General features: G+C 41.6%; 49 protein-coding genes and 1 other RNA gene (1 of these 50 running past the window's edge). 34 read left to right on the top strand and 16 right to left on the bottom strand.

The window, feature by feature from the left end:
- On the bottom strand, window positions 1–2,641 hold the 5' portion of the coding sequence (locus H5180_RS12685; protein ID WP_182758333.1) for an efflux RND transporter permease subunit. It extends 470 nt beyond the left edge of the window; only the first 2,641 of its 3,111 coding nucleotides appear in the window; it begins with the start codon at window positions 2,639–2,641; its stop codon lies off the left edge, out of view.
- A 260-nt stretch (window positions 2,642–2,901) separates the two neighbouring features.
- On the opposite strand from H5180_RS12685, the gene H5180_RS12680 reads away from it, so the two are divergent.
- On the top strand, window positions 2,902–3,930 hold the full coding sequence (locus H5180_RS12680; RefSeq protein WP_220493099.1) for a DUF2804 domain-containing protein: 1,029 nt from the start codon (window positions 2,902–2,904) through the stop codon (window positions 3,928–3,930).
- Window positions 3,931–4,475: 545 nt separating this feature from the next.
- On the opposite strand, the gene H5180_RS12675 is transcribed toward H5180_RS12680, so the two are convergent.
- From H5180_RS12675 to map, 4 genes are all read right to left on the bottom strand, one after another.
- Entirely contained in the window at window positions 4,476–5,489 is a 1,014-nt protein-coding gene (locus H5180_RS12675; protein WP_259399570.1) for a tetratricopeptide repeat protein, read from the bottom strand.
- A 240-nt stretch (window positions 5,490–5,729) separates the two neighbouring features.
- Complete coding sequence (gene dapD / locus H5180_RS12670) at window positions 5,730–6,557, bottom strand: 2,3,4,5-tetrahydropyridine-2,6-dicarboxylate N-succinyltransferase (protein ID WP_145240464.1); 828 nt, start codon at window positions 6,555–6,557, stop codon at window positions 5,730–5,732.
- 9 nt (window positions 6,558–6,566) lie between these two features.
- Window positions 6,567–9,185 (bottom strand): [protein-PII] uridylyltransferase, encoded by a 2,619-nt coding sequence (gene glnD, locus H5180_RS12665; RefSeq protein WP_145240466.1) that lies wholly within the window; start codon window positions 9,183–9,185, stop codon window positions 6,567–6,569.
- A 53-nt stretch (window positions 9,186–9,238) separates the two neighbouring features.
- Window positions 9,239–10,024, bottom strand: a complete 786-nt coding sequence (gene map, locus H5180_RS12660) for a type I methionyl aminopeptidase (RefSeq protein ID WP_145240468.1) — start codon at window positions 10,022–10,024, stop codon at window positions 9,239–9,241.
- Between the two features lie 271 nt (window positions 10,025–10,295).
- Here map and rpsB point away from each other — a divergent pair, with 271 nt between their 5' ends.
- From rpsB to H5180_RS12590, 14 genes are all read left to right on the top strand, one after another.
- Complete coding sequence (gene rpsB, locus H5180_RS12655) at window positions 10,296–11,024, top strand: 30S ribosomal protein S2 (protein ID WP_145240470.1); 729 nt, start codon at window positions 10,296–10,298, stop codon at window positions 11,022–11,024.
- Between the two features lie 105 nt (window positions 11,025–11,129).
- A complete protein-coding gene (gene tsf / locus H5180_RS12650) occupies window positions 11,130–11,981 on the top strand; it encodes a translation elongation factor Ts (protein ID WP_145240472.1) in 852 nt (283 codons plus the stop codon).
- A gap of 159 nt (window positions 11,982–12,140) precedes the next feature.
- Window positions 12,141–12,890 carry a UMP kinase gene (pyrH, locus tag H5180_RS12645; RefSeq protein WP_145240474.1) on the top strand — a complete coding sequence of 250 codons (750 nt, stop codon included), beginning with the start codon at window positions 12,141–12,143 and terminating at the stop codon, window positions 12,888–12,890.
- A 50-nt stretch (window positions 12,891–12,940) separates the two neighbouring features.
- A complete protein-coding gene (frr, locus tag H5180_RS12640; protein ID WP_215909106.1) occupies window positions 12,941–13,462 on the top strand; it encodes a ribosome recycling factor in 522 nt (173 codons plus the stop codon).
- A 58-nt stretch (window positions 13,463–13,520) separates the two neighbouring features.
- On the top strand, window positions 13,521–14,300 hold the full coding sequence (locus tag H5180_RS12635) for an isoprenyl transferase (protein WP_145240478.1): 780 nt from the start codon (window positions 13,521–13,523) through the stop codon (window positions 14,298–14,300).
- Between the two features lie 17 nt (window positions 14,301–14,317).
- Window positions 14,318–15,184 carry a phosphatidate cytidylyltransferase gene (locus H5180_RS12630; protein ID WP_145240480.1) on the top strand — a complete coding sequence of 289 codons (867 nt, stop codon included), beginning with the start codon at window positions 14,318–14,320 and terminating at the stop codon, window positions 15,182–15,184.
- The gene (ispC, locus tag H5180_RS12625; RefSeq protein ID WP_182758332.1) at window positions 15,181–16,386 is read left to right on the top strand and encodes a 1-deoxy-D-xylulose-5-phosphate reductoisomerase; all 1,206 of its coding nucleotides are present in this window, start codon (window positions 15,181–15,183) and stop codon (window positions 16,384–16,386) included. Before H5180_RS12630 ends, ispC begins: the two co-directional genes overlap by 4 nt.
- Before the next feature lies 1 nt (window position 16,387).
- Window positions 16,388–17,740 carry a sigma E protease regulator RseP gene (rseP, locus tag H5180_RS12620; protein WP_145240483.1) on the top strand — a complete coding sequence of 451 codons (1,353 nt, stop codon included), beginning with the start codon at window positions 16,388–16,390 and terminating at the stop codon, window positions 17,738–17,740.
- 104 nt (window positions 17,741–17,844) lie between these two features.
- Entirely contained in the window at window positions 17,845–20,316 is a 2,472-nt protein-coding gene (bamA, locus tag H5180_RS12615; RefSeq protein WP_182731381.1) for an outer membrane protein assembly factor BamA, read from the top strand.
- Window positions 20,317–20,327: 11 nt separating this feature from the next.
- Window positions 20,328–20,846, top strand: coding sequence for an OmpH family outer membrane protein (locus tag H5180_RS12610; protein ID WP_145240487.1), 519 nt, complete (start codon window positions 20,328–20,330; stop codon window positions 20,844–20,846).
- 10 nt (window positions 20,847–20,856) lie between these two features.
- Window positions 20,857–21,894 carry a UDP-3-O-(3-hydroxymyristoyl)glucosamine N-acyltransferase gene (gene lpxD, locus H5180_RS12605; RefSeq protein WP_182731382.1) on the top strand — a complete coding sequence of 346 codons (1,038 nt, stop codon included), beginning with the start codon at window positions 20,857–20,859 and terminating at the stop codon, window positions 21,892–21,894.
- Window positions 21,895–21,907: 13 nt separating this feature from the next.
- Window positions 21,908–22,360 (top strand): 3-hydroxyacyl-ACP dehydratase FabZ, encoded by a 453-nt coding sequence (gene fabZ / locus H5180_RS12600; protein WP_145240491.1) that lies wholly within the window; start codon window positions 21,908–21,910, stop codon window positions 22,358–22,360.
- A 2-nt stretch (window positions 22,361–22,362) separates the two neighbouring features.
- Window positions 22,363–23,133 carry an acyl-ACP--UDP-N-acetylglucosamine O-acyltransferase gene (gene lpxA / locus H5180_RS12595; RefSeq protein WP_145240493.1) on the top strand — a complete coding sequence of 257 codons (771 nt, stop codon included), beginning with the start codon at window positions 22,363–22,365 and terminating at the stop codon, window positions 23,131–23,133.
- Between the two features lie 168 nt (window positions 23,134–23,301).
- Window positions 23,302–23,685 (top strand): septal ring lytic transglycosylase RlpA family protein, encoded by a 384-nt coding sequence (locus H5180_RS12590; protein WP_182758352.1) that lies wholly within the window; start codon window positions 23,302–23,304, stop codon window positions 23,683–23,685.
- On the opposite strand, the gene cydC is transcribed toward H5180_RS12590, so the two are convergent.
- From cydC to H5180_RS12565, 5 genes are read right to left on the bottom strand one after another with little or no spacing between them, the layout of a single operon-like run.
- Complete coding sequence (gene cydC, locus H5180_RS12585) at window positions 23,682–25,415, bottom strand: thiol reductant ABC exporter subunit CydC (protein ID WP_182731384.1); 1,734 nt, start codon at window positions 25,413–25,415, stop codon at window positions 23,682–23,684. The two genes, H5180_RS12590 and cydC, sit on opposite strands and share 4 nt — an antisense overlap.
- The gene (gene cydD, locus H5180_RS12580) at window positions 25,408–27,192 is read right to left on the bottom strand and encodes a thiol reductant ABC exporter subunit CydD (RefSeq protein ID WP_145240497.1); all 1,785 of its coding nucleotides are present in this window, start codon (window positions 27,190–27,192) and stop codon (window positions 25,408–25,410) included. Before cydD ends, cydC begins: the two co-directional genes overlap by 8 nt.
- Window positions 27,182–27,334, bottom strand: coding sequence for a cytochrome bd-I oxidase subunit CydX (gene cydX, locus H5180_RS12575; protein WP_064667585.1), 153 nt, complete (start codon window positions 27,332–27,334; stop codon window positions 27,182–27,184). The genes cydD and cydX overlap by 11 nt, the downstream gene beginning before the upstream one ends.
- 13 nt (window positions 27,335–27,347) lie before the next feature.
- The gene (gene cydB / locus H5180_RS12570; protein WP_145240499.1) at window positions 27,348–28,487 is read right to left on the bottom strand and encodes a cytochrome d ubiquinol oxidase subunit II; all 1,140 of its coding nucleotides are present in this window, start codon (window positions 28,485–28,487) and stop codon (window positions 27,348–27,350) included.
- Window positions 28,484–30,085 carry a cytochrome ubiquinol oxidase subunit I gene (locus H5180_RS12565; RefSeq protein ID WP_182718679.1) on the bottom strand — a complete coding sequence of 534 codons (1,602 nt, stop codon included), beginning with the start codon at window positions 30,083–30,085 and terminating at the stop codon, window positions 28,484–28,486. Before H5180_RS12565 ends, cydB begins: the two co-directional genes overlap by 4 nt.
- 378 nt (window positions 30,086–30,463) lie before the next feature.
- Between H5180_RS12565 and lpxB the strand changes: the two genes are divergently transcribed.
- The 6 genes from lpxB (at window position 30,464) to H5180_RS12535 (ending at window position 38,430) form a co-directional block, all read left to right on the top strand.
- Window positions 30,464–31,621: a lipid-A-disaccharide synthase gene (lpxB, locus tag H5180_RS12560; protein WP_145240502.1), complete on the top strand. Its 1,158-nt coding sequence runs from the start codon at window positions 30,464–30,466 to the stop codon at window positions 31,619–31,621.
- Window positions 31,611–32,207 carry a ribonuclease HII gene (gene rnhB, locus H5180_RS12555; protein WP_145240504.1) on the top strand — a complete coding sequence of 199 codons (597 nt, stop codon included), beginning with the start codon at window positions 31,611–31,613 and terminating at the stop codon, window positions 32,205–32,207. The genes lpxB and rnhB overlap by 11 nt, the downstream gene beginning before the upstream one ends.
- Window positions 32,207–35,698 carry a DNA polymerase III subunit alpha gene (dnaE, locus tag H5180_RS12550; protein ID WP_145240506.1) on the top strand — a complete coding sequence of 1,164 codons (3,492 nt, stop codon included), beginning with the start codon at window positions 32,207–32,209 and terminating at the stop codon, window positions 35,696–35,698. Before rnhB ends, dnaE begins: the two co-directional genes overlap by 1 nt.
- A gap of 16 nt (window positions 35,699–35,714) precedes the next feature.
- Window positions 35,715–36,671 carry an acetyl-CoA carboxylase carboxyl transferase subunit alpha gene (accA, locus tag H5180_RS12545; RefSeq protein WP_145240508.1) on the top strand — a complete coding sequence of 319 codons (957 nt, stop codon included), beginning with the start codon at window positions 35,715–35,717 and terminating at the stop codon, window positions 36,669–36,671.
- A gap of 107 nt (window positions 36,672–36,778) precedes the next feature.
- On the top strand, window positions 36,779–38,086 hold the full coding sequence (tilS, locus tag H5180_RS12540; protein ID WP_182758331.1) for a tRNA lysidine(34) synthetase TilS: 1,308 nt from the start codon (window positions 36,779–36,781) through the stop codon (window positions 38,084–38,086).
- Window positions 38,083–38,430, top strand: coding sequence for a hypothetical protein (locus tag H5180_RS12535; RefSeq protein WP_145240512.1), 348 nt, complete (start codon window positions 38,083–38,085; stop codon window positions 38,428–38,430). Before tilS ends, H5180_RS12535 begins: the two co-directional genes overlap by 4 nt.
- Before the next feature lie 47 nt (window positions 38,431–38,477).
- On the opposite strand, the gene H5180_RS12530 is transcribed toward H5180_RS12535, so the two are convergent.
- Entirely contained in the window at window positions 38,478–39,374 is an 897-nt protein-coding gene (locus H5180_RS12530; RefSeq protein WP_145240514.1) for a GGDEF domain-containing protein, read from the bottom strand.
- Window positions 39,375–39,524: 150 nt separating this feature from the next.
- Here H5180_RS12530 and H5180_RS12525 point away from each other — a divergent pair, with 150 nt between their 5' ends.
- A complete protein-coding gene (locus H5180_RS12525) occupies window positions 39,525–41,501 on the top strand; it encodes a monovalent cation:proton antiporter-2 (CPA2) family protein (RefSeq protein ID WP_145240516.1) in 1,977 nt (658 codons plus the stop codon).
- 14 nt (window positions 41,502–41,515) lie between these two features.
- On the opposite strand, the gene H5180_RS12520 is transcribed toward H5180_RS12525, so the two are convergent.
- Entirely contained in the window at window positions 41,516–42,661 is a 1,146-nt protein-coding gene (locus H5180_RS12520; protein WP_145240518.1) for a patatin-like phospholipase family protein, read from the bottom strand.
- Between the two features lie 184 nt (window positions 42,662–42,845).
- Here H5180_RS12520 and H5180_RS12515 point away from each other — a divergent pair, with 184 nt between their 5' ends.
- From H5180_RS12515 to H5180_RS12490, 6 genes are all read left to right on the top strand, one after another.
- Entirely contained in the window at window positions 42,846–43,721 is an 876-nt protein-coding gene (locus H5180_RS12515) for a DUF3014 domain-containing protein (RefSeq protein ID WP_145240520.1), read from the top strand.
- Between the two features lie 140 nt (window positions 43,722–43,861).
- Window positions 43,862–43,958: signal recognition particle sRNA small type (ffs, locus tag H5180_RS12510), an RNA gene on the top strand.
- 187 nt (window positions 43,959–44,145) lie between these two features.
- A complete protein-coding gene (gene gmtY / locus H5180_RS12505) occupies window positions 44,146–45,615 on the top strand; it encodes a gamma-mobile-trio recombinase GmtY (protein WP_182758330.1) in 1,470 nt (489 codons plus the stop codon).
- Window positions 45,612–48,200, top strand: a complete 2,589-nt coding sequence (locus tag H5180_RS12500) for a VPA1269 family protein (RefSeq protein ID WP_182758329.1) — start codon at window positions 45,612–45,614, stop codon at window positions 48,198–48,200. The genes gmtY and H5180_RS12500 overlap by 4 nt, the downstream gene beginning before the upstream one ends.
- Window positions 48,193–48,834: a gamma-mobile-trio protein GmtX gene (gene gmtX, locus H5180_RS12495; protein ID WP_182758328.1), complete on the top strand. Its 642-nt coding sequence runs from the start codon at window positions 48,193–48,195 to the stop codon at window positions 48,832–48,834. The genes H5180_RS12500 and gmtX overlap by 8 nt, the downstream gene beginning before the upstream one ends.
- A 90-nt stretch (window positions 48,835–48,924) precedes the next feature.
- Window positions 48,925–49,659 (top strand): hypothetical protein, encoded by a 735-nt coding sequence (locus tag H5180_RS12490; RefSeq protein ID WP_182758327.1) that lies wholly within the window; start codon window positions 48,925–48,927, stop codon window positions 49,657–49,659.
- A 4-nt stretch (window positions 49,660–49,663) separates the two neighbouring features.
- On the opposite strand, the gene H5180_RS12485 is transcribed toward H5180_RS12490, so the two are convergent.
- Genes H5180_RS12485 through H5180_RS12475 form a run of 3 tightly spaced genes read right to left on the bottom strand, consistent with a single transcriptional unit; the run spans window position 49,664 to window position 51,886 of the window.
- Window positions 49,664–50,296, bottom strand: a complete 633-nt coding sequence (locus tag H5180_RS12485; protein WP_182758326.1) for a hypothetical protein — start codon at window positions 50,294–50,296, stop codon at window positions 49,664–49,666.
- A gap of 10 nt (window positions 50,297–50,306) precedes the next feature.
- On the bottom strand, window positions 50,307–51,272 hold the full coding sequence (locus H5180_RS12480) for a hypothetical protein (RefSeq protein WP_182758325.1): 966 nt from the start codon (window positions 51,270–51,272) through the stop codon (window positions 50,307–50,309).
- A gap of 56 nt (window positions 51,273–51,328) precedes the next feature.
- Window positions 51,329–51,886: a recombinase family protein gene (locus H5180_RS12475; protein ID WP_064667566.1), complete on the bottom strand. Its 558-nt coding sequence runs from the start codon at window positions 51,884–51,886 to the stop codon at window positions 51,329–51,331.
- Between the two features lie 159 nt (window positions 51,887–52,045).
- Here H5180_RS12475 and H5180_RS12470 point away from each other — a divergent pair, with 159 nt between their 5' ends.
- Window positions 52,046–52,777, top strand: coding sequence for a hypothetical protein (locus tag H5180_RS12470; RefSeq protein ID WP_182758324.1), 732 nt, complete (start codon window positions 52,046–52,048; stop codon window positions 52,775–52,777).
- A 415-nt stretch (window positions 52,778–53,192) separates the two neighbouring features.
- Complete coding sequence (locus tag H5180_RS12465) at window positions 53,193–54,131, top strand: hypothetical protein (RefSeq protein ID WP_182758323.1); 939 nt, start codon at window positions 53,193–53,195, stop codon at window positions 54,129–54,131.
- 343 nt (window positions 54,132–54,474) lie between these two features.
- On the opposite strand, the gene H5180_RS12460 is transcribed toward H5180_RS12465, so the two are convergent.
- Entirely contained in the window at window positions 54,475–55,452 is a 978-nt protein-coding gene (locus tag H5180_RS12460) for an integron integrase (RefSeq protein ID WP_182758322.1), read from the bottom strand.
- A gap of 268 nt (window positions 55,453–55,720) precedes the next feature.
- Here H5180_RS12460 and H5180_RS12455 point away from each other — a divergent pair, with 268 nt between their 5' ends.
- The 4 genes from H5180_RS12455 (at window position 55,721) to H5180_RS12440 (ending at window position 57,549) form a co-directional block, all read left to right on the top strand.
- On the top strand, window positions 55,721–56,107 hold the full coding sequence (locus tag H5180_RS12455; protein WP_182758321.1) for a hypothetical protein: 387 nt from the start codon (window positions 55,721–55,723) through the stop codon (window positions 56,105–56,107).
- 97 nt (window positions 56,108–56,204) lie between these two features.
- Window positions 56,205–56,444: a hypothetical protein gene (locus H5180_RS12450; RefSeq protein ID WP_145242983.1), complete on the top strand. Its 240-nt coding sequence runs from the start codon at window positions 56,205–56,207 to the stop codon at window positions 56,442–56,444.
- A gap of 91 nt (window positions 56,445–56,535) precedes the next feature.
- The gene (locus tag H5180_RS12445) at window positions 56,536–56,985 is read left to right on the top strand and encodes a hypothetical protein (RefSeq protein WP_145242981.1); all 450 of its coding nucleotides are present in this window, start codon (window positions 56,536–56,538) and stop codon (window positions 56,983–56,985) included.
- Between the two features lie 99 nt (window positions 56,986–57,084).
- Window positions 57,085–57,549, top strand: a complete 465-nt coding sequence (locus H5180_RS12440) for a DUF4262 domain-containing protein (RefSeq protein ID WP_145242979.1) — start codon at window positions 57,085–57,087, stop codon at window positions 57,547–57,549.
- Window positions 57,550–57,671 lie beyond the last annotated feature (122 nt).

Here is a 57,671-nt window from a genome sequence, read left to right as displayed (position 1 = left end):
ACGCACTGTCTTTTGCGGATTTAAACAGTGCTGTCATTAATAAAAATAAAATAAACAACGCCAACACAAAATTCAGCGCCATTTCGGTCATCGCCGAATTCATTTTTTGTGCGTTGCCAGCCAATATTGCTCCCGCATTACTTGGCAGGCTAGCTCTGACTTTAGGCATTACCTGTTCGCTTAAAATTGCTTGCGCTTGTTGTAAGCTCATATCAGCAGGTGGAGTTACGACTATGCTCACTGTACGGCGACCATTTACCCGACGTAACTGAGTGGGTCCCACAGTACGTTCAATGTTGGCAAGCTCGCCAAGGGTTTGTATACCTGCTTGTGGGGTAACAATCGGCAGTGCTTTTAGTTCTTCTGGGGTTTGCCAAGGAATACCTCGTAAAATGACATTCATGCGTTCATTACCATCAAAATATTCATTCACAAATAAACCACCAGTATATGCTTGTACTGCTTGCGATACATCTCGACGAGTCAGGCCTGCTTGGGTAATACGGCGATCATTAGGTGTTAGTCTAAGTTCAGGTTCAGCCATATCAAGACGAGGCTGTGGCTGGGCGGTAGCATCTGGTAGAACTTCATTGACGGCGTTTAGTGCAATTTGTGCTGCATTAACTAAGTCATCCATGTTCGGCCCGGTTAGGTCAATATTGATATCGCGGCCATCACCACCGTTTGCAACTTGGATCATTGAACCACGAAAGAAAAATACTTGCGTGTCGGGTAAATCAATAAAAATCTCTTCTTTGGCTACTTTCATTAACTCTTCGACTCGTTGTGGATCGGCTGAGTAAATAAAGCCACCTGCATTTGAGCCAAAAGCATAAAAATTAAAATCTTTAATGCTAGGTTCTTTTTCGCCATTGAAGTAGGGCATGAGTCGTTTTTTAACTCTGAGTAAGAGCTCTTCTTCCATAAATTGCACATTCCCACCTGGTGGCGTGACCAAATTGAAAAAGAAGCCATCAGTAGGCGCGCGTGGCATAAAATCGGTTTTCGGTAGCATAGTTAATGTTGCTATCACTGAGCCGCCAAGTAATACGATAATCCACATAATTTGCTTAACGCGAGTGTTCGTTAACTTCATAATAAAATTACTGAGCTTTTGCCAATAGTAATGATATGGGTCCGCTTTGATTTGCGCATCGGACCATAGATGATTCGCTAATGGGATAAGTGTAATTGCGCATATCATTGATGTGATAACCGCTACAGAGAGTGTCAGTGCTAAATCAGAAAACAATTGCCCTTCAATACCAGCCATAAATAAAATAGGTAAAAATATTGCAACACTCGTTGTTGTTGATGCAAATAACGCCCCAGTAACTTGGGCCGCTCCTTTAAGCGCCGCTTTTTTATTATCTAGGCCTTCAGCGCGAAGCCTGGCGATATTTTCTTGTACTATAATAGCCGCATCTAACACTAAGCCAACAGCAAATGCCAGACCCGCGAGTGATATAACATTTAGACTACGGTCAAAAACATTAAGCGCTAAAAATGCCACCATCAATGAGATTGGAATAGTCGCTGCAATCACTAAAGTAGCTTTCAGGCCTCTAAAAAATAACCATAAAATTAAGCAAGACAAAATAACGCCAAGGCCTAAGTTACTTTTAACTAACGACAGTGCATTGCGTATATGCACCGAGGCATCAAAACTAAGCTCAATAGAGAGTCCATTCGCTGCCAGCGGCCCTTCATTTAGCTCTTTTATTGCTAGATTAATATCGTCAAGTAACGCAACCGTATTGGCTTTATTAGCGCGAGAAATACGGATGTAGTAGGCTGGTTTTCCATTACGTCCACTCATACCTAAGCGGTCAGAGTAAGTCCGTTCAACACTGGCTATATCGCCTAAATAAATAGGCCTATCATCTGAGTAACCAACGCGCATTTGTGCCATGCTAGATAAGTCATATTGTCCCGTAAAACGCACTGTATATTGGCGCCTACCTACATTAGCTAAGCCACCTGAAGTATCTCGTGAACTGGCAAGTACGTTACTAATTTTATCTAGGCTTATTCCTAAGGCTGCTGCTTTATGCGGATCAAACGTAATACGCAATTCTTTCGGGCGTTCACTGGCCAGATCCACCCGCGCAACACCTGGAATTTGCGCTAATCGTGGTTCGATAAACTCATCAATTTGTTTTTGAAACTGCGACATATCAAAATCTAAACTATCCGATTGATAATCTTTAGGTGTGATCAGTAAGGTTGCTGCCGCCTCACCATTATTTCCGCCAGCGAATACAACAGGGTCGAACGCGTCTAAAGGTAAAGGGGGAGCTTGATTAAGGCTGGTTAATACATCAAGCATGGCTTGTTGCATATTTTGGCCAACAGCAAAGGTTAGCGTAATAGCGCCATTGCCTCGGTTGATATTGGTATTTACTTCTAATGCGCCAGGTGTATTTTTAACTGCATTTTCAATGGGCTCAATGATAACCGATTCAATCTCTTCGGGTGCAGCTTGTCGCCAACCAGAGAAAATTGTAATTTGCGGTTGTTCAATATCAGGGGTTAATTGAATCGGCAACTTAAAAATGCTTAATATGCCAAACAACATAATTAGCACCAAGATAACAATGACACTCGCAGGGTTTTTTAGCGAACTACGTGTCAGGTTCATTGTGTGTCTTCCAATATTTGTTTTTGTGCATTGTAGTGATATGTAAAAAAAGCGCCACTATCATAAATAGAATGTATGTCAAAAAGTAACCAAGAAACCACTAAATCAGCCAAAAGAGGCAATTTTGTAATAACTTGTAACACTTTAAGTATAAATTCGGTGGCACTTTTTTAAGCGATCATTTTTAAGTTGTTTTGAGTTAGACTTACTAACAATATTTTTAATCGATAAAATGTTGTTTAAAAAGCAAGGAGCTTATCATGAAAAAGCATGAGCTGATTGACCAAGATGGACAAGCCGACTTTGGTATTTTTCCAGATGGAGTAGATGACATCAATTACTTGGATTTTGACCTGCGTAGTACTATGGGTAAATCCAGAAGTACGCTTTTTAAAAAGTTAAGCTTTAATCAATTTCAATTTATTAGTTTGAGTTGCGAGCAGTTAATTATTGGTTTAGCGATCGTTGATTTAAAAATTGCGAGTCACTGTTTTGTATATGTATACGACCCACAAACGACAGAATTCGATGAAGTCAGTTTTATCAGCTTACTGGCTTTAAATACGTGTATTGATAGCACACCAAACACCGGGCAAGCGACTTTTCGAAAAGGGCGTAACAGCGTAACTATTAATACAACCGCTAAGCCGCAAATACGCTCGGTAGAGGTAAATTTAAAGTCCGGGCTGAAAATTAGTGCCTGTATTGATGAATCGATAAATTATAACCCGCTTGCGGTGTGTGTTCGTGCCGGTTTTACAGGCTTTCATTTTACCCAAAAAACTGCCGCATTACCCTGTACTGGAACACTTCAGTGGCGTGGTAACAAATATGTATTTGAAGAGCTTAAAATACTGGCAAGTGTTGATTGGAGCGCGGGTTTCATGCGTCGCGAAACCTTTTGGAACTGGGGGAGTTTAGCCTGCACATTAGCTGATGGCCGCCGCTTAGGTTTAAATTTAAGTGCGGGGGTTATTGAAACAGGTTTTACCGAAAACGCCTTGTGGCTCGATGGCACGCTTTATAAAATTGATATGGTCGATTTTCAATTTGAGCGCTATGGTAATGCTAAAGCAACGAGTAAATGGCGGCTGCGTTCAAACGACGGTATCATCAATTTATACTTTGAACCAGCAGGTAAACGCCAAGATAAAACCAACTTAATTATTATCGCGACTAACTTCACTCAACACTTCGGCCGTTACTATGGTGAAATAACTCTTGCAGACGAAGTTATCACACTTAACGGCGAATGGGGATTTACCGAAGACCACTATGCGAAGTGGTAAAGAGTACTTAATACCAATCGACTTAAATATTTAACCACCCTAGCGAGCTAAATAAAGCGCTAACTGCGTTATAATTTTTTCAAGTAGAACAACTGCATGTCAAAATTTATGCCTTGTTATCACTGCATTTATCTGTCGCTATAAATGGTCAGTAACTTTACACGATTGGTATAACCTGACTATCGTTTAAAAATGAACTTAACATCTATCCCAAGATCAGCTCGTTGCCGCGTCACTAAATTCAATCGATTTGTTCAACGACTATAGTGCTTAATGCACTGTGTGATAAACCAAATCGAATCTTGTATTAGGTAAACACCGACAGCACCCAACGTGAGTAAAGTCGCGGCAGCTTGCAACAGCAAATGCTGCGACACATGCTTCGCCAGCAAGCCGTTGTTAAGGTAACTCCCCAGCAGTGAGCCTAGTCCCAAAAAAATCCCACTGTAACCAAATTGCTCAGGCGTGAACCCCAGCGCTGCGAAATTAAATCCACCCAGTTGGTAATAAGAAAAAAGGGAAATGTTGTAAAGTGCCACCAACAATTACCACTGACATTTTTTAACTAACTCAAACCAAGAACGAGTAAACTTTTTAGGGGGGATTTTCTTTGGTGGTACGATAGGGACTTCGAGCTTTTTAGCAAAGTAACGGTGTACAAAGGTTTTCATTTGATCGCTTTCTAATTTCTCGTAAGCTATTTGCAATTTTGCTATGTCCTTTCGGCTAACATAATTTCCTTTAAGTTTTTTAAAACGCATTTCCAGCCACAGTAATAAAGCTTGTTTAGCCTCATTGGGAAAGGCATGGGTTAAAGTGGATGTGGGTCCGTATAACCTTTCAAAGTTTATTGTTTGATCTTGGATCAAAAATACCATTAACAGATTTAATCCTGCAGAAATTTGTCCCGCTCGCTTGTCAATAATTTGATAACGGCTTAAGGCACTACGAAAATAATGTTCAGCTTCTGGGATTTTATTCTCATCAAGTGCCAAATAGCCCAAGTTACTTTCTATCATGGCGACAACATTAGGGAGGTTTAAACGCACCGTGAAATTATAGCTTTCGGCATATAGGTTACGCGCTTCGTCATTGTTATTTTGTGCCATAGCGACCAGTGCCATACTGTTGGTAAGCGTCAAGCGTTGACGATCATTTTCAGCGTATTTATAACCACATTGAAAACTTAGTTGGGCATCGTCTAAATACTCTGCATAGCGTAGCCAAATACCTAACGCACTCATAATAGACGTTATTCTCTTTTTGAAATAAGGGGCTTGCTGCTGACTAAATATCGCATCTACAGACTGATGAAGGCGGTCAAATTGGCTGGTCGGAACGGCTGATCGGGCGTTAATAAGATGCCAACGAATAAATAACTCAGGTGAAACTTTATCGATATCGTCAAGATTTTCAAGAATAATAATAGATTGCGCTGGGTTGACCACAAGGTAGTCTTCAGCTTCGTTTAACTTATTTTCAAAAGTGCTTAGTTCAGTAGCAAAAGCTTGCTGAAAACCAAGTAACAGGAACCAACATATAACGAAAAGCCGTAACAACTTGATCTCAATTACTTAATGATGTGATTGATAATTATAGTTGCCGCAGTCATACAAATCAAAGCTAATAAACCAGAATAAGTTCTTAGCTATCAAGTATGTTGTATTTAAAGGTGATATTTATCATAAAAGAGAAAATAACACAGATAGAAAAAGCCCTAGATCTATATGGATTTAGGGCTTTCATTTATTTACTGTTAATGTCAATCAGCTTATCGTTTAGAACTTTTCAGCTCTCTATTATTCGTCTATCGATCTCAATAATGCATTAATCCCTACTTTTTCGCGGGTTTGCTGATCTACTTTTTTCACGATAATTGCAGCGTACAAGCTGTGAGTACCGTCTTTTGATGGCAGTGCGCCTGGAACAACCACTGCACCTGCTGGTACGCGGCCGTAGTGGATCTCGCCAGTTTCGCGGTCGTAAATGCGAGTACTTTGGCTGATGTAAACACCCATTGAAATAACTGCGCCTTCTTCAACGATCACGCCTTCTACAATTTCAGAGCGTGCACCAATAAAACAGTTATCTTCAATGATAGTAGGATTGGCTTGTAATGGCTCTAAAACGCCACCTATGCCAACACCTCCTGACAAGTGTACGTTCTTACCAATTTGTGCACACGAGCCTACAGTGGCCCATGTATCAACCATAGTGCCATCATCAACGTAAGCACCAATGTTTACATATGATGGCATCAATACTACATTTTTACCGACAAAGCTGCCTTTACGGGCAACAGCGTTTGGTACAACGCGCATGCCACCTTGCTGAAATTGCTCCGGTGTATAGTCGCTAAATTTCAGTGGTACTTTGTCATAAAACTGGTTTACGCCGTCGTTCATTGGTTGATTGTCACGAATACGAAACGACAGTAACACGGCTTTTTTTAGCCATTGATGGACAACCCACTCACCACTGATTTTTTCAGCAACGCGTGCGGCACCACTATCAAGTAGCTCAAGTACATCGATTATGGCTTGTTTTACATCACTAGGTACTGTGCTCGGGCTGATGCTATCACGGTTATCCCAGGCGTTTTCAATGGTGGTTTTTAAATCTGACATAAGATCCTCTTATTCGGTTTCTGCGTTGAGTTTTTTACGCAATGCTTGATGAATTTTTGCTTGTTCTTCGTCGGTAAGAGCTTGGTATTCGTTATTCGATACCACGAAGAAATCTTCTGCACGTTCACCTACGGTGGTGATCCGCGCGGCGTGTATATGTAATAAATGGGCTTGAAACACTTCGGCAATTTTGGTTAATAAGCCAGGAATATCTACCGCTTGAATTTCGATTAAGCTGCGGTCTTTACGCGGGTGAGGGCGCAGGATAATTTTTGGTTTAATATTAAAATCTTTAAAGCGTTGTGAGCGGTTCTTTTTAAAGCGAATTTTCTTTTTCGGATCAGCAAGCGCTTGATCAAGGCCGCGTTTGATTGACTGCGCTTGAGCGCTGGCAATCGGGTCGCCACTGACTTCAAGTACGACAAAGCTAAACAGCACATAGCCGTCGCGAGTGGTGAGCACTTGAGCATGTTGAATTTGCGCTTTTTTAGAGCCGATCACACTTACTAAACGGGCAAATAAACCGCCGGAGTAGGGGCTATAAACAAAAATCTGTGTACCGCCGTGCATGGCTGTATTTGATACCGCAACACTGGGTTGGCTTAAATCAACGCAGTTTAGTAAATGTTCGGTGTGCCATGATAGTTGTTGTTCACTAAAGGCCGTAAAGTAATTTGCTTTAAAACGGCTCCAAATTAAATCAATCTGATTTTCATCATAGCCATTGTTGATTAACCGTTGTTTGGCTTGATGCTTTTTATCGCGAATTTGGTCGCGCTGATCCATAGGATTTTCAAGGCCTAACCGTAACGCCCTTTGAGTATGCAGGTAAAGCTCACGCAACAAGGTGTTTTTCCAATCATTCCACAAGTTGTCGTTAGTGGCGCGAATATCTGCGACGGTTAAGCAGTATAGATAATCAAGTTGTCGTTCGGTTTTAACTCGAGTAGCAAAGTCTTTGATCACATCTGGGTCATTAATATCTTTACGCTGTGCAGTTACAGACATAAGTAAATGGTTACTAACTAGCCAAGCAATCAATTTGCCATCGGAAGTTGAAAAACGGTGTAATTTGGCAAAAGCAATGGCATCAACAGCACCGAGTTCTGAGTGATCGCCGCCACGGCCTTTGGCAATGTCATGGAAGATGCCCGCTAAATACAGTAGCTCGGGCTTGTCCATGCGGGTGACTATTTCACAACAAATAGGAAACTCACTGACGTTTGCTTTATCAAAATATTGATAAATGTTATTGATCAACTTATGAGTATGTTCATCCACAGTATAAGCGTGAAATAAGTCAAATTGCATCTGTCCAAAAATGTTTCGCCACTGGGGTAAATAAGCGGCAAGCATGCCGTGTTTGTGCATTAAAGTAAATGCACGGCCCATGCCGTTAGGGTGTTTAATTAACCGTAAAAATGCTTCGCGACAGGCGGCATAATCTTGCAAATCTCCTAACAGGCGACGGCGCACTTGGCGAATGGTACGGATAGTACTTGGGTAAATATGGGTAATTTCAGGGTTATCGGCAATGTGTTCGAACAATACAAATAGTTGATCACGGCGAAAGAACACGGACGGATTTTTTACCCTAATTTGATGGCCAACACGTTCGAAATTACGATCGAGTTCAACCACTGCTTGTTCGTTACTTTCCGGTAAAATGCTTTGTTCAAAATATGATAACAACATTTGATTTAGCTCACGGACCCGGCTCATGATCCTAAATAATCGCTTCATCATCCGCTCAACTGAAGCTTTACCATCGCTACCAAAGCCAAGTAAATCAGCGGCCAGTGGTTGATGATCAAATAACAACCGGTTCTCAGAGCGTCCAGCCGCTAAATGCAGCGCAAAACGGATATTCCAGAGATTTTCTAAACACTCTAGGAGCTCTTGGTATTCTTCATGAGTGAGATAGCCGTGGCTAATAAGCTCTTGTAAGGTTTCGGCTCTAAAATGTTTTTTAGCAACCCAAATGATGGTTTGTAAATCGCGCAGCCCCCCTGGGTTTTCTTTAATATTTGGTTCGAGGTTGTATGCTGTACCGTGACATTTTTTATGACGCAGTTGTTGCTCATGTACTTTTGCTAAAAAGAATTCGTCAGAGTGCCATACAGGCGTATCAAGAATATGCTCTTTGAGTTTTTCATATTCAATGTGATTACCGAACAGTAGTCGACTTTCAAGCAAGCTAGTGGCAAAAGTCACGTCGGCACGTTTTTGCTCAATCGCTTGCTCAATGGTACGCACACTGTGGCCAATTTCTAAATTAAGATCCCATAGCATGGTCACAAATTGGCCGATTTTTTCACACACGGCATCACTAGGTTGCTCAGTAACTAGCAGTAAAAAATCGATATCTGAATAGGGGTGCAGCTCACCGCGACCATAACCGCCAACGGCGATCAAGGCTAAATCTGGCTCATGGGCTAAATCATAAACATGAAACAGTTTAATCAGTAAGCGGTCGATAAACTCAGCCCGGGCATTAATCAAATTACCGACTGGCTGTTTTGAAAACTCGTTTTGTAACCATTTATAAAAATAATTAGAACAATCGCGATAATCGGTTAATTGCTCAGCATCGCTGAGCAATTTTTTAACTTTATTGGGTAATGCCACGTGGGCTGGCTCCTTAGCATACTAATTTCACCCTAAGTCGGGTGAGTCAGTATTTAATGTTCAATGATCCGGTCAATCGTATCATCTGATCGAAGCGTTAAAATTTCAACACCATTTTCAGTTACTAATAAGGTGTGTTCCCACTGCGCAGACAAGCTACGGTCTTTAGTAACCACAGTCCAGTCATCTTTTAATAGTTTACACTGGCGTTTACCAGCGTTAACCATTGGCTCAATAGTCAAACACATACCTGCTTTTAGGGCTTCGCCAGTACCAGCGCGGCCATAATGCATTATTTGTGGTTCTTCATGAAACTCTGCACCAATACCATGGCCGCAATATTCACGAACAATTGAGTAGTTAAAGCTCTCTGCATATTTTTGAATCGCTTCGCCGATATCACCTAAACGCACGCCTGGTTTAACCATTTTTATTGCTAAATAAAGGCTTTCTTGCGTTACTTCAGCAAGACGCTTGCCTTGGATGTTTGGCGTGCCAACATGAAACATTTTTGATGTGTCGCCGTGGTAGCCATCTTTGATAACCGTGATATCGATATTGACACTGTCGCCATCTTTTAATGCTTTGTCGTTAGGAATACCATGGCAAATTACATGGTTTACTGAGGTGCAAATTGATTTAGGAAAACCATGGTAATTTAGTGGGGCAGGAATTGCCTTTTGCACATCGACAATATAATTATGACAAATTGTATTTAGTTCATCAGTGGTTACACCGGGAACTACATGTGACTCTATCATTTCCAGGACATCTGCCGCTAAGCGCCCGGCTACACGCATTTTCTCTATTTCTTCAGGGGTCTTGATCACAGCACTCATGGAGGCTCCATTGTCGAGTTTTACACATTTATCGTCGCACAAATTTTGCACGCGACGTTGAATATTTGTTTTTAATATGGTATAAAGCGCGCCGTCTTTTTACAAATAAATTCTTAAATGATTTTTTGTATTTAAGGCAAACACAATTTTATTTTAACACACACACGTATCGTCACATACACTTGGGTGCATTTCAGTTTCATTTAACTGCGGTGTTGGTGCTATGGGGTATGTGGAGGCCTAACCCTAAACTAAACAGAGGAAATACAAAATGGCAAACGTTTCAATGCGCGACATGCTTCAAGCTGGTGTTCACTTCGGTCACCAAGCACGTTACTGGAATCCTAAGATGAAGCCTTTCATCTTCGGCGCACGTAACCGTGTTCATATCATCAACCTTGAGCAAACTGTTCCAATGTTCAACAACGCACTTAAGTTTTTAACTGGTGCTGCGTCAAACAAAGGTAAAGTTCTTTTCGTTGGTACTAAGCGCGCAGCAAGCGAGTCGGTTAAAGAAGCCGCTATCGCTAGTGATCAGTATTACGTAAATCACCGTTGGTTAGGTGGTATGTTGACTAACTGGAAAACAGTTCGTCAATCAATCAAGCGTCTTAAAGACCTTGAGATCCAAAGCCAAGACGGTACTTTCGAGAAGTTAACAAAGAAAGAAACGTTAATGCTTAACCGCGAAATGGAAAAGCTTGAAAAGAGCCTTGGCGGTATCAAAAACATGGGTGGTCTTCCTGACGCACTTTTCGTTATCGATGCAGACCACGAGCACATCGCTATCCGTGAAGCTAACAACCTAGGTATTCCAGTTGTTGCGATCGTTGATACTAACTCTAACCCAGACGGTGTTGATTTCATCGTACCTGGTAATGATGATGCTATCCGTGCAATCAACCTTTACACAGGCGCAGTTGCAGCAGCAATCACTGAAGGTCGTGAGAGCAATATCGTTGCTCAAGCTGAGAAAGACGACTTCGTAGAAGCTGAGTAATTAGCTGTCATCAAGTCTTCATCTAATTTTAGATGAAGACTTGCTATTCTTGTAGAGCGGGTAACCCGCTTATCTAAACCTGAATTCAGATTTGAGGATTTACTAATGGCTGTAACTACTGCCCTAGTTAAAGAATTACGCGAGCGTACCGGCGCTGGCATGATGGATTGTAAAAAAGCGTTAACTGAAACAGATGGTGACATCGAGTTAGCGATTGAAAATATGCGTAAAAGTGGCGCTGCAAAAGCTGCTAAAAAAGCAGGTAACATTGCTGCTGAAGGTACTATCATCATCAAGCAAAATGCAGGTGTTGCAGTACTAGTTGAAGTTAACTGTCAAACTGACTTCGTAGCAAAAGACGTAAGTTTCTTAGCATTTGCTAACAAAGTTGCTGATGCTGCTATTGCAGAAACGATTTCTATCGAAGACTTACAAGCTAAGTTCGAAGAAGATCGTGTTGAACTAGTTACTAAAATTGGCGAAAACATCAACGTACGTCGTTTACAGTACATTGCTGGTGAGCAACTAGTTGAGTACCGTCACGGTGAGCGTATTGGTGTTGTTGTTGCGGGTGTTGCTGATGAAGAAACACTTAAGCACGTTGCAATGCACGTTGCTGCTTCAAACCCAGAGTACCTAGCACCTGAAGATGTACCTGCTGACGTTGTTGAAAAAGAAAAGCAAGTACAAATCGAAATCGCGATGAACGAAGGCAAGCCTGCTGAAATCGCTGAGAAGATGGTTGTTGGTCGCATGAAAAAATTCACTGGTGAGGTTTCTCTTACTGGTCAAGCTTTCATCATGGAACCTAAAAAATCTGTTGGCGAAATTCTTAAAGAGAAAAACGCAACAGTTACTGGCTTCGTACGTGTAGAAGTTGGTGAAGGTATCGAGAAGAAAACTGAAGATTTTGCTGCTGAAGTTGCTGCACAGATTGCTGCTGCTAAAGGTCAATAAAATCGATTTCCTTTGACGAAAAAGTGAGTTAGATGAAATTATTCTGTTATTTGCTTTTGCGTCATCGCTGAAAATTCTTTAAAATAACCGCGCTCTTTATGTGAAAATCATAAGCGCGGTTATTTTTTATCCTTTTTTTATAAAGTTGGCCCAAATACTATGACAATCAATCGTAAACCTATTTTTAGACGCGTTCTTCTCAAATTAAGCGGTGAAGCACTGATGGGAGACGAAGGCTTCGGCATCGACCCAAAAGTATTAGACCGTATGGCGCAAGAAATCAAAGAGCTTGTAGAACTCGACGTAGAAGTGGGTTTAGTTATCGGTGGCGGTAACTTTTTACGTGGCGGCTCACTTGCCGAAGCAGGCATGAATCGCGTAGTTGGCGATCATATGGGGATGCTAGCAACTGTCATGAATGGTCTTGCAATGCGTGATGCGTTGCACCGTGCATTTGTAAATTGTCGTTTAATGTCAGCTATCCCACTTAACGGTGTGTGTGATGCATACAATTGGGCTGAGGCAATTAGCTTATTAAAAACGGGCCGTGTAGTTATTTTTGCAGCCGGTACTGGTAATCCATTCTTTACAACGGATTCGGCCGCGTGTTTACGTGGTATTGAAATTGAAGCCGATACCGTGATTAAAGCCACCAAGGTTGACGGTGTTTACAGTGATGATCCGGTAAAAAATCCAGAGGCGACACTTTACCGTCACTTGAGCTACAATGAAATCATTGAAAAAGAATTAAAAGTAATGGATCTTGCGGCATTCACTCTTGCGCGTGATCACAAGATGCCGTTGAGCGTATTTAATATGAATAAATCAGGCGCTTTAAAGCGTGTAATTATGGGCGAAGAAGAAGGCACTCTTATCTCTTCACAAGCCTCAGATGAAGTTATTAACTAGATTAGGATTGAACCGTGATAAACGATATTCAAAAAGATGCTGCAGAACGTATGCAGAAAAGTGTAACGGCACTTAGCAGTCAACTATCTAAAATCCGTACTGGCCGTGCTCATCCGGCAATATTAGATGGCATTATGGTGCCATATTACGGCGCACCAACGCCATTGAACCAAGTTGCCAATGTAACAATTGAAGATTCACGTACACTTGCGTTAAGTGTATTTGATAAATCGCTTGCACAAGCGGTAGAGAAAGCAATCATGGCATCTGACTTAGGTTTAAACCCAATGTCAGCAGGTTCTGTGATCCGTGTACCACTTCCTCCGCTAACTGAGGAACGTCGTAAAAACTTAATTAAAATCGTTCGTGGTGAAGTTGAAAGCGGCCGTGTTGCAATCCGTAATATTCGTCGTGATGCTAACGGTGACGTTAAAAACTTATTGAAAGATAAAGATATTTCTGAAGATGAAGCGCGTCAATCTGATGATGCAATTCAAAAGCTTACGGACAAATTCATTAAAGAGATGGACACTCAATTAGCGGCGAAAGAAGCCGAGTTGATGGAAATCTAAGCTAGTAAATTTATTAGTTTTGAAACGCCGTCTGGGGTATACTAGGCGGCGTTTTTTTATGGAATACTCGATATTTATGGTTCTTAACGCTGATAAAATTTCCCAGCAATGTTTACCCAAGCATGTCGCTATAATCATGGATGGCAATGGTCGTTGGGCACAAGCCAAGAATAGGCCACGTGTGTACGGTCATAAAAAAGGCGTGGATGCGGTTCGTCAGTCTGTGCAGTTTTGTACTAAATTAGGAGTAGAGTCATTGACTCTATTCGCTTTTAGTAGTGAAAACTGGCATCGCCCCGAAGATGAAGTCAGTACCTTGATGGAGCTGTTTTTGTTTGTGCTGAGTAAGGAAGTTAAAAAGCTACACAAAAATAATGTTAAGTTAACCATTATTGGTGACTTATCTCGTTTTTCAGATACTTTGCGCAGCAAGGTTGATGCAGCACATGAATTAACGGCTAATAATACTGGTTTGCAACTGAATGTAGCGGCAAATTATGGTGGTCGATGGGATATAACAAATGCTGCAAAGCAATTAGGTAAGCTGATTGCTGCAGGGACGTTAAACCCTGATGATATTACAGAGCACGATTTAGCCGCCCATATGAGTATGCAAGATCAGGCTGAACCTGACTTGTTGATCCGTACTGGTGGCGATTTACGCATAAGCAACTTTTTATTGTGGCAAGCTGCTTATGCTGAACTTTACTTTACCGATACGCTTTGGCCTGACTTCAATGAAGCAGCTTTTGCTGATGCTATCGCTTGTTACGTTGCCAGAGAGCGACGGTTTGGTTGTACTGGCGAACAAATAAAACAATTACTCGCTGAAACCTAATTAAAAAGGGTAACACTTTGCTAAAACAACGAATTTTAACCTCTTTAGTGCTAGCGCCTTTGGCACTGGTGTTGGTTTTTTATACACCTCTTACATTGTTTAGTTACATTGCTGGCGCGATTGTTTTATTAGGCGCGTGGGAATGGTCGGCATTTATGGGGTTATGCGATAAAGTTAAACGTTTTTCGTTTGTGACGTTTATTGGCTTGTTACTGGTACTGCTTAATTGGCATTGGCCAATTGATGGACTGTGGGTCGACGGCCAGCTCGTAGGAGACGCAAATTATATATTCACACTGTCATTTTCGTGGTGGATTGTAGCCACCTACCTAGTGTGGCGCTACCCAGCAATGGCTAAAGCATGGAACGAAGGAGTGGTTATGCGCGCTATTGCCGGTATTCTCACCTTAGTACCGCTGTGGCTTGCGCTTAATACACTGCGCAGTGCTAACTATGAGCAATCAACGCACTTTGGTTCGATGCTTATTTTAGTGGTACTGGGGATCGTATGGAGTGCTGACATTGGTGCATACTTTACGGGTAAAAACTTTGGCAAGCATAAGTTAATGCCAAAAGTGAGCCCTAATAAAACCATTGAAGGTTTAGCTGGTGGCTTAGTTGCTGCGGTAATTTTTGTTTTAGCGTTTTGTCATTTTACCAATGTAGATATGTCTGTTTGGCCAATTTACGCGATTATGACTGTATTCATCGCGTTATTCTCAGCTATTGGCGACTTACTCGAAAGTATGTTTAAACGCGAAGCTGGTCTTAAAGATAGTGGCTCATGTTTGCCTGGCCATGGGGGGATTTTAGATCGTCTTGACAGCCTAACTGCTGCAGCCCCCATTTTTGTGTTGTGCTATGCATGGACACTTAGTTTATGAGTTGTAGACAACAACTCGTCATTCTCGGCGCGACAGGTTCCATTGGTTTAAGTACCTTAGATGTTATTGCGCGTAATCAAGAACAGTTTGCTGTATTTGCACTTGCGGCAGGTAATAATAGTGAATTGATGGCGCAATTGTGTATTGCTCATCAACCACGCTTTGCAGTGATGGCAGATGACAGCGCTGCAGCTAAGTTAAGCCAACACTTATCGGGCAGTGGCTGCAAAACAGTGATCCGCAGTGGCATTGCCGCCATGAGTGAACTGGCCGCTCACCCAGACGTTGACGCGGTAATGTCGGCGATTGTTGGTGCAGCAGGGCTCATACCTACACTCAGTGCGGTAGAAGCAGGTAAAAAAGTATTACTGGCGAATAAAGAATCTTTAGTCATGTCAGGTCAGTTGTTTATTGATAAAGTAAAACAACATAAAGCCACTTTACTACCGATTGACAGTGAACATAATGCCATATTCCAGTGCCTGCCAAGTGCACTGCAAGGCTCTAAAACTAATGCACAGTTAAATGAGCATGGGGTAAGTAAAATTTTACTTACCGGTTCTGGTGGGCCTTTTTTAACGTGTGATATTGCCTCTTTAAAAGACGTTACTGTGGCACAAGCCGTGGCGCATCCAAATTGGTCGATGGGACAAAAGATATCTGTTGATTCAGCCACTATGATGAATAAAGGCCTTGAGTTTATTGAGGCTAAATGGCTATTTAACTGCCAGGCAAACGATATTGAAGTGGTCATTCACCCGCAAAGTATTATTCATTCAATGGTGCAATACCAAGATGGCTCGGTGCTAGCGCAAATGGGGAATCCAGATATGCGTACACCGATTGCTCATGCTTTAGCATACCCACAACGTATTGATGCTGGAGTAACACCACTGGATTTTTCACAGCTTGCTGATTTTACTTTTACGAAACCAGATTTTGCCCGCTATCCCAATTTACAATTAGCTATTGCTGCGTGTAATGCTGGACAAGGTGCTACAACGACAGTTAATGCTGCCAATGAAATTGCTGTGCAGGCATTTTTACAAGGGCAGATAGGCTTTACTGATATATACCGCATTAATGCACAAACATTAGACACAACGGTTGATGTAAACGTACACACGCTCGATGAAATTCTTGAATGTGACCGTTTAGCTCGACTTCAAGCGACGCAACTCATTGCAAAGGTAGTACGCTAATATGTTCGATTTTCTGTGGAATTTAGGTTCTTTTATTCTAGCGCTGGGAATTTTAGTAACAGTGCATGAATATGGCCATTTTTGGGTTGCCCGCAAAGCGGGTGTGAAGGTGTTAAGGTTTTCTATTGGCTTTGGTAAACCGCTAATAAAATGGCACGATAAACACGACACTGAATATGTCATTGCAGCAATTCCTTTAGGTGGCTACGTGAAAATGCTTGATGAACGTGTTGATGAGGTGTCAGCTGAACAACGTCACTTATCATTTAATGCCAAGTCAGTACAAGCGCGTATCGCGATTGTAGCGGCAGGCCCGCTGGCTAACTTTATATTTGCTATCTTTGCTTTAGCTGCGATGTACATGGTTGGGGTTCAATCGGTGAAGCCGGTGGTTGGCTCAGTAAATGAGGGTAGCCGCGCTGAGCAAGCCGGTATTATGCCAAGTCAGCAAATTATAAAAATTGGCGATGATGATATTGCTACCTGGCAAGATGCTACGTTTGCGTTAATGGCCAGCCTAGGTGATAAAAGCGTTGCAGTTACCGTGCGTGACGAGCAATTTCAAGAACAGGTTAAAATGCTTGATATTGATGGTTGGAAACTTGATCAACAAGATGTGCCACCATTAGCTTCATTAGGTATTGTACCGTTTCGTCCGCAGGCGACTTTAACCGTTGCCACAATTTCGCCAAACTCTGCTGCAGCAGACGCTAATTTACAAGCAGGCGATGAAATTATCGCAGTAAATGGTGAAACAATAACCAGTTGGACGCAGTTAGTTAATGTTATTCAGCAATCCGCTAACAAATCATTACAATTTAGTGTAAAAAGACAAGATAGTATAGAGCTGCTAAATGTTACGCCGAAAGGACAACGTAATAGTGATGGCTTGCTACAAGGCTTTTTAGGTGTAGCGCCGGTGGTTGAAACATGGCCAGATGGTTACATTGAAACTAGACATTATGGTCCACTCGATAGTATGGTGCTGGGCGTAAGTGAAACATGGCGCTTGATCAGCCTAAGTTTTGATATGATTGGTAACTTAATTACTGGTCAAGTATCAGTGAAGAATTTAAGTGGTCCAGTTGGTATTGCTGTTGGAGCGGGAACTAGCGTAAGCTATGGCTTAGTAGCGTTTTTAGGCTTCTTAGCATTGATAAGTGTAAACCTGGGCGTATTTAATTTATTGCCCTTACCAGTGCTTGATGGTGGGCACTTAATGTATTACATAATTGAACTTTTTCGTAAAAAGCCGGTCTCTGAAAAGACACAAGAATTTGGTTTTAAAGTGGGTGCCTTGCTACTCATTTTTCTTACATGTTTCGCTTTGTTCAATGATGTATCGCGATTGTAAGCAATTGCGACAGTCTCGAATTAAAACACGATTGTAAAACACCGCTAAAGTATAATTTTAAGGTGTTGAGCGGTAATACCGTTGTAAAGGATAAAGATAATAAAATGGCTATAAAAAAACATTTGGCAGTAACAAGTTTATTAGGTGCTAGCTTTGCAGCCCTAGGCCAAAACTCCTTTATTGTTGACGATTTAAAAGTTGAAGGCTTACAGCGCGTTGCGTTGGGAGCGGCATTGACACATATTCCTATTAATGTGGGTGATAATGTTGATGACTACACAATTTCAAAAACGATTAAGTCTTTGTATAACTCAGGTCACTTCGACAACATCAAGGCACTACGTGATGGCAATAATGTTATTTTTAAAGTAACAGAGCGCCCAACAATTAGTGTTATTGAGTTTGAAGGCAATAAAGACATTAAAGACGAGCAGCTTACTCAGTCGCTTGATCAGCAAGATATTCGCCAAGGTGAACCACTGGATAAAACTGTGGTGGATAACATCGAGAAAGGCTTAATAGAGTTTTTCCACAGTATTGGTAAATACAACGCTAAAATTGATGTCAGTATCACTAAGTTACCGCGTAACCGCGTTAAGCTAAAACTTGAGTTTGATGAAGGCGATGCCGCATCTATTCGTCAGATCAACTTAGTTGGTAATGAATTATTTAGTGATGAAGACTTGTTAGCACTTGCTGAGTCACAACAAGATTTACCTTGGTGGCAGTTTATGGGCAGCGATCGCTACCAGAAACAAACCATTGAAGGCGATCTCGAGAAAATTCGTAGTTATTATTTAGACCGTGGTTACTTACGTTTTAATATTGACTCAACACAAGTATCAGTTAGTCCTGAGCGTGAATCTGTGTATGTAACAGCTAACATCACCGAAGGCGTTAAATACAAAGTGAAAGGCTTTGACTTCATTGGTGATTTACTTGGCCGTGAAGAACTGATCAAAAGCGTTATTCCACTTCGTGCCGGTGAACTTTATAATGGCTCAGTGGTTACCTCATCTGAAGAATTTATCAAAAGTTATTTAGCGCGTTTCGGTTATGCGAATGCGGAAGTTCGCACCATTCCTGAAATTGACGATGAAAACAAAGAAGTTCAGTTAACACTCTCAGTTAATCCTGGTCAGCGTGTTTATGTTCGTCGTATTATCGTTGGTGGTAACCAAAATACCGCAGATGAAGTATTACGTCGTGAAATGACCCAGCTGGAAGGCGCCTGGTTATCGAATCAGAATCTTGAGCGTTCAAAGCTACAAATTCAACGTCTTCCTTACATGGAAAGTGTTGATTTTAATGTTGTGCCAGTCCCTGGTATAGATGACCAAGTTGATGTCGATTTTACTGTTAAAGAGCAATCAGCAGGTAGCTTTAATGCAGGTCTTGCTTATGGTTCTTACTTAGGTCTGCAATTTAATATCGGTGTTACTGAGTCTAACTTCTTAGGCACGGGTAACCAGATTGGCTTTAACATCAATACCTCGCGTGGTTCAGAACGTGTTAGTTTATCGTATACCGACCCTTACTTCACCCCAGATGGTGTGTCGCAAGGCAGTAGTATTTTCTACAGTAATTACGATGCAAGTAAGTTTAGCCTCATCGATTACAAATCGAAAAGCTACGGGATTGGTACTAATATAGGATTCCCGATTGATGCGGTAAACCGTATCAACTTTGGTGTACGTTGGATCCAAGAAGAATTATCTGAAATTGCTGAATATGAGCAAACTCGTGTTATGCGTGAGACCTTCTTAGACCCGAATAATCCAGATAAAGGATTTGATTTTACTAAGTACGAACTCAGCGTTGGCTGGTCTCGTGTGACAGTAAACCGTGGCTTATTCCCAACTGCAGGTTCGCGTCAAACATTAAACTTAACAGGTACTACGCCAAACTCTGATTTAACTTACTTTAAGTTAAACTATGACTCGCGTTTTTATTGGCCGCTTTCGAATAACCATCGTTGGGTATTCTCAACCCGTGCTGCGCTTGGTTATGGTAACGGTTATGGCACAACCAATGGTTACGACCAAACATTGCCATTCCAAGAGTACTTTCGTATAACAGAAATGGAATTACGCGGTTTTGACCGTAATACTATATTGCCGCGCGCAATATCACGTACGCCACAGTTAATTCCGGGCACTTCGTTGCCAGATGGTGGCCTAACAGGCAATATAGGCGGTTCGCCAGAGTTTGATGTGTTAACACCACAAGGGCGTATTGGTGGTAATGCTAAAGCGGTTGCTGGCATGGAGTTAATTGTGCCAACTCCATTCTTGGATGAAGATAATACCAGTTCTGTACGTACCAGCTTCTTTATTGATGCTGCAAACGTATGGGATACTGAATTTAACGTTGATCGTTATAAAAATTTAGGGCCGGATGAACGCGCTAAGCTTGAGGATTATTCAGATCCGCTGCGCTTTAGGGTATCAACCGGTTTATCACTACAATGGATCTCACCTATGGGTCCTATGTTGATTAGTTTTGCGTATCCATTGCAACAAGAAGAAGATGACGATACGAAGACCATCAGCTTTAACATTAGTAATACATTCTAAAGGAGTTTTTTGTGAAAAAATCATTTAAATCATCGGCAATTGCCATTTTAGCTACACTTATGATGGGTACTTCTGCAAGTGCTTTTGCACATAAAGTAGGTATCGTAGATATGCAAGAAATCTACAAACAAATCCCACAAATGGCAAAAGTTGAGCAAACATTACAAGCTGAATTTGCTGAGCGTCGTCAAGAGCTTGAGAAGTTGCAGGGCGATATCCGCTTTGAAGCAGAAAAATTCAAGCGTGAAAGCACTACGATGAGCCAAGCGCAAAAAGATGCCCTACGTGAAAAAGTGGAAGGTATGCAAAAAAATCTTGCTGAAAAAGGTCGTCCTTTAGAGCAAGAAATTAAAGTTCGTCAAAATCAAGAATTAGCTAAAGTTCAAGGTCTTATCATCAAAGCAATCGAAGATATTGCCAAAGATGGTAAATATGATGAAGTTAAAGTTAAAGATACTACTATCTACTTTAACCCTAAAACGGTAGTTGATTTATCAAGTAAAGTTGTTGATCAAGTAAGTAAGCAATAGAACTTATTATATGCATAATTATACGCTTTCGCAGATTGCGGAACTTCTAGGCGCCGAGCTTGACGGTGACGGCGCTTGGGAAATCTCAAAAATTGCTACACTTGCAAATGCCCAATCTGGGCATATTGCATTTTTAGCGAATAAGAAATATCGCTCACAACTTAGTGATACTCAAGCGGGGGCAGTGATCTTATCTGCCGCAGATGCAGAGTATTATCAAGGTAATAAGCTCATCGTTGCTAACCCCTATGTTTGCTACGCGAAATTAGCTCAGTTACTCGATACCACGCCACGTTCAGCGTCATCAGGTATACACCCAAGTGCGGTGATCCACCCTGATGCCACGGTTGCAAGCACAGCCGCTGTTGCCGCTAATGCGGTGATTGAAGCCGGAGCGGTAATTGGTGATAACGTGCAAATAGGTGCTAATTGCTTTATTGGTGAAAACACAAAAATTGGCAATGGCACAAAACTGTGGGCAAATGTCAGTGTTTATCATGATGTAGAGATTGGCAATGATTGTTTATTTCAATCAAGTAGCGTAATCGGCAGTGATGGCTTTGGCTATGCAAACGATAAAGGACAATGGATAAAAATCCCTCAGCTTGGTCGCGTTATTATTAGTGACAAGGTTGAAATTGGTGCAGGTACTACGGTTGATCGCGGCGCAATAGACGACACAATCATTCACAGCAATGTGATTATCGATAACCAATGTCAAATTGCTCATAATGTTGAAATTGGTTCAGGCACAGCAATTGCTGGCTGTACCGTGATAGCTGGTAGTACAACTATTGGTAAAAATTGCCAGATTGCGGGGCTTGTAGGCATAAATGGTCACATAGATATCTGTGATGGTGTTATACTTACGGGTATGAGCATGGTGACTAAAGCGATTACGGAACCTGGTGTTTATTCCTCAGGGCTTCCACACTCTTCAAATAAAGAGTGGCGCAGAAACATTGCCCATTTACGTAATCTGCCAGAGATGAAAGTTCGCCTTAAAGCGCTAGAGACTCTGACTAAGTCATTAAACGTTGATCATTAATAAGGATGCTATTTTGGCAAACGAATTAAATAGCCTTGATATACAAGAAATTTTAAGCTTACTTCCGCATCGTTACCCGATGCTACTAGTTGACCGTGTGCTTGATTACACCCCTGGTGAATCATTACATGCAATTAAGAACGTAACTTTTAATGAACCGATTTTTACCGGCCATTTCCCTAACCAGCCAATTTTTCCTGGTGTATTAATTTTAGAAGCCATGGCACAGGCAACCGGTTTATTGGGTTTTAAAACTGTCGAAAATCGCAGTGAAAATGAACTATATTTATTTGCAGCGATAGATAATGCGCGCTTTAAACAACCAGTAACGCCTGGTGACACCATGCATTTACACGTTCAATTTTTAAAAGAGCGTCGTAATATTTGGAAGTTTGCAGCAGAAGCAAAAGTTGATGGCAAAATAGTATGTAGTGCCGAAATCATGTGTGCGAGAAGAGAGCTTTAATTGTGATCCATCCTACAGCGATAATCGAATCAGGTGCAAAGTTAGGTAATAATGTATCAGTTGGCCCTTACAGCTACATTGGCAACGATGTGGTTATTGGTGACAACTGCATTATCGAATCCCATGTTGTGGTCAAAGGTCCGTCAACAATAGGTTCAGGCAATCATATATTTCAATTTGCGTCTGTAGGTGAAGCCTGCCAAGACAAAAAATATAATAATGAGCCAACCACACTTATCATTGGCGATAACAATGTTATTCGTGAATGCGCGACTATCCACCGAGGTACAATTCAAGACCAAGGTGTGACTAAGATTGGCAGCAATAATTTATTTATGGCTTACACTCACGTAGCTCATGATGCAGTGATTGGCGATAACGTTATTTTTGCTAATAATGCATCTGTTGCAGGCCATGTACATATTGGTGACTGGGTTATCTTAGCGGGTAATTCAGGTATTCATCAATTCTGTAAAGTGGGGGCACATGCCTTTGTAGGTATGTACTCTGGCGTCAACAAAGATGTGCCGCCGTTTGTAACAACCATAGGTACGCCAGCAGGTCCTGTTGCAATTAATACTGAAGGCATGAAACGCCGTGGTTTTGAAAGCGATGAAGTAATGGCAACACGTCGTGCTTATAAAACATTATACCGCAAGAGCTTAGGTGTTGAAGAGGCACTTGCAGCGCTTGCTGATGATGCCGCTAAGTACCCAGCAGTACAGTTAATGGTTGATTTTGTGAAAAATTCTGAACGCGGTATTATTCGTTAATTCGTTTATGCTGTGTATAAAAGCCACCAGTTATTAAGTTAACTTGGTGGCTTTTTTGTATTCACTGTTTTGTATTTACTTTAATTCAGTTGCAGCTCAGTTGATACCTGCTACCTTTATGCATTCTGTTGATACCTGCTACCTTTATGCATTCTAAGGGAGCGTTGAATTTTGATTAAAGCACTTTTAATTAGCTTAGCACTGGCTATTTTAGCTGGCTGTAGTAGCTCGCCGACAAACTATTCTGCAACAAGCACAGGTATTCGTGAGCAGGGAAATGCTAGCTTTTATGCCGATAAATACCATGGTCGGCTGACCGCTAGTGGTGAAAAGTTTGACCAACAAGCCATGACTGCGGCGCACAAACAGCTCCCTTTTAACAGCAAAGTTAAAGTCACAAACACAGCAAATAACCGTTCAGTGGTCGTTAGAGTGAATGATCGCGGTCCTTTTATTCGCGGCCGTATCATCGATTTAACAAAGCATGCGTTTGAGCAACTCGCAGAGCCAAGCTCGGGCGTTATTAACGTAACCGTTGAAGTAATTGATTAAAAGCGTGTGATCAAGTTCACGTACTCAGGTTGCTCTGCTAATAGTTGCTGATGCGTTGCAATCGCTTTTATTTGCCCTTGCTCTAACCAAATTACGTTATCCATATTGGCAAGTAAGGCAGGGTCGTGAGTTATGCTGATCACAGTACAGTGCTGCATGCTGGTTAATATCGCATCCATAACTTGATGCTTCGATTGATTGTCGAGGCCTTCGGTTGGCTCATCAAGCACTAAAATAGCCGGTGCTCTGAGTAAGGCTTGCGCTAACGCTAAACGCCGCGATTGCCCACGCGACAAACTTCTGCCACCTGTGCCTAAGCGGGTGTCTAATCCTAGTTTTAACTCGCTAAGCCAATCACCTAACTGTGCTTGTTGACAGGCTGTGCGCATTTGTTGTTTAGTTGCTGAGGGCGCCGCATAGCGTAAGTTTTCAGCAATGGTGCCATCAAAAATATGATGTTGTTGTGCGACTATGTTAATCAGTTCGCAGCGATTTTGTTGACTGATCGTGTTAATTGCTATGGTTTTGTCTGCTGAAGTTAGATTTATCTCACCATTTTGCTGTGGCCATAAACCACTGAGTAAATTAACCAGCGTACTTTTCCCACTGCCGCTTTGCCCCACAATCGCGACTTTTTGCAGTGGCTCAATCGCAAAACTTAAGTTGTTAAGCGCAAAAGTATCACTGTGGTAACAATAACTAAGATCTTTAAATTCAAGCCCTAAAGGTTGCACTGATAACGACTCCTGAACGCTTGTAGTTTCAGGGCGCAGTTTATCTTCTAAATCAAAAATACGCTTTGCAGCGCTTAGCGCTACGGGCAATTGAATAAACGCATTTGGCAGCGTTAGCACCGTTTCAAAACTAGCAAGCACAAATAAACTAAGCATTGCCAGTTCAACATTGGCCATAGCTCCGCTGTAAACTAGCGGTGCAATTATCATAATGGCACCGAGCATACTCAGTTGTACTATTAATAGTGATACGCCATTACTATGTGCTTCGGCGCTATGGCGAACAAATAGTTGCCGATTATAGCGTTCACTGGCTGCCCGACATTGCTCAATTTGTTGCTCGGTGGCTTGATAGATAGCCAGCTCTCGTAAGCCACTTAGGGTATCTGATAATTCAGCACGTAAAGTCGCCGAATAGTGAGTTTCGAGGTCGGCAGTTTGCTGAAGTTGTTTACTCAGTATGATCGGCAGGGCAACGCCTACTATTAAGAGTGCAGTAAAGCATAGTAGCGCTACATTACTGTTGTAGGCTGCCATAATTGCAACCACAATTGGCACGCTGATTAGCGCAACAATCATTGGTAATAATACGTTTAAGTAAAATTTATCGAGCGCTTCAACGTCATTTTGCATGCGGTTAAATAGATCGGCGCTGCGGCTCATGGCTAAATCAACATTGCTTAGCTGGCTTAGCGTGTTAAAAACACTGACACGAATTTCACTTAATAATAAAAAGGTGGCGTTGTGGGTTACCAATCGCTCGCCGTAACGAGAGGCGGTTCTTACGATTGCCAAAAATCTAATTGTGCCGGCTGGTGTGAAGTAATTCATTTGCGTGCCGGCCAAGCCAGCCGCAGCCATGGCGGCTAAAAACCAACCAGAAATAGCCAATAAGCCAACGTTTGCCAGTACTGTTAAGGTTGCTAAAAATGCCCCTAACAGCATTGCACCTAGGTGCGGTCTACACAGTTTTAATAAACGTAAAAAATTAGTCATGCTGTTTACTCCTTGCATGCACTAAATCAAACAGCGCGCCTTGGTTATCGATGAGGGTTTTAAAGCTACCTTGTTCAATAACAGCACCATCTTTCATTACAATAACTTGTTTAGCTTGTGCAATGGTATTTAAGCGATGGGCTATCACCACAACGAGATGTTGCTGTGCATAATGATTGATAGCCGCTTGCACCTGTTGCTCAGTTTGGCTATCGAGGTGTGCGGTTGGCTCATCAAGGATCAAAATTGGCGCTTGTTTTAAAAATGCCCGAGCTAAAGCGATCCGCTGCTTTTGCCCGCCTGAGAGTCCTTCGCCTTGTTCACCAATTTGAGTGTCAAAGCCCTCTGGTAATTGATTGATAAACTCAAGTGCACCAGCTTGCTCTGCTGCAGTTTCTAGCTGCGTGAGTGTGGCATCCGGTTTGGCCAATAGTAAGTTAGCTTTGATACTGTTAAACAATAAAGTAGGTTGTTGTGGGATCCAGGCAATATGTTGCTGCCATTGCTTAATGTGTGATGCGGCTAATTGTTGTTGATTTACCGTAACAGCACCGATCACCTGAGGATGAAACCCTAATAAACAATCGAGTAAGGTGCTTTTACCAGCACCACTTTGACCAACGATGGCATACAGGCCTGTGCCTGCAAATGTAAGGTTTATATTGTTAACGCCTTCATTACTTTGTGGGTAATGAAAATTTAAATTATCAATATTTAGTTGTTCGATACTTGGTAAGTTTAAGCTATTTTGAGTATTTGGTTGTATGTTCTCAAGAGCCTTAGCAGGGAGTGGCTCATTCAATATTTTTAGCATATCAGCAGCGGCACTAATCCCTTCTAATCGGGCATGGTAATGGCTGCCGAGTTGGCGCAGCGGTAAATAAAACTCCGGGGCAAGTAACAGTACAACAAAGCCGGTCGAAAAATCTAAGGTACCAAAAAACAACCGAAAACCGATTATCACCGCTACTAACGCGACACTAATGGTCGCTAAAAACTCGAGTGCGAAAGATGATAAAAATGCGATTTTTAATACGTTTAAAGTCGCATGGCGAAAGTCATCGGAAATTTTGGCAATTTGTTTTAGTTCGCGCGTAGTCGCATTAAATAACTTTAGTTGGGTTAAGCCTTGTAAGCGGTCAAAAAAGTAATTACCCAACACAGCTAGTTGTTGCCAACGTTGTTGATTCAGTTGTTCTGCTTTGTGGCCAACCAAAATCATAAAAAACGGAATTAGGGGGGCGGTGAATAAAAAAATCAACCCAGCTTTCCAATCGGTAGGAAAAATCACCATCAGGATAGCCAAAGGAATAAGCGCACTGTAAGCCACGCTCGGTAAATAATTAGCATAATAATCGTGCAGTGCTTCAACACCATTGTGTAGGGTGTTTAAAGTCGCGCCATGACCTTGTTGTTCAATATAACTTGGCCCAAGTAAGGTGAGTTTCTCGAGTAAAGCATGGCGCATTGCAGTTTTAATTTTAAGTGCGGCTTGGGCACTTATGCGCTGCGAAAATCCAAGCAATATTCCGCGCCCTAAAATCAATGCTGCTAATGGCCAAAGTAAAGGGGTAATAGTGGCTAAATTGGCGTGTTCAAACATCACTAAATGAATTGATCGTGCCACTAAATAAGCACTGGCAATCATCAATAATGCGTTAAATGTTCCTAGCGCAATACTGATTTTTAAAAGACTGCCAGCGTGATTGGAATGCGTTTTTAAAAACGCGCGTAGCGTAGTTTGCTGCGCGCGATTTGGTCGGGGGTTAGTCGTCATTTTGGCGATTAAGCCTATCGTGTAATTCTTGTTCGTCGTCAGCGATACTGTCTTTGTTCTGGCCAAATTCGTACCACATAACGTTGATCACACCTAACGTACAGGCTAATAAAACACCGAGTATCCAAGCAAAATACCACATAGATCAAATCTCCTTAGTAACTGCCATGGCTGTTATTTTCAATTTCTTCTACGGTTACTTTGCGCCACATTTTCACATAACACCATGTGGTGTAAAGTAAAATAAGTGGCACAAAAATACTTACTGCAATAAACATTACATTCAATGTTCTATGGCTAGAAACCGCATCCCATATTGTTAAACTAATATCAGGGTGATTACTTGATGGCATAATAAATGGGAATAAGGACATTCCAGCCGTCATGATCACACCGCCAAGCATTAAGCTTGTTGCTATTAATGCCAGGCCCGGTCTATTAATTTTTGAACATATCCACGCTAATGCAGCCATTAAAAAAGCGACCGCAGGGAACAGCATAGTTAAAGGCATTTGTTGATAATTGTTTAACCAAGCACCTGCAGAGGTGGTTACTGTTTTATCTAGTGGGTTTGCAAAGCCTTGCGTATCACCCATCGAGATTATTTGGTAACCATCAAGATTAGCAATCCAAATACCTGCAACAGCAAATAACACGATGAATGCTAACAGTGCATAACGACCATATTGCGCTGAGCGACGAGCAACATCACTGTCTGTACGCAGCTGTAACCACATACCGCCATGGGCAAGTAACATAGTTACGCTGATCAAGCCGGCTAATAAGGCAAATGGATTTAATAATGCAAAGAAAGATCCTTGGTAGCTGGTTCTAAGGTATTCATCAATACTAAATGGCACACCTAAAAACAGATTGCCAAAGGCCACGCCAAATACCAGAGCAGGAATGGCACTGCCAGCAAATAAGCCCCAATCCCAATTGTTACGCCAGCGTGGAGAGTCAATTTTGCTGCGATAGTCAAAACCCAAAGGTCTAAAAAATAAGGCAAACAATACCAACATCATAGCAAAGTAAAAGCCCGAAAATGCAGCCGCATAAACCATCGGCCACGCTGCAAATAAGGCACCACCTGCGGTGATAAACCATACTTGGTTACCATCCCAGTGTGGACCTACCGTATTGATCACCACACGGCGTTCACTGTCGGTTTTACCAACTAACTTGATAAGCATAGCCACGCCCATGTCCATACCATCGGTGATTGCAAAACCAATTAACAATACGCCGATGATAACCCACCAAAGTAACTTTAACGTTTCATAATCGAAAATCATGATTTTGCTCCTTGCTCGTCAGTTATTTGGTCGCCATTAGTATGGTCATCTAAATGTTCAAAGTGATATTTACCAGTGTGCAATGAACTTGGTCCTATTTTTACAAATCGCAGCATCAGCCAGCCTTCGACAATAGCAAGGCCGGTGTAGAAGACGATAAAGCCGGTTAAGCTTATTAAAATATCATTGACAGTCAGTGACGAGGTCGCTAAAAAGGTTGGCAGTATTTCAGAGATTGCCCACGGCTGACGGCCATACTCGGCAACTATCCAGCCAAATTCAATTGCTATCCAAGGTAGAGGGATACTCCACACCGCAGCCCACAATAACCAACGTTTTTGTTCAATCACACGATGTGCATTGTAATAAAAAGACAATACAAATACGCCCAGCATAATCACACCACAGCCAACCATGATCCTAAATGACCAAAACATCGGGCCTACTTGAGGGAACGAATCTTTAACGGCTTGCTGAATTTGTGCTTCAGTTGCATCCACTACATTTGGTGTATAACGCTTTAACAATAAGCCGTAGCCTAAATCAGCTTTGAGGGTGTCAAACTTAGCAATATTCTCAGCTGAGTCATCACCACTGCGCAGTTTTTCAAGGTATTTATAAGCGATCATACCGTTACGAATACGCACTTCATGTTGTTTTTCTAAATCATTAATGCCGATGACTTGCTCATCTAGCGAGCGGGTCGCTATTAAGCCTAGTGCATACGGGATTTTAACGGCAGCATGGGTCACTTGTTTATCGGAATCAGGGATCCCAACTAACGTAAACGCAGCGGGTGCTTCCTCGGTGTGCCATTCAGCTTCAATGGTTGCCAGTTTTACTTTTTGTACTTCACCGACTTCATAGCCTGATTCATCGCCAAGTAAAATAACACACAATACTGAGGCTAAACCAAAGCCGCTAGCGACTGAAAAAGAGCGTTTTGCAAAAGCGAGATCACGGCCCTTAAGGATATACCAACTACTGATCCCCAATACGAACATGGATGCGGCAACATAGCCCGCAGACACAGTATGAATAAACTTAACTTGTGCGACAGGGTTAAACACAAGCTCGGCAAAACTCGTCATTTCCATGCGCATAGTTTGATAGTTAAATTCAGCACCGACAGGGTTTTGCATCCAACCATTAGCGACTAATATCCACAGCGCAGACATATTAGTACCAATAGCCATTAAAAAGGTTGCACCTAAATGCTGGCGTTTACTGAGCCGCTCCCAGCCTAAAAAGAACATACCTACAAAGGTCGATTCTAAAAAGAATGCCATTAGCCCTTCTATTGCAAGGGGAGCGCCAAATACATCGCCCACATAATGAGAGTAATAAGACCAGTTAGTACCAAATTCAAACTCCATGGTAAGGCCTGTGGCTACACCAATGGCGAAGTTAATGCCAAATAGTTTACCCCAAAACTTGGTCATATCACGGTAGATTTCTCGGCCGGTCATTACATAAACCGACTCCATGATCACTAAAATCCAGGTCATACCTAGAGTCAGTGGTACAAATAAAAAGTGAAACAGGGCGGTGACAGCAAACTGTAATCGCGATAGATCCACAAAGGTTTCATCTATCATTTTTTATAGCTCCTTGAATGTGCGGGCGAGTCACAAAACAAATAAAGTAAGCAAAAGTTAGTTAATAAAGTTTCAGTAATCATTGAAACTTTATGCATTATTCTCTTTTGGTTAATTATTGTCAATCACAACATGGATAAATATTACCCCATTATGATTAATGCGACGCTTTTTAATCGGCTTTAGTTAGTGAAACACAGAGCTTAACTATTTACCAATATATGTTTGAAAAACAGGCAAATAGTTCTGATTGTATCAGTAAAGGTACGTTGCAGAAGGTTTCTCTAATTTATTCAGGGTGTGTCATTTAATCGCGCAGTAAAACAAGCTAGACTAATGCCTATGACCGTCTTGTTGACTTGTGAATAAAAAACAGCCATGAATAAAGATAAACAGCCACTACGTATAGCGATTGTAGTTGGAGAGCTCTCTGGTGATATTTTAGGTGAAGGCCTAATTAAAGCATTGAAACAGCGCTACCCTGATGCCATTTTTGAAGGTATTGCAGGGCCGAAAATGCAGGCGCAAGGCTGTAGTAGCTTATTTGATATGGAAGAGTTAGCTGTAATGGGCTTAGTGGAAGTGCTAGGCCGATTACCGCGGTTATTAAAAATTCGCAAGCAACTAGTCCAACACTTTATTGATAACCCGCCAGACGTTTATATAGGTATTGATGCACCTGACTTTAATTTACGGGTTGAAAAGCCGTTAAAAGATGCTGGGATTAAAACGATTCAATATGTAAGTCCATCAGTGTGGGCATGGCGAGAAAAACGTATCCACAAAATCAGCGCTGCAACCAATATGGTGCTGGCTTTATTACCGTTTGAAAAAGCATTTTACGATAAACATAATGTGCCATGTACTTTTGTTGGCCATACACTGGCTGATGATATTGCCCTTGAGCATGACGACAGCGCAGCGCGTCAACAATTAGGTTTAAGCCTTGATGATAAAGTACTGGCATTATTGCCAGGTAGTCGAGGCTCAGAAGTAGGGTTGCTTAGTGAAACTTACCTTAAAACAGCGGCCGGGCTACAAGCTAAAAATCCTGATTTAAAAATAGTGGTGCCATTAGTAAATGAGCAACGCAAAGCACAATTTAGTGCTATTTTGGCAGCTACAGCGCCACAACTAAATATTCAGTTGTTGGATGGGCAATCGAACCTTGCTATGCAAGCGGCAGATGTGATTTTAATTGCATCAGGTACCGCGACCCTGGAAGGGATGCTTTATAAAAAACCTATGGTGGTTGGCTATAAAATAAAAGCCCTAAGTTATTGGATTTTTAAAAGTTTATTCACTTTTAATATTAAATACTTTTCGTTACCAAACTTATTAGCTGACGAAGAGCTAGTGCCTGAATTTATGCAGCATGATTGCAGCGTTGAAAACCTAACGAACGCCCTTGAACCAATGCTAAATAGTGATAATCGCGAGTTGAAAGCGCGTTTTTTAGCCATTCACCAGCAAATACGCTTAAATGCTAGTGAGCAAGCAGCCACTGCTGTTGCGGAGATTATAGATGCAAATTGAACGACCTAACCTCAGCTTTATCGCTGGCGTTGACGAAGTCGGCCGTGGGCCATTAGTTGGCGATGTAGTGACCGCTGCGGTGATCCTCGATCCAGCTAAACCGATAGCTGGTCTTGCGGATTCAAAAAAGTTAACCGATAAAAAACGCCAAGCACTAGCAATTGAGATCAAAGAAAAAGCGCTGTGTTGGTCCATTGGCCGATGTAGCCCCACAGAAATCGACGAGTTAAATATTCTCCATGCCACTATGCTGGCAATGACTCGTGCGGTTGAAGGCTTAAGTACCACCCCTGAGTTTGTATTTGTCGATGGCAATCGCCTACCTGCGCTCAGTATGCCGGCACAAGCCGTAATAAAAGGCGACAGTCTAGTGGCAGAGATCTCAGCAGCATCCATTATTGCTAAAGTTGCCCGTGATGATGAAATGATTGAGCTTGATAAACGCTATCCAGAATATGGTTTTGCAGGTCATAAAGGCTACCCAACCAAGGCACATTTTGCTGCTCTTGAGCAGTACGGCGCCATTAGTGAACATCGTAAAAGCTTTAAACCAGTACAACGTGTACTGGCGATGCAGGAGAAGTAATGGCAGCTCCAGATTTTGTGCATTTACGGGTACATTCAGACTTTTCAATGGTCGATGGTTTAGCGAAAACTAAACCGATTGTCGCCAAAGCGCAGGAATTACAATTACCGGCATTGGCCATTACCGACCAAATGAACTTATGTGGTTTAGTGCGCTTTTACGACACCGCTCATAATGCGGGTATTAAACCAATTGTTGGTGCTGATTTTTGGTTACACAGCCCAGAGTTTCCAGAAGGGCCTTGTCGGTTAGTTATTTTAGCTAAAGATAATGTCGGTTATAAAAATCTTACCCTTTTAATCTCTAAAGCGTATCAACGTGGGCATTTATTTCATCGCCCTGTTATTGAACGAGATTGGTTAGTTGAGCACAAAGAAGGGCTTATTTTACTCTCTGGTGCCAAAGATGGCGATTTAGGTAAAGCGCTATTAAAAGGCAACCCAGCCACAGTTGAGTCGGTGGTTAGTTTTTATAAACAGCATTTTAGTGATAACTACTATATTGAGTTGATACGTACTAAGCGTACACAAGAAGAAGACTATTTACACTTAGCGGTTGAGCTTGCAACCGTTGAGCAATTGCCAGTTGTGGCTACCAACGAAGTGGTATTTTTGAAGCCTGAAAACTTCGAGGCCCACGAAATACGCGTAGCAATATTTGACGGCTATACGCTTGATGATAAACGCCGACCAAAGCGCTTCTCTGAAGAGCAGTACTTAAAAACCCCAGCACAAATGGCTGAGCTGTTTAGTGATATCCCAGAAGCGCTGCAAAACAGTGTGGAAATCGCCAAACGCTGTAATGTGACGGTGCAGCTTGGTACGTATTTCTTACCAGATTACCCAACCGGCTCATTAAAAATTGAAGACTTCTTGGTGAAAGTATCCCGAGACGGTCTTGAAGAGCGCCTACAGTTTTTATTCCCTGATGAAGCTGACCGAGCAGAAAAACGTGTTGAATACGACGAGCGTTTACAAATCGAGCTCGATGTAATTAACCAAATGGGTTTCCCTGGTTACTTCTTGATCGTAATGGAGTTCATCCAGTGGAGTAAAGATAACAATATTCCAGTTGGGCCAGGGCGTGGTTCAGGTGCGGGTTCGTTAGTGGCGTACGCGCTGAAAATTACCGATCTTGATCCGCTTGAATTTGATTTACTTTTCGAGCGCTTCTTGAACCCTGAACGTGTATCAATGCCGGATTTCGACGTCGATTTCTGTATGGATAGACGCGATGAAGTAATCGATCACGTATCGGCTCTATATGGACGAGACGCGGTATCACAGATCATTACTTTTGGTACTATGGCAGCAAAAGCGGTAATACGCGATGTTGGCCGAGTACTTGGCCACCCGTACGGATTTGTTGACCGTATATCAAAACTGATCCCAGGCGATCCCGGCATGACGTTGGCAAAAGCGTTTGATGTTGAGCCACGCCTGCAAGAAGCTTACGATGGCGATACAGAAGTAAAAGACTTAATCGATATGTGTCGCATCCTTGAAGGCTGTACACGTAACGCTGGTAAACATGCCGGTGGTGTGGTTATTTCACCGACTACAATTACTGATTTTGCCGCCCTGTATTGTGACGATGAAGGTAAGTTTCCGGTTACTCAGTTTGACAAAAATGACGTAGAGACCGCCGGATTAGTAAAGTTTGACTTCTTAGGTCTACGAACCCTGACCATTTTGCAATGGGCAGTTGATATGACTAATGAGCGCTTAACCCGAGAGGGCAAAGAGTCAATAGATATCAACACCATTCCACTGAATGATAAAAAGAGTATAGAGCTGCTATTAAGAGCAGAAACTACCGCGGTATTCCAACTTGAATCCCGGGGTATGAAAGACTTAGTAAGGCGCTTAAAGCCCGATTGCTTTGAAGATATGATCGCCTTGGTAGCCTTGTTTCGTCCTGGGCCATTACAGTCAGGCATGGTAGATAACTTTATCGACCGAAAACTTGGTCGCGAAGAAATTTCTTATCCAGATGCACAATATCAACACGAAAGCTTAAAGCCTATTTTGGAGCCGACTTACGGCATTATCTTGTATCAAGAACAAGTAATGCAAATTGCTCAGGTACTGGCAGGTTACACCCTAGGTGGCGCCGATATGTTACGTCGTGCAATGGGTAAGAAAAAGCCAGAAGAGATGGCAAAACAGCGTTCAACATTTGAAGATGGTGCGCGAAATAACGGCATTGACGGCGAACTGGCGATTAAGATCTTCGACTTGGTAGAGAAGTTCGCAGGCTACGGTTTCAATAAATCGCACTCCGCAGCCTATGCGTTAGTATCGTACCAAACGCTGTGGATGAAAACCCATTATCCTGCTGAATTTATGGCGGCGGTGATGTCGGCTGATATGGATAACACTGAAAAAATCGTCACCTTGGTTGATGAATGTGAGAACATGAAACTCACTTTATTACCGCCTGATGTAAATGCCGGTGCCTATAAGTTTACAGTAAACCTCAAGGGTGAAATTGTTTATGGTATTGGTGCTATCAAAGGCGTGGGTGAAGCGCCTGTAGATGCAATTTTAGAAGCGCGAAGTAACGGTGGGCCATTTAAAGACCTATTCGATTTTTGTGCGCGGGTAGATTTAAAACGTATCAATAAACGCGTAACCGAAAAACTTATTTACGCCGGTGCGCTTGATCAACTCGGTCCCGAGAAAACGCAACCAGCGCGTGCTACGTTATTGGCAAGCTTAAAAGACGCGATGAAAGCGGCTGATCAGCATCATAAAGCAGAGTCGTTAGGGCAAACTGATTTATTTGGTTTATTAGCGACAGAGCCGGATGAAGTCGAGCAAGCATTTATAAAAGCCACGCCACTGACTGATAACCAATGGCTTGATGGGGAAAAAGAAACCTTAGGCTTATATTTAACCGGGCACCCAATAAATCAGTATCGAAAAGAGCTGAAATATTACACCAGTGGTAAATTAGTGGATTTACAGCCAACTAATCGTGATGTGCAATCAACCGCTGCAGGCCTTGTTATAGCTGCACGTACACTAGTAAATAAAAAGGGAAATCGTTGGGGGCTTGTAACTTTAGATGACAAGAGTGCCCGTATTGATGTACGCTTATTCCCAGAACAGTTTGAAATGTACCAAGATATGCTGCAAATCAACAATATCTTGGTAATATCTGGACAGGTCAGCTTTGATAACTTCTCCGGTGGTATTACAATGACCGCCAGAGACATATGCACCATCGCGCAAGCGCGCGAAAAACGTATTAAAGCGATTAAAATGACGCTAAATATGGTGCAAATCGAAGCCAACTTCTTCGATAAATTACAAAAAGTACTCGAACCTTATAAGTTTGGTACTTGTCCGATTAAGGTTTACTATCAGCGTCCAGATGCGTTGGCACAGTTAACCCTCGGGACAGAATGGTGTGTTACGCCTAGTGATGACTTAATTCATAAGTTATCGTTAATGGCGGCGCAAGATGTAGAACTAGAATTTAACTAATTAGGTAGTTTAGAGCATGAGCCTCAATTATCTTGATTTTGAGCTTCCAATCGCAGAGTTAGAAGCAAAAATTGAAGAGTTACAAAATATAAGCCGCGCTGGCGATTTAGACCTTGAGTTAGAAGAGGAAGTCAGTCGATTAAAAGAGAAAAGCGCTAAAATGAAAGAGGAAATATTCTCTAAATTAGGTGCTTGGCAGGTTTCTCAGTTAGCCCGTCATCCGTTGCGTCCTTATACTCGAGATTATATCGAGCGTATTTTCACGGAATTTGACGAGTTTGCTGGCGATCGTACTTTTGCGAATGATCCGGCAATTTTAGGCGGTGTTGCACGCTTTGAAGGTCAACCAGTGATGGTTATTGGCCAACAAAAAGGCCGTGACACAGCTGAAAAAATTAAACGCAACTTTGGTATGCCAAAGCCTGAAGGTTACCGTAAAGCATTACGCTTAATGGAAATGGCAGAGCGTTTTAAAATGCCAATTATGACCTTTATCGACACCCCAGGTGCATACCCTGGTGTTGGCGCTGAAGAGCGAGGCCAATCTGAAGCAATCGCACGTAACCTTAAAGTGATGGCAGCATTAAAAGTGCCAACAATTTGTACGGTTATTGGTGAAGGTGGCTCAGGTGGCGCTCTAGCCATTGGTGTAGGTGATCGCGTTAACATGTTGCAGTACAGTACTTACTCGGTGATTTCACCAGAAGGTTGTGCATCAATTTTGTGGAAGAGCGCTGATAAAGCCCCTCTTGCTGCAGAAGCGATGGGTGTAACCGCTGAGCGTGTTAAAGAGCTTGATTTGATCAACAGCTTAGTTGAAGAGCCATTAGGTGGCGCACACCGTAACTACGAAGGTATGGCGCGTAACCTGAAAAATCAACTTAAGCGCGATTTAGCTGATTTACAAGCTCTGTCACTGGATGAGATGCTTGATCAACGCTATAAACGTTTAATGTCGTTTGGCTATTGTTAAGATAAACAAAACAACCAAATTGATGAAAAAAAGCCGCTATTGCGGCTTTTTTGTTTTAGAATGCTTTGGAGCTTGGAGCACTACTAAATTTAAGTTGATGGTTACTCATGCAAACAACATCGTTATACCAACAAGTAAAAAATGCCATTACGCCTTATACCGATGAGCACAAAACCGCATTTACGGTAGCGCTCTCTGGTGGTGTGGATTCGGTGGTATTACTGCATATAATGAATGCGCTAAAAGCTGAAATACCGCAACTGCAATTAAGCGCAGTTTATGTTAATCATGGTTTAAGTCAGTATGGCGACGATTGGCAGCATTTTTGCGAAAAATTATGTGCAATAGTAAAAGTTCCTTTTTACTCGGCTCAGGTAAAAATCACCAATAAATCACGCACGAGTCTAGAAGAGCTCGCCCGCGATGCTCGGTATCAGGCACTTGATCAGCATAGCCCAAGCGGCAGTATTATTTTGCTAGGGCAGCACTTAAATGATCAACTAGAAACGTTCTTATTGAGACTAAAACGGGGCTCAGGATTACAAGGCTTAGCATCGATGCGGCAAACTCGCACCTTGAGTTCTGGGCGAGAATGTTTAAGGCCACTGCTGAACACCACACGACACAGTATTGAACAATTTGCTACCGAGTTTAAGCTTGATCATATTACCGATGATTCAAATACGGATGAGCGCTTTGATCGCAACTTTATTCGTCAGCAAATAGTGCCTCTATTAAGTGAACGATTTACCGGCTTTGAGAAAAGCGCAGCGCGAAGTGTTAACCTTCTTCAACAGCAGCAAGATGTACTTGATGAATACACTCAGTTAGATTTAAGGCAATGCCAAAACACCCAGCAAGGGTTAAGTTGTTTACAGCTAGCAAATTTTAGCGCTGCGCGCCAAGCAAATGTTTTGCGTTGTTGGCTTGGACAATTTACGACGCTTATGCCATCACAACAACAAACTCAGCAAATACTTACACAAGGTTTAACAGCAAAAGCTGATGCGCAGCTACTTATTCAGTTAACGGATGGGCAAGTTCGCCGGCATCAAAAATTTTTATATTTTGTACGTGAAACAAGCGTTCCTGACAGCCAATCACTAACTGCTCAAAATCAGTTACTTTCAGATGGTCGTACCCTAATACAATTATCAGGTATAGGAGTTAGAAAACCATTGCTTGATGAACACGTTTCTGTCCAGTTTAATTGTCCACAGGCGCGTATTAAACCGCTTAAAAAACCGGGTCACAACAGCATTAAACATTGGTTTAAAGATGCAAAAGTAGCGCCATGGTTACGTGCTAATGTGCCACTTATTTTTTATAATGAGCAATTAGTTTATGTCGTAGGGCATTTTATAAGTGCAGAACACGCCGATGAAAAAGGTATATTTTGGGAGATAAAAACATGACAACGTCACAGCCACATGTTGGTTTATCACTAGTCAATAAAGCACCGTTAGGGCTAATAGTTACAGCCGTTATAGCGGGCATTGCCACGGTAATGTTTGAGCTGGCGCTATTAACGTTAGCGTATTCGGTTTTAGGTGGTTTGATGTGTGCAATTATTTTAATTGCGTACTGGTTAGGTAAAGGTGGACTATTTTTTATTGTTGGGGTGAGTATTCCATTATTAATGGTCATTGTTGTACCACTAACCAGCATGGCTGCTTTGTTATACCTAATTAGTGGTTTCTTTTTTGGTTTTTGCTTAGCACTATTAGGTTATAAGTTATTAGCCAAGTCAGATAATTAGTATAATTATAAAAGAAAGCCTAGTGGGGGAACTAGGCTTACCTTTAATTAATACGCTTTAGCGCAGTTACGCCCTGATGCTTTGGCCTTGTATAAACCTTTATCGGCGCGGGCAAAAATCTCATTCTCACAATCTTTGCTGTTTGCCAAAGTAAATCCAATGCTGGTGGTGACTTCATATTGTTTCATTAAACTTGACTGAGTCACTAACTGCATTACTCGCTGAGCAATCACTTTATTTGTGGTAAATTCAGGATCATCGATCAATACTGCAAACTCATCACCACCAAAACGAAATACAGAATCAGTCCCGCGAATACTACTGCATAAAACGTTGGCAAACTCTTGTAATACGTCATCGCCAATTTTATGACCGTAGCTATCATTAACTTGTTTAAAGTTATCTAAATCTAACAACATTAGACTAAATGGACGATGATGGCGGCGAAAACGCTCTAATTTCTGAGCCAAAATAGCATCAAACTGACTACGATTATTAAGTCCTGTTAAAGTGTCTTTAGTAGCTAGCTTTAGCACGCGGCTATACATTAATGCATTACGTAATGGATAAACCAATACGCTGTGTAAGCCAACTAACTTTTGCTTGATACTTCCCGAAAGCGGGTATTGGCAAAAATAGATAAGCTGCCCTAAATGTTCATTATTTATGTCTAAATTAAATGAATATGGCGGTTTACTATTATCACTATTAGGGATTTGTGCCACTCCAAGAGACGACTGAAACTGCAAGCCTGAAAAATTTATGATTTGTTTTGCATGCTCAGCATAAATAGTTAATAGCTCTTCTATATTTAACGTTGTTTGCAGTTTTTCGAGCAAACTATGAATAGCAGCAGGTTCATTATTACGGTAATGCTCTGCCGAAAACGGCAGAAACTCGCCACGTGCCGAGATGCGCTGCGTCAAAATATGGACATTTTCCATGGTTTTCTCCCCCTAGGAGTTTGTTATTACTTTTCTAAGCGATTTTTGTGCCACTATTCCAAACTGGCTGAAAAACAGATAGTTGCTATAGTTAACTCTTAAGTAGCTAAAATTTTGACGGTATGGCAACAGTATAAATAGGAGGTTTATTTGCAAAGTGTATTGGCTCAAATATTTGGCTTATTACTGGCTGCTGTGGTGCTGGTATGGTTATTTAAGCGCATTGGCTTACCGCCGATCCTCGCCTACCTTGCTACTGGCTTATTAGCGGGTAGTCATGGCATTGGCTGGATGGCGCAAAGTCATGAAATACATTTTGTAGCTGAGCTTGGTATTGTATTTTTATTATTTAGTTTAGGGCTGGAGTTTTCTGTTGGCCGCTTAATGGCAATGCGCAATATTGTATTTGGCTTGGGCACGTTGCAAGTAATTGTCACAAGTATTGTGTTTATGCTGATTTTATTGTTGATGGATTTGTCTTTGTTGAGCAGTTTCACTATTGCGACATTAATGGCGCTGTCATCAACAGCGGTGGTGGTTAAATTACTTAAAGAAACCGGCGAACTTAAACAGCGGCGAGGGCAGCTCGCTATCGGAATGTTATTATTTCAAGATATTGCGGTGGTGCCGTTACTGATTACTTTACCTTTACTGGCCCAAAGCAGTGATACTGAAGGCATTGCCTGGGCCCTGACTTTCGCTTTAACTAAAGGCGCATTTGTATGTTTGTTGTTATGGATGATAGGCAAGTGGGTATTGCCAAAAGTCTTTAGCGAAGTTGCATTAATGCGCACCGATGAATTGTTTGTTTTGACCACCTTAGTGGTTGCCTTATTTGCCGCAGGCTTAACGTATTTATTTGGCTTATCGATGGCGCTGGGCGCATTTTTAGCAGGAATGATGCTCGGCGAAAGCCAGTACCGACATCAATTAGAAGCTGATATTCGACCATTTCGCGATATTTTAATGGGCCTATTTTTTGTCACTGTCGGTATGCAGCTCGATATTTTATATGTGTTTGGCGTATGGTATTGGATAGTGGCTGCATTAGCGCTAATGCTAGTATTAAAAATTGGTGTTATTACTTTTTTAGCGCAACTGATGGGCGAGCGAAAACAAGATGCAATTGCAGCAGGCATCATGCTATGGCAAATGGGCGAGTTTGGTTTTGTATTAATTGCGCTTGCTACTAAACACCAATTATTAGCTTTAGATCACGCCTCATTTTTAATTGCTATTGCAGTCATGTCGATGGGCTTAACGCCTTATTTAATAGAATCGACGCCTTGGTTATTAAAACAACTTGGGGTATTAAAAAATCCCAACGGTGAGTGGCAGCAACAGCCTAACAGTAGCACCTTGTATCAAAACCATGTAGTGATCTGTGGGTTCTCTCGGGTTGGGCAAACTATTGCGCGGTTTTTAAAGCCAGAAGCAATAGAGTACGTTGCTGTTGAAAGTAACCCAATACTAGTTCAAGAGGCCAAAGCAGCTGGAGAGCCCGTTATTTTTGGTCATGTAAAACAAAAAGATATTTTAAAATCAGCAGGAGTCGAACGAGCTCGACTAGTGATCATTACTTTCACCGATTTTGAACATGCGCAAATCGTGATCGATGCGATAAAGCAAATAGCTCCTGACGTGAAAATACTGGTACGCATGCGCGATGATAGTCATCTCGAAGCACTCAAAGAGCTTGGCGTGACTGAGGTGGTGCCAGAAACACTAGAAGCGAGCTTAATGTTAGTGTCGCACGTGTTGTCTATGTCGGGCGTGCCGATGTCGCGTATTGTTAGGCGGGTTAGCAAAGAGCGGCGTAACCGTTACCAATTTTTACATGGTTTTTTTGCTGGAGATCAATTTGATAGTGAAGAAAACAACGCCGAGCGGCTTGAGTATTTACACGTTATGGCACTGCCAGAAAACGCCTTTGCGGTTGCTAAAAATATTAATGAATTAAATCTCGAAAAACGTAAAGTATCAGTGCGAGCATTACGACGCAAAGACCGTGAAATTGATAGTCCATCGCTGCACACTGTTTTACTCGCCGGAGATATTCTTGTACTACAAGGTAAACCCCGACGAGTAGAGCGGGTAGAGTGCTATTTACTCGATGGTACGGATTAGTGAATAGTTAACTGTTAATCGAGCTCTAAAAATTCGCGTATCTGTGGCAGTTTCTCTAAACCATCTTTATAACCAATTTCAATCAAATGCTGGGTATAGCGTTTTTCAAACAATAAGTAACTGGTTAAACTCGATTGAGAACGTTTTTTAACCCCGATCATGCGCAGTAATATTTTAATGGCTAAAGGCATATCACTGTAATAGTTTGCAGCAATGGCATTAAAGTTTTCTGATGGATTGATCACAAAACTTTGTATTTGCTTTAATTCTTGGTGTTTATCACGCCCAGGTAACAAACCTAAAGTTCGGTTAATTCGTTCAAGGCGCTCAAGATCTGACTGTAAGGTGTCGGTAAACACACTGTCGAGCAAATGGCCCGCAATCGAGGATAACCCTGGGAAGTGAGGTAGATAACCCGGCGGATGAGCTTCTTTGGGCTGATCAACACCAATAATAAATATTTTTTCAGCGCCTAAATGGACACATGGACTCAGTGGCGATAATTGGTGAATAGAGCCATCACCAAAGTAGTGGTTGTATACATTTACGCTCGGAAACACCATAGGAATTGCACTGGACGCCATTAAATGTTCAACGTTAATACGTGCCGCTTGGCCTTCGCGTTTAGCGCGCCGCCAAGGTGACTGTGTATTAGATTGAAAAAACGCCACAGAATCACCCGTGGTATAGCTTGATGCGGTGATTGACAGCGCATCTAAATAATTTCGGTGTAAATTACGCTCAATGCGAGTTAAATCTAAAATTTCATTAAGTAAATTACGTAAAGGCTGATTATTCAACAAGCTCGCTGGTGGATGATTAATATGTTCAGATTGAAAACTAGTCAGCATGTTACGCATTAAATGGCCAAACACGCTGATAAAATCACTTTTATATACCATTGACGTAGAAAAGTTTTTCCAAACAGATTCCAGTTTACGTACCGCCAAATGGGTGCATGAAGCATAGCTTGCTAGCGCAGCTGAATTGATCGCTCCGGCAGATGTACCATTAATAATAGTAAATGGCAGCGGGGCGGTACGCGGCATACTTTGCGCGAGCGCTTTAAGAACCCCAACTTGGTAAGCGGCACGTGCACCACCACCGGTCAGTAACAGAGCAACTTTAGGTTTGTTTTTATCGATTTGCTTGATTTTCATAGTTGAGTTTCGTCGTTGCAATTAAGCGGTTAAGCGTCTTTACTTTATTTATTAACTGTAAGTCTTTAAGCTAGAAGAATCAAAGGATACCTTAGCTACGTTAATAATTATTAGTGTAGGCTATGAATTAAATCCATTTAGGGTACTCTTACTGTTATCGCATTTTAATATTTATGGAGTTCGTATGTCAGATCAACCATCAGCGTCAGATGTTCAAAAACGTCCACCGAATAATAACCTTTTATTTGCAGGCATCATTTTAATTATTATCATTATTGCTGCAGCGTTTGTGTTATTAAACTCAAGTGATGAGTCACAAACAGCAACCGAAGTTGAGCAACCCGTAGCAGAGCGCCCCATGATGGAGCTAAAACCAGAGAACGATCCGGTTGTTAATGCCCCATCTGTTAATCCTGAAAAGCCTGCTGATTTAGCCGTGCCAACACCACGCCCAGTAGAGCCTGAGCCGCAAGTAGAACCACTACCTACTCTTGATGAAAGCGATCCTGTCGTTGTTGCTAAGTTAGACGAATACTTAGGTGATGCAGCTATGAGTTTGGTTATAAACGACGATGTTATTCGTCGCGGTGTGGTATTTATAGATAATCTTGCCAAAGGTAAAATTGCCCAAAAACACACTCCTGTTATTAAGTTAGAAGAAGGCTTTAGTGTAGTAGAGGGTGATATTCTTACCATTGATCCAAACAGCTATGAGCGTTATACCCCTTATGTAAAAATCTTTACTAGCATGAGTGCAGCACAAATCGTACGTTTATACGATGAGTACAAACCACTTATCAATGATGCGTATACAGAAATTGGCTATCAAGGTGATGCGTTTAATCAAACACTTACTGACGCCATAGAATTGCTGCTAGATACCCCAGAGCCAAAAGGGGATATGCCACTGTTACGTGATTCAGTAACTTATCAATATGCTTACTCAGAATGGGAACGCCTACCGGCGGCACAAAAACAACTGCTACGCATGGGCCCTGAAAACATGAAAAAAATAAAAGCTGTACTACGCAACGTAAAAAAAGAGTTAGATAATCAATAATCTTACTTAAATCGTTTAAAAAACAGTGCGATTGTATGTTTAACATGCAATTGCACTTTCTTTTTGTGTTTCCCCTTGAATAACACAGCAAAAGTAGAGATAATCCCTCCCGCGCCAACCAAGGCCCTCAATGGTAGTCTTATTGGTCCTCTCGCAACACTAGCAGGCGAACCTGGTCAGGCCCGGAAGGGAGCAGCCACAGTTTGTGACGTGTGTGCCGAGATGTGGCTGGTAAGACTGCCACCCAAATTCCTCATTTGGGTGTTGTTTGAAGTATAAGTTTTATTTATAGTAGTCAAAAGTATACTAATCTGTACTAATTCTTATCTTTTTAAAGTTAAAAACTAAATCTTAGCTCATTAGATCAATATCACTTCTTGTACTAATCTACTAAAACTCCTCAGCACAAATTGGTTTAGTTACCTTGTTAGTCAAAGTTCTTGCGCAAGTTAAAACAGATAATTCAGGTTTATTGATTGAAGTACCTGTATTGCTTAGCGAATATGGTGTATTTGATCCCTTACTTGATTACGTTATAAGTCAGTCGCACATTAAAAGTTTGCCATGGATGAATCGCATTACGTTTGCTTGCCAACTGTTGCTCGAGTACATGGAAGCCAACACAGGATTATTTTCAGACGCCAGCAAGTTATTTCAATCATTTGTAATGCGTTTGTCACTGGGTACCATTAGCCCAGAAGGGAATGACCCATCGGGTTTATACTGGCTACCTCGCTCTACAGCAAACGTAAATCAACTTTTATCTGCGCTAAATGGCTTAACAGATTCGCTCGCCAATAACAGAAATACAACCAGCTTAAACCCATTTGAACAAGCCAGCTCTCATCAAGAACGCCTTAACTATGCTGCATGGTACAAACGCAATCAGTACAACTTTTTAGGCCATATCAAAAGCAACCCTTTACCCAGTGTGCTTAATACCGTGCGCAAGGTACGTGGTAAAAAGGATGTGCTTAAGGTTGACGGTGATGCTATTTCATTTCCAGAAAAGCTCTTTAAGCCCTTTTTTGTTCAAGGTTTAGGCAAAGCCAGAGATAAGCGCGTTGCACTGCGTGATCAGCTTATTGTGCTGCTGATGCATGGCACCGGTGTACGAGAAAGTGATGCTTTGCACCTTTGGGTGGATGACGTGTTTTACGACCCAGAAAACCCAAGTGGTGTGATAGTACGCTTGTATCACCCCGAAGATGGCAGAGCACCAAATAATTGGACTGGCCGCAAACGACAAAAAACACGCGCAGCGTATTTGGCCGAGAATTTTAACTTAATTCCTCGTAACCGCATGACGGGTACCGCCCGAATCGGCTGGAAAACCAAAGTGGTTGATGATGACGAAAATTACATTCAACTGCATTGGTTTCCTGCTTTTTACGGTGAGCTGTTTGCCAAGTTGTGGCAGCAATACTTACTGTATTTATTGCCGTTACCGAGAATGCACCCCTATGCATTTGTGTCGTTTTCACAAACACACGAAGGCCAATCACTCACCCTAAACGCGTTTAACCAAAGTTATAAAGCGGCCATGGCTCGAATAAACCTAGTGGTGTCAAAACCAGAAGGGCGAACCCCACATGCTCATCGTCATGCTTATGGCAGACGTATGTCGAGCGCGGGTATTGATCCACGACTGATCAAAAAGGCGCTCCACCATGCTTCGTTGTTATCACAAGCCGTTTATACCCAGCCCAGTATTAGAGATGTTACTTTGGCATGTGAAAGAGCATCAAAAAATCTTGATGGCCAACACTATGCTGAGTTTAAAGAAGACGTCAGCGTGAGCTGGCAAAACGTGATGGAATCGGGCTTTGAAGATATTGATCCTGATGGACTATTTAGCGGTCAGTACCCTAAATTAAGGAGATATAAACCATGAAAACACAGGATTATGAGTTCAATTGGTTTATCAAGAAAAACGGCTCAGGCTGGGAAACATGGCGGGAGTTGGCCTCATCTTGGCTTGAACAAAAGCAATACGGCAATGACCATTCACGCGCCGCCATCGCACGCTTTTTAGATGAATACTTGGTACCGCGATTTATTATCGACCCCATTGAGCTATTTACACTGGCAGATCAAGACTACAACAAGTTTCTTATACCGCTTGAGCTGAATGAAGGCTACCGTGTTAGGCAAAACAACGATGTATGCCGCTTTATTGATTGGATAATTGATACCTACTACTCAGAACCAGATGACAATGGCGATCCTGTGCCGCTACTTCAAAACCCCTTTGATAAAGAGCAAAATCCAGTAAGACGGCAGGAAACGGTCTATAACGCCTTACCCTACGCCTATATTAAACAGCTGCGCAGCATATTATGCCCCGCGCCTCGGGGTCACTTTAAACAATGGCAGTGGGCCATCGACTACAGTGAAATTTTCTTCACCAATGCTCGCTTTTTAAAAGACTGGATTTTGGTTGATGAGTCGGTGATAGACAAAGCAGACCCCGATTGTGTTTGGCAGAAACACACGCTAGATAAACAGCGGCAAATAAGAATAGATGGTGCACTTAGAATCCTAGAAGAGGGTGACAGCATTTACTTAATTTGGTCACCTGTTCGTGCCATGGCTTTGTATCTTAAATTGCAGCTACCTTTACGAACCTTTCAAGTACGAATGCTGGACTCGGGTGAGGCTGATACATGGCGTTACAGCAATGGCGAGTGGCAAATGAATGAGCAACATCATTTTGCTGAAGGCAGCGATAAGCGCCCATGGCAAAAAGGGGTATTCCACCGCATTATTACGCCAGATATTGGTGATGTGATGACGGGTATGTACATAAACACCAATAAAACCGCTGATAGAAACAAAGATGAAATAACTCGGGGATACATGATCCCGTGGCAACACGAAGAGGTGTTGTATTGGTTAGAAAAGCTAAGAAACTGGCAAGAAAAGTACAACCCAATCAACAAGCCTACGTCAATTTATGACTTGGATTACAAGCACTTTGGTAGCACTAAAACCAAAATTCAGCGCAGTGAAATTGGTGATATTTGCTTTTTGTTTCGCAATGCTGCTGCGTATCGTAAGCGCGAACGTTGTATGCCAATTACTGACGGTTATGTTAACGCACTTTGGGTGGCTTTGCTTGCTCAACTCGAGCACGATGTGGCGAAAAAAGAGCATACTTTAAGAGATGGTGCCAAAGTGCATTTTGTTGACCCTAAAAATGCCAGAAGGCCGCTATTTCCTTTGCATGCATTACGCGTTTCTTTGATCACTTGCTACGCCATTGAGGGGGAAATACCCACACCGATATTGTCAAAGCTGTTGGTTGGCCACAGTCGTTTGATCATGACTTTGCACTACACCAAGCTCACGCCTGTGATGATGGCCAAGAAAATGCGCGAGGCCGAAGGCAAAATAATCGACAAAGAAGACGATAGTCTACAGTCATTCCTAGCCAATAAATCCATTGAAGAAATCGGCTTGCAAGCCGCGTTTAAAGACATTGAATCGCTACAAACTGCATTGAGAGTGCGCAACCCAGCTGGGTGGCAAGAAAAGTCGATAGGCATTTGTTTAGCAGGAGGCAACACCTCGCCCTTGGTTGAACATGCCTCTATTGCTGGGTGCTGGAATGGCGGCGATAAACTAAAAAAAGCGAATCGAAACCAAGCCGATCTTCACGCGCCAGTACCCCATGGCATTGAAAACTGTATTCGCTGCCGCTGGTTTATTACCAGCATCCGCTATATTCAATCGCTTACGGCTCATTTTAATAACCTAAGTTATCACGCCACAGAAGCGGCCAAAATTGCTGCGGAGCTTGAGGGCGAGCAAGCGAGTTTGTTGGATGAAGAATACTTTTGCGAAGTAAACAGCACTCCATTTAGCAAGCGCGACCAGCTAAACAGTATAGACAGGCGTATTGAGCGACACAAAACCGAAGCCGATGAATACTGCAAAGACTTAGTAGCGTGTTTTCAGGTGATCCGTAAGGTACTAAGTATCGAGCAAAATCGGGAAGAACACGAGCGCAAAGACAAAGTGATTGCGCTTGGCTCGGCAGAAGACATATCACCATTCTTTAGCTTTTTAGACACGAAATCTGAGTTTAGGCAGCTGATCCAAATCTGCGATGACGCAGAAGTATTTGCAGACTTAAAAGATGACTTAAAGAAAACCACGGCCATTAATCACAGATCAAACATACTAAACACTATGCTGATGCGCATGGGCTACCAACCAATCTTGATGCAGCTTGACGACGAAGCACAGCTTAAGCTTGGCAATGTGATGGTCAATGCCATGCTAAATGCCACGAAAGAACCAGATAAAAGTAAAGCCATGACAATGCTTTCAACTTACCTTGATACTGAAGCTTACTTAAAAGACGCAGGCCTGCTCGAGCAAGGTGTACAAGCGATTGAAAGTAATACAGGCATTAGCATCAGAACATTGGCAAACATGGCAACAGCCACTTTAGGAGTAAAGAAAAATGGCTAATCCAGTCGACCCAACCCTAGTGCTGCAAGAGCTATGCGCAAGCGCCACCACAAGAACTGCCAATGCTTTAACGGTATTGAATGCTGTGCTTGAGCAACAAAGTAAAATAACGCCTCTCGACTTTTCCATGGCAACGATCGGGCGGTTGTCAAAAGAGCAAGGCGGCCCATCAACACAAACCATCCGTAATCGCACAGGAAAGCATTTTCAGCAATTAATTGAGGCTTGGGCAGCTTATGCAGGCACAACGTGTAAAAAGCCGCTCTCAGTACGCCAAAAACAGTTATTGAACAGCAATGACCAACATATTTTGGATGCCATCGACGACCCAGTGATTAGAGCCGTAGTAGGGTCATTAATTGCTGAACGTAACAAATACCGTGACCAGCTCAATACATTAAAAGCCAACTCTGACTTGTTTATAGACAGAACTAAAGGCGATAAAACCAACACCACACTTGAAAACAAACAACTGGTACCGCTGGAAGTTGAAGCCATTAAAGCGGCAATTTCTGATGAACTTTTCAGTAAACAAGGCTGGGAAGTTATGCCTACTGGCCAAGTCAAAGATGCTGATGGAAATGAAATCTATAAGCGTGGGTATGTTCACGGGGTGAGGAAGCTGTTGCGATGAAGTTTTAAATAAACTTGAAAGTTTAGTATTCTGGCAAGCAAGAGAAATTACTTTTAATAAGTGACTATTTTAGAGTCGAAGATGGTAAGTATGAACCAATATTATAAACACCAAATACAAGAGTTTTACCGGTCTTTTCTAGAGCGTTCATTTGATCAAAAAGACATTGCGAATTTCTATGTGATGTCTAGAGACTATGCGAGGAAAAACAGTGTGATTCGTGAAATAGGTGACTTTTTAGCTCATCCAGATAAAAAAGATCGTGGTATTGTTTTAAGGAGTATCACTGATGTGATGCCACTTTTTGAGGCTGAAGTAGAGGATTATAGGGCAGGAATTGAGAGAAGCTTTGAAGAGAGGCCAAGGTTCAAAAGTCTGGAAAGCGATATCATTATTGAGGATATTAAACTTATTTTCGACCAAGCTAATATCAGGTCGGGCTCTATAGATAAAAATGATGGTAACTTCCGAGATTTTCTTTTTTGTACAATATTTTTATTAAGCACTTTCGCAATACAATATAAAGATCAGAGGCTTAATCTAGAAGCTATATACTCCCATAGCCTCACATTACAAGTTAGCTGCGAAAGTGTGAAGTTTGACAGAAACTTTGTACTGTTGCCTATCTTATTTCTCCCTAATGTATGGATAAACTGCCCTTCGACTATTGTACCTAAGCACCACTTAAAAAGGCATATAGCCAGGAGGTTTAAGCAGGGCTTTTTAGCGGCTGTGCCTTATGAATTAGATAAACTTCATAGAGAGAAGCTCATTAGTAGCTCAAGTTTTACTAAAGGAGAAATCTGGCCATTACCAGATTACTAGTGGTTCAACTAACGGCCTTGATAGTTTTTGTTTGAGCAAATATCTCCGCTCCATATTCAATGATCACTTCTTGCTCTTTGTCTGAAGCATCAAAATAGATAATTTTGTCTCTTGAAACAACACCTTTAACAACTATACCTTGAATCTTATCTTTATATACTTCGTGGGCAAACTTTTTAGCTATTTGTCGATCTATGGTCCAAGACTGTGCAAAGTTTTTACTTGCAAACTCATCTGTTGATAAACCACGATATATCGTTACTTCTTCTTCAAGCATTTCAATATCTGACGTAGTCGGTACGTCTTCGCGTTTAATTCTGACGGGGGGTGCCCCCCACTCAGCTTGCTTGCTTTTGAACAGTTCAAATACGCCTCCGGAATAAAACCTTTTTAAATTGTTAAAAAGCTCAAAAGCCCAATTACACAGTTCTGATTCTATGGAGTAAGATGCGTACTTTTGCTGCCAAAAATCTCTAAAAGCGAATTTTGGCTCTGTTTTTGACTCGCAATCAAAGCTATCTAAAACGTCTGCGAAAACTCTGTAATCATCACCAAACTTTTTATGTAAGCTTTTAAAGTATTCATCAGAGTCAATTCTCATTTTTTCAAGAAGGTTTTTTGATTTGTCGCTAATCATATCGTTTGCCTTAACCAATTATAATAAGGTGATCGCAAGATGGGCATGGCGTTTCATCAACAGAGTAAGGAACATCTGTACTTGAGCGTTGCCAAATATTCGTACAGTAGCCACATCTAAACCACCTCTTTTCGTATTGTTTTGGTGCGGGATTTAGATCAATAATATCCCTAAAAGCACGTGTTGGTTTTCTTTTATAACGAGGATTTTGCTGAAAACCGTAAACTGAGTCATATAACGGCTCGCTCTCTTCTGCCAATAGCTCCTGTTCCTCCCACTTACGTTGTTCTTGTTCCTTTTTAGCGAGTTGTACTCTTTGATTTTTACTACGATAAAACTCTGTAAACCTTTGTGTTTGCTGAGGGTGGTAATGCCAATGCTTGATGCTTAGCTTCACAAGTAATTCAGATTCAACTTGCTCTCTGTAACCATTTACTTTGCCTTCAACATACTTTCTAAAATCCTCCACGTCGACAACTACAATGGCGGACTTTTGATTGTATGTAGAGCTAAATTGGTAAGAAGAGCTCTCTAGCGTTAAAACAAGGGTGATGTCGAAGTCATTAGTGTGTAGGATCGCAATTTCGTTTTGCGCGCTTTCAATAGCTGGGTTTAATGTTATTTGAGATTGATATTCGTATACCTTCTCTTCAGTGAGCAACACACCTTCATCGGATTTATCACTGTTTGGAAAACCAACATATCGAGGAAGGTGAATGCTAGAATTGGTAGCAAGTATATTACGGCACAACCAAAAAATAGCGCGTTTATAACTTATCTCACATGGCTTATCTTCGGAGTTTACTTTCGGTGCATGTTTGAAGTGATCGCGTCTTATGTTCGTTTTATACTTGTGCGCGGAAAGAGGCATATCGCAGCTGATGCAAAAACAATTGCATTCTAAACCGCTTTCTACTTCATCGACAAATGCGAGCGAGCCATTTTTATCTTTAGCAAATGGTATCAATATTTCCACTGTTATTCCTTTTTCACAAGCAGATAGCAAAGCTAAGTATGTTATACCTAGTTAATTCATTTGTTAATATCTTGATTGATAACTTTATAAACTGTGTTTCTTGAAACGTTTACTGTGCTTGCTATTTGGCTGACCGGTGTAGCTTTTGCGCGTAGCGATAAAATGCTTTGTTTGGTGTTGTCTGATATTGGTTTTCTGCCTTTGTATTTACCCGCTTTTTTAGCGGCTTCGATGCCTTCGAGTTGGCGCTCTTTTCTAATATTGAGTTCAAACTCTGCGAACACGGCGAGCATATCTAGAAAAGCTTTTCCTGAAGCAGAGTCGGTTGAGATGGGTTGCTCTAGCGCTTGTAGCTGAATCTCATTGGATTTTAGGTGGTACACTAAGGTTTGTAAGTCGAGTACGGAACGAGCGATACGGTCGACTCGAGTCACGATTAAGGTATCACCGGCACGAAGGTAGTCAAGTAGGGCTTGAAACCCATCACGTTTGGTATTCGATGCTGATGCCATGTCGGTAAACACCCTGTCACAACCAGTTTCCTCAAGTTTGGCTACTTGTAGATCTAAAGACTGATCTGTGGTCGAAACTCGCGCATATCCAATCTTACTCATGGCAATTGTTCATTTAGCATCTAGACTAAATAAACATAGTGCGTACTAACGCTTTAAACCACCCTAAATGAACACTTTTAGCCTGTTTTGGTGATGTTCAATTAGGGTATACGCTATTTGAACTTGTGCTTTACCGTCGTTTTAGGAAATGCCACCATAATGGACTTGCAAAACCCCGACCTGATTTTAGTTAAACGCCTATCGGAGCATTCATGCTCCTACTTTGCGGTTGAAAGCATTGCGGGTAGTGATGTGGTGTTGACGGATATTGAAAGCGGTGGGCGGTTTAATTTTGCAAAGCCAAAACTTGAACAACTGGTTTCAAACGGTCAGCTTAGAACCATTGCGCGGCGTGAGCTACCAACCAAGCTAACCTTTAAACCACTCAGTACCGTTAAAAAGCCTAAAGCAGAAACTGCGGAAGATGTTGCATCAAAAAAAGAAATGCAGCGACGTTATAGGTATGTGCAAGGCGCAATTGAACAAAGCGTTCCAGCCTATACCGAGAAATGGTTAACCCCGTATATTGCGCAAAAGGCGGCGGAGATAAACGACAGTGGCCCACCGTCATGGCGCACGCTAGCCTATTGGAACAAAGCCTTTGTGGAAAGCGGCTGGGATAAACACGCACTGATGCCCAAACATAAGGCCAAAGGCAACCGAACCAAGCAACTGCCTCAAGAAGTCCATGATCTCATTGATGAAGTGATAAACGAATACCTGCGCACGCATACCGTGATGAGGTACCAGAAGGTGTATGACCAGTTTCTTGAACAGCTTGATACGCTTAATGCAGAAAGACGTGAGGCTGATTTAGTTGAGCTAAAGCCATGCAGCTATAGGTGGATAGTGAATAGGTTGCAGAATATGGAAAATAAAGTAAAGTCTTAATTTATTTAGATATGTGTTTTTAAATAGCTCTTAAAAGAGTGTACTTAGGCTGATGGGGGAGGTAGGCCAAGGTTCGATTCCTTGGGCGTTTGTTGGCTCCGTAGCCCTTATTTTTGTGCTTATTCGATATGCAAGTATCCAAATGGTCCTATCAACCACGGCAGGCAAATTTAAGGAGGTGACTATGGCAAAAACATTAAAAGCTCGTGCTCGTATTCTTTTCAGTTCAATGTTCGAAACAACTTGGGCTACTGGGGTCGGCTACGTTGCTGGTCACCTATCGACCTAAGTGCATTTAGCATTTATAAAACTGTGGATGCAAAAACTGTAGGCTTACGCTCCTTCGTCATTTATCGTAGTCTACAATTCCTCGCCGTTTATTCCGGCATTAACAATTACTTGAGTTCGGAGATATATGAGCATTTCAATGTTGGAAATAAGTAAAACGGCAATGTATGAAGGAGAGTTTAAGGATCGTCGAATAGAATTTTCAGAATCGTGTAAATGGCTATCCGAAGAGCTGGGTTTTCCGTATAAAAGTACTCGAATGGGAGACTATGAACGTTTGCTAAAAACTTTTGTTAACCCTGGAGCTAAAGTACCAACGGAACAGGACTTAATTGATGATTTTTATCATTTTATGCAAGCTGCGACCGAGGCATGTCAGATTATCCGTTTATGGAACACTTTTAAAGATGGTAAGCACGATGGTTTAAAAGATCGTATCAAGCATGTTATGTCAGGTAAGAGCTTGCGGGCCGAAGCAATCAAGAAGAATGCAAAGGGGGAAAATGATGACCCTGCACGAGACTTCGCGTTTGAACTGAATATTGCCTCTAGGTTTCTCAAGGGGGGATATGAAGTTGATTTAACAGATGACTGTGATGTTGTTGTCAATATAGGTAAGGATAAGTTGTACGTAGAGTGTAAACGTATCAAGTCCATAAAGAAATTAGCCTCTCGTATTAAAAAAGCATCAAGTCAGATTGATACACGCATTGGTGCGAATCGAAAAAACAAGTATGGTTTGATAGCATTGGACGTGACTGATGTACTTTTGCCTGAAGGTACAGTAGCCGCAACTAGTAATGTGCATTTATATGATATGGAAATACAAAGAGCAATTACGGATTTCGCTAAAGAGCAGGAACATGTATCCACCAAAAATGCAGGTCGCAATGTAGCTGGCATTTTATTTGAATATAACTCTAGTGCATTTTTTCCTCATGAAGAGAAGGAGCCTTCGTTAGGCTTTGGGCGTTCTGCTTGTATGTATAGGCATGCCAGCCAAAATAAAAAGTCATTGGCTTTAGTCTCTGGCTTTACTGGAAAAATTGCTAACCAAAATCTGTAGAGTTGTAATTTAAAGGGCGCAAAATAGCTGGTTAGTACAAGCCTGAAAGGTAAACTAACACTGAATACTGAACGCCCTCACTACTAATATTTTACTACCGTATATTATTGTTTTACATTACTATTATGAATTTAGTACACTTTCCACTATAAATTTAGTTTATACTTCAAACAACATTGGGTGTTGTAAATTTCCCTTTTAAATTATCTAAAAATCACCAATACTACGTTCTCACAATGCGCTTCTTGGTGAATTCTCATCAAAATTGTAATGGCATCATTTTTTAATCAAATAGACGTGCTTTTTCATCATACTTTTGGCGTGAAGCGAACATTGATAAAGTTTAAAATATTTTACTTAAGGGGCTCACTACGCAATTTGCTCCTTGCTGTAAAACATGAGTATATATTTGTGTTGTTTTGACATCAGAATGGCCAAGCTGAGCTTGAACTGTTCTGATATCGGCGCCACTTTGCAATAGATGCGTTGCAAATGAATGACGCAAGGTATGCGGTGTTATTATTTTTGTTAATCCCGATTTTTGAACTGCTTTCTTTACTTCTTTTCTTATGCACGAGTGATGAAAATGATGTCGTCTTATTTCACCACTTTGAGGATCTGTACTTAATATATGAGAGGGAAATAAATACTGCCACGCAAGTGATTTTGCGGCGCAAGGATATTTTTTTGTTAAAGCATATGGCATCCATACGCCAGCATAATCGGTATTCTTTAAATCAAGTTTTAAATAGTCATCAACGTTTAAAATTTGAGTTCTCAGCATAGGAATTAGCTCTGTGGCCAACGTAACAATACGGTGTTTATTGCCTTTGCCTTTGCCATTCCATACTTGAATACATTTATAATCAAAATCAATATCTTTCACTCTTAATTGCACCGCTTCCATTACTCTTAAACCACTTCCATACATAAGGGCAGCAATTAAATAATAGCGTTTATTTAAATGAGCCATTAATATTTTGACTTCTTCTGGGGTCATCACGACAGGCAGTTTTGCTTGTTTTTTACTGCGAGCAAAATTTAAGTTTAACGACAGCTCATTTTTTATTATGTGCTTATATAAAAATGACAATGAATTGAGAGCCGTTGCTTGCGTACGCGGTGCAACGTTTTGCTTTAACACTAAGTGTTCTAGATAGCGTTCGACTTCATTGTCTCCCATTGAGGCCGGGTGGCGCTTATCATGAAAATGGATATAAGATGCAATCCATCTCAGGTAGGTGTCCACGGTACGTAATGAATACTGACGTACCAACATATAATCAGCGATATAATTTAAAAATGGGGAGCGCGTTTTCATGTCATCACCAATACAAGATGCTGTATAAATATACAGTTTAGTTGTTTTACTCCCATATTCAAGAAAATGAGCGACGAGCGCATTTTCTCTTTTCTGAATATCTTTAGTACCAATAAAAAATTATAGTTGGCAATGCATTAAGTTATTTGTTAATAATAGATTTATTAGATACATGAGCGTGACATCGGCAGAAAGATACGCGACGCGCGCACTATAAAATTGTTAGGCATATATGATTGATTTGAGGAGCTTAATCGGAAAATGTCTTGTGGCTGTTCAAGTTGGTCACAATCACGACAAAGTTCATCCAGCATGGCGGGATGAAACTAATAAAGGCTTTTTAATTTGCTATGACATAAATTTGGTGTTTCAAGGCCAAGAATCTTACTCTATCAAACCATGCGAAGTAGATGTTGCCGATCATTTTTCTGGTTTAGGGTTAATGGTAGAAAAGGTAGATACGTTAGAGTCATCCATACCTTTTAATATTACTAATCTGCCATTGCGAATAAACGAAATAGTCCAGAGTGATCATCTAGGTGAGGATGTTATAAACCAATACGTTTTTCTTTTAGAGAATGGATCAAGCCTCGAAATCAGGCATGTTTTTCCACCAATGACGCTGGGTATCAATGTAGTGTCAGTAAATGCCTAACAAACACAATCAGCGGAACGGTTTTAAGCTGCTTCCGCTTCGCTACATCAACTTAAAACACGTCCGCTGTTGTGGGCGTTAGGAAGCCAGTGAAGTAATGGAGCTACATTTAATCTATACAGAAACCAATGTTGTGTTGTCAAAAAAAAATTATGATGATTGGATGCAAATTCAAAAAGAGTACCCTGATTACAAGGCATCATTAGGGCCTTGGAGTTTGGATGAAATGATTGACTTCCTCAATGAGGAATATAGCAATCTTGTTCCAATAGCCGATATACAAGTAAACGAATTTTACGTTGGTGACAACATTACAAAGGAGCTGTCATGGTCGTAAGACAAGGCATTCCTAACAAGCCAAGTCAGCGGGAATTTTACTCGCTGAAAAACACTCATAAAATCCCCTGCTTGGGGCGTTAGAGGGCATTATGGAGTCAGTGCCATACAAACTATCTGAAGGCTTATGCCTTGAAGGCTCAGGGAAAGTATTGCCGTGGTTTAAAAGCTTGCACCAAATAACAAAAATGGGTGGAAAACCGTTACCTGAAAAAGGAAAAACCAGCCAATTATTCTGGGAGCAAGAAACTATATTTGATGACTTGGTTGTTTCAATTCAAGCAATGCAGCAAGGCAATGGCATCTTCTTTTTACATCCTGAAACTCAAGACCAAGCAGATTCAGTGCAAAAAGAATATGAGCAGGTAAAGACTATATTGCTTTCTAAGTTTGGTTCACCTAAAGAGGTAGGCGAAAATGATGGTTACCCGTATGCAAGGTGGTTTTGGGGTAATATTTGTGTGAGCCTTACAATCGCTGAGCGGTTCATGGATTATGTATCTTTATCAGTATCAAATGGGGTAATAAAAAATGCCCTCTAACAAGCCGCTCAAATTCGTTCCGGCCACAAAAAGCGTGGCCTCCACCGGACTCGCTAACGCTCGCCGTTTAGCGGGGCGTTATATTTTACGGAGAGTCTGGTGGACGCAAAGGATCAAAAAGCACTCGATGACATTGAAGAGTTCGGTTGTCATGTTATCAATGTCATGGAAGGCGAAGAAGAACCTCAATTTACTTATTCCATTGGTATCAATCAAAAACAAGATAAAGCCGATTTAATCGTTGTTGGTTTAAAACGTGAATTAGCTCATTCAATTGTCAATAATTACAAAGACCGAATGCTTGCTGGTGAATCATTTGAAACTGGTAAATTCTATTCTGATTTCTTGGGTGATTTTGATGTATGTTTTATCGAAGTAGATAAATCCCATTATAAAGAATATCTTGGTTGGGGTCTGTGGTTAAATGACGGTGATAATTTTAAAGTGCTTCAATTGGTTTGGCCTACAACGGATGGCATTTGGCCTTGGGATTCTGGTAAATCTGATTATTATAAATGGGCACAACCAATTCTTAACAAAAGTGGTGAGTTAAGTAAAATATAATCGGGTAGCCGGAGGTCTCTAACCTCCAGCCCCCACACCACCCATCATGCGGGTCCGCAATGGGCGGTTCATCTCCCGTAGTGAATATTGATCCAAATATCTCTTAATGACGCTAAACCTTG

The organism is Pseudoalteromonas sp. SR41-4, from assembly GCF_014163985.1.
Classification (GTDB): domain Bacteria; phylum Pseudomonadota; class Gammaproteobacteria; order Enterobacterales; family Alteromonadaceae; genus Pseudoalteromonas; species Pseudoalteromonas rhizosphaerae.
The sequence above is the reverse complement of the archived record's forward strand: the minus strand, read 5'-3'. Positions and strand labels throughout refer to the sequence as shown.

Coding starts and splice junctions, on each gene's coding strand:
- H5180_RS12680 (WP_220493099.1), top strand. CDS start 2,902: ATGAAAAAGCATGAGCTGATTGACCAAGATGGACAAGCCGACTTTGGT.
- dapD (WP_145240464.1), bottom strand. CDS start 6,557: ATGTCAGATTTAAAAACCACCATTGAAAACGCCTGGGATAACCGTGAT.
- map (WP_145240468.1), bottom strand. CDS start 10,024: ATGAGTGCTGTGATCAAGACCCCTGAAGAAATAGAGAAAATGCGTGTA.
- rpsB (WP_145240470.1), top strand. CDS start 10,296: ATGGCAAACGTTTCAATGCGCGACATGCTTCAAGCTGGTGTTCACTTC.
- tsf (WP_145240472.1), top strand. CDS start 11,130: ATGGCTGTAACTACTGCCCTAGTTAAAGAATTACGCGAGCGTACCGGC.
- pyrH (WP_145240474.1), top strand. CDS start 12,141: ATGACAATCAATCGTAAACCTATTTTTAGACGCGTTCTTCTCAAATTA.
- frr (WP_215909106.1), top strand. CDS start 12,941: ATGCAGAAAAGTGTAACGGCACTTAGCAGTCAACTATCTAAAATCCGT.
- H5180_RS12635 (WP_145240478.1), top strand. CDS start 13,521: ATGGAATACTCGATATTTATGGTTCTTAACGCTGATAAAATTTCCCAG.
- ispC (WP_182758332.1), top strand. CDS start 15,181: ATGAGTTGTAGACAACAACTCGTCATTCTCGGCGCGACAGGTTCCATT.
- rseP (WP_145240483.1), top strand. CDS start 16,388: ATGTTCGATTTTCTGTGGAATTTAGGTTCTTTTATTCTAGCGCTGGGA.
- bamA (WP_182731381.1), top strand. CDS start 17,845: ATGGCTATAAAAAAACATTTGGCAGTAACAAGTTTATTAGGTGCTAGC.
- lpxD (WP_182731382.1), top strand. CDS start 20,857: ATGCATAATTATACGCTTTCGCAGATTGCGGAACTTCTAGGCGCCGAG.
- cydC (WP_182731384.1), bottom strand. CDS start 25,415: ATGACTAATTTTTTACGTTTATTAAAACTGTGTAGACCGCACCTAGGT.
- cydD (WP_145240497.1), bottom strand. CDS start 27,192: ATGACGACTAACCCCCGACCAAATCGCGCGCAGCAAACTACGCTACGC.
- cydX (WP_064667585.1), bottom strand. CDS start 27,334: ATGTGGTATTTTGCTTGGATACTCGGTGTTTTATTAGCCTGTACGTTA.
- cydB (WP_145240499.1), bottom strand. CDS start 28,487: ATGATTTTCGATTATGAAACGTTAAAGTTACTTTGGTGGGTTATCATC.
- H5180_RS12565 (WP_182718679.1), bottom strand. CDS start 30,085: ATGATAGATGAAACCTTTGTGGATCTATCGCGATTACAGTTTGCTGTC.
- lpxB (WP_145240502.1), top strand. CDS start 30,464: ATGAATAAAGATAAACAGCCACTACGTATAGCGATTGTAGTTGGAGAG.
- rnhB (WP_145240504.1), top strand. CDS start 31,611: ATGCAAATTGAACGACCTAACCTCAGCTTTATCGCTGGCGTTGACGAA.
- dnaE (WP_145240506.1), top strand. CDS start 32,207: ATGGCAGCTCCAGATTTTGTGCATTTACGGGTACATTCAGACTTTTCA.
- accA (WP_145240508.1), top strand. CDS start 35,715: ATGAGCCTCAATTATCTTGATTTTGAGCTTCCAATCGCAGAGTTAGAA.
- tilS (WP_182758331.1), top strand. CDS start 36,779: ATGCAAACAACATCGTTATACCAACAAGTAAAAAATGCCATTACGCCT.
- H5180_RS12535 (WP_145240512.1), top strand. CDS start 38,083: ATGACAACGTCACAGCCACATGTTGGTTTATCACTAGTCAATAAAGCA.
- H5180_RS12530 (WP_145240514.1), bottom strand. CDS start 39,374: ATGGAAAATGTCCATATTTTGACGCAGCGCATCTCGGCACGTGGCGAG.
- H5180_RS12520 (WP_145240518.1), bottom strand. CDS start 42,661: ATGAAAATCAAGCAAATCGATAAAAACAAACCTAAAGTTGCTCTGTTA.
- H5180_RS12515 (WP_145240520.1), top strand. CDS start 42,846: ATGTCAGATCAACCATCAGCGTCAGATGTTCAAAAACGTCCACCGAAT.
- H5180_RS12500 (WP_182758329.1), top strand. CDS start 45,612: ATGAAAACACAGGATTATGAGTTCAATTGGTTTATCAAGAAAAACGGC.
- gmtX (WP_182758328.1), top strand. CDS start 48,193: ATGGCTAATCCAGTCGACCCAACCCTAGTGCTGCAAGAGCTATGCGCA.
- H5180_RS12490 (WP_182758327.1), top strand. CDS start 48,925: ATGAACCAATATTATAAACACCAAATACAAGAGTTTTACCGGTCTTTT.
- H5180_RS12485 (WP_182758326.1), bottom strand. CDS start 50,296: ATGATTAGCGACAAATCAAAAAACCTTCTTGAAAAAATGAGAATTGAC.
- H5180_RS12475 (WP_064667566.1), bottom strand. CDS start 51,886: ATGAGTAAGATTGGATATGCGCGAGTTTCGACCACAGATCAGTCTTTA.
- H5180_RS12470 (WP_182758324.1), top strand. CDS start 52,046: ATGGACTTGCAAAACCCCGACCTGATTTTAGTTAAACGCCTATCGGAG.
- H5180_RS12465 (WP_182758323.1), top strand. CDS start 53,193: ATGAGCATTTCAATGTTGGAAATAAGTAAAACGGCAATGTATGAAGGA.
- H5180_RS12460 (WP_182758322.1), bottom strand. CDS start 55,452: ATGAAAACGCGCTCCCCATTTTTAAATTATATCGCTGATTATATGTTG.
- H5180_RS12450 (WP_145242983.1), top strand. CDS start 56,205: ATGGAGCTACATTTAATCTATACAGAAACCAATGTTGTGTTGTCAAAA.
- H5180_RS12445 (WP_145242981.1), top strand. CDS start 56,536: ATGGAGTCAGTGCCATACAAACTATCTGAAGGCTTATGCCTTGAAGGC.